Annotated in this window: 56 protein-coding genes; 18 read left to right on the forward strand and 38 right to left on the reverse strand. The window is 45.3% G+C overall.

Features of this window, described 5'->3' with window-relative positions; genetic code table 11:
• The first annotated feature begins 163 nt into the window (after positions 1-163).
• Positions 164-1,117 carry a hypothetical protein gene (locus tag V6668_RS18340; protein WP_338706388.1) on the forward strand — a complete coding sequence of 318 codons (954 nt, stop codon included), beginning with the start codon at positions 164-166 and terminating at the stop codon, positions 1,115-1,117.
• A 108-nt stretch (positions 1,118-1,225) separates the two neighbouring features.
• Here the strand turns inward: V6668_RS18340 and V6668_RS18345 are convergent, their stop codons facing one another.
• Positions 1,226-2,152, reverse strand: coding sequence for a sigma-70 family RNA polymerase sigma factor (locus V6668_RS18345; RefSeq protein WP_338706389.1), 927 nt, complete (start codon positions 2,150-2,152; stop codon positions 1,226-1,228).
• A gap of 32 nt (positions 2,153-2,184) precedes the next feature.
• Positions 2,185-2,631: a carboxymuconolactone decarboxylase family protein gene (locus tag V6668_RS18350; protein WP_036672879.1), complete on the reverse strand. Its 447-nt coding sequence runs from the start codon at positions 2,629-2,631 to the stop codon at positions 2,185-2,187.
• A gap of 408 nt (positions 2,632-3,039) precedes the next feature.
• Here V6668_RS18350 and V6668_RS18355 point away from each other — a divergent pair, with 408 nt between their 5' ends.
• Positions 3,040-4,086, forward strand: coding sequence for an aromatic ring-hydroxylating oxygenase subunit alpha (locus tag V6668_RS18355; RefSeq protein ID WP_051449887.1), 1,047 nt, complete (start codon positions 3,040-3,042; stop codon positions 4,084-4,086).
• 505 nt (positions 4,087-4,591) lie between these two features.
• Here the strand turns inward: V6668_RS18355 and V6668_RS18360 are convergent.
• Complete coding sequence (locus V6668_RS18360) at positions 4,592-5,401, reverse strand: cupin domain-containing protein (RefSeq protein ID WP_036672881.1); 810 nt, start codon at positions 5,399-5,401, stop codon at positions 4,592-4,594.
• Positions 5,402-5,554: 153 nt separating this feature from the next.
• Positions 5,555-6,604, reverse strand: coding sequence for a leucine-rich repeat domain-containing protein (locus V6668_RS18365; protein ID WP_051449888.1), 1,050 nt, complete (start codon positions 6,602-6,604; stop codon positions 5,555-5,557).
• 108 nt (positions 6,605-6,712) lie between these two features.
• Between V6668_RS18365 and V6668_RS18370 the strand changes: the two genes are divergently transcribed.
• Positions 6,713-7,030 (forward strand): hypothetical protein, encoded by a 318-nt coding sequence (locus V6668_RS18370; protein ID WP_076328451.1) that lies wholly within the window; start codon positions 6,713-6,715, stop codon positions 7,028-7,030.
• 91 nt (positions 7,031-7,121) lie between these two features.
• On the opposite strand, the gene V6668_RS18375 is transcribed toward V6668_RS18370, so the two are convergent.
• Genes V6668_RS18375 through V6668_RS18405 form a run of 7 tightly spaced genes read right to left on the reverse strand, consistent with a single transcriptional unit; the run spans position 7,122 to position 12,162 of the window.
• Positions 7,122-7,727 carry an SMI1/KNR4 family protein gene (locus tag V6668_RS18375; RefSeq protein ID WP_235193898.1) on the reverse strand — a complete coding sequence of 202 codons (606 nt, stop codon included), beginning with the start codon at positions 7,725-7,727 and terminating at the stop codon, positions 7,122-7,124.
• 21 nt (positions 7,728-7,748) lie between these two features.
• Positions 7,749-8,171: a hypothetical protein gene (locus V6668_RS18380; protein ID WP_036672886.1), complete on the reverse strand. Its 423-nt coding sequence runs from the start codon at positions 8,169-8,171 to the stop codon at positions 7,749-7,751.
• Between the two features lie 32 nt (positions 8,172-8,203).
• Positions 8,204-9,505 (reverse strand): hypothetical protein, encoded by a 1,302-nt coding sequence (locus V6668_RS18385; protein ID WP_036672887.1) that lies wholly within the window; start codon positions 9,503-9,505, stop codon positions 8,204-8,206.
• Positions 9,506-9,526: 21 nt separating this feature from the next.
• Complete coding sequence (locus V6668_RS18390) at positions 9,527-10,261, reverse strand: SMI1/KNR4 family protein (RefSeq protein WP_036672888.1); 735 nt, start codon at positions 10,259-10,261, stop codon at positions 9,527-9,529.
• Positions 10,262-10,306: 45 nt separating this feature from the next.
• Entirely contained in the window at positions 10,307-10,867 is a 561-nt protein-coding gene (locus V6668_RS18395; RefSeq protein ID WP_036672889.1) for a hypothetical protein, read from the reverse strand.
• Entirely contained in the window at positions 10,864-11,514 is a 651-nt protein-coding gene (locus tag V6668_RS18400; RefSeq protein ID WP_036672890.1) for a hypothetical protein, read from the reverse strand. Before V6668_RS18400 ends, V6668_RS18395 begins: the two co-directional genes overlap by 4 nt.
• A 39-nt stretch (positions 11,515-11,553) precedes the next feature.
• A complete protein-coding gene (locus tag V6668_RS18405; RefSeq protein WP_036672892.1) occupies positions 11,554-12,162 on the reverse strand; it encodes a hypothetical protein in 609 nt (202 codons plus the stop codon).
• A 279-nt stretch (positions 12,163-12,441) separates the two neighbouring features.
• Between V6668_RS18405 and V6668_RS18410 the strand changes: the two genes are divergently transcribed.
• Both V6668_RS18410 and V6668_RS18415 read left to right on the forward strand, forming a co-directional pair.
• Complete coding sequence (locus tag V6668_RS18410) at positions 12,442-13,437, forward strand: multicopper oxidase domain-containing protein (protein WP_036672893.1); 996 nt, start codon at positions 12,442-12,444, stop codon at positions 13,435-13,437.
• A gap of 56 nt (positions 13,438-13,493) precedes the next feature.
• Positions 13,494-14,195 (forward strand): Crp/Fnr family transcriptional regulator, encoded by a 702-nt coding sequence (locus tag V6668_RS18415; RefSeq protein ID WP_036672895.1) that lies wholly within the window; start codon positions 13,494-13,496, stop codon positions 14,193-14,195.
• A 129-nt stretch (positions 14,196-14,324) separates the two neighbouring features.
• Here V6668_RS18415 and V6668_RS18420 read toward each other — a convergent pair whose 3' ends face one another.
• Positions 14,325-15,047, reverse strand: coding sequence for a ZIP family metal transporter (locus V6668_RS18420; protein ID WP_036672896.1), 723 nt, complete (start codon positions 15,045-15,047; stop codon positions 14,325-14,327).
• Between the two features lie 177 nt (positions 15,048-15,224).
• On the opposite strand from V6668_RS18420, the gene V6668_RS18425 reads away from it, so the two are divergent.
• The 6 genes from V6668_RS18425 to V6668_RS18450 all read left to right on the forward strand — a co-directional run bounded on the left by V6668_RS18425 (position 15,225) and on the right by V6668_RS18450 (position 19,023).
• Complete coding sequence (locus V6668_RS18425; RefSeq protein WP_036613360.1) at positions 15,225-15,926, forward strand: Crp/Fnr family transcriptional regulator; 702 nt, start codon at positions 15,225-15,227, stop codon at positions 15,924-15,926.
• 302 nt (positions 15,927-16,228) lie between these two features.
• On the forward strand, positions 16,229-16,462 hold the full coding sequence (locus V6668_RS18430) for a DUF2249 domain-containing protein (protein ID WP_076328444.1): 234 nt from the start codon (positions 16,229-16,231) through the stop codon (positions 16,460-16,462).
• A 17-nt stretch (positions 16,463-16,479) separates the two neighbouring features.
• Positions 16,480-16,854, forward strand: coding sequence for a hypothetical protein (locus tag V6668_RS18435; RefSeq protein ID WP_076328443.1), 375 nt, complete (start codon positions 16,480-16,482; stop codon positions 16,852-16,854).
• Positions 16,841-17,446, forward strand: coding sequence for a DUF2249 domain-containing protein (locus tag V6668_RS18440; RefSeq protein ID WP_076328442.1), 606 nt, complete (start codon positions 16,841-16,843; stop codon positions 17,444-17,446). The genes V6668_RS18435 and V6668_RS18440 overlap by 14 nt, the downstream gene beginning before the upstream one ends.
• 13 nt (positions 17,447-17,459) lie before the next feature.
• Positions 17,460-18,692, forward strand: a complete 1,233-nt coding sequence (locus V6668_RS18445; protein ID WP_338706393.1) for a hypothetical protein — start codon at positions 17,460-17,462, stop codon at positions 18,690-18,692.
• A gap of 31 nt (positions 18,693-18,723) precedes the next feature.
• Positions 18,724-19,023: a metal-sulfur cluster assembly factor gene (locus V6668_RS18450; protein ID WP_036613395.1), complete on the forward strand. Its 300-nt coding sequence runs from the start codon at positions 18,724-18,726 to the stop codon at positions 19,021-19,023.
• A gap of 228 nt (positions 19,024-19,251) precedes the next feature.
• Here the strand turns inward: V6668_RS18450 and V6668_RS18455 are convergent, their stop codons facing one another.
• The 9 genes from V6668_RS18455 to V6668_RS18495 all read right to left on the reverse strand — a co-directional run bounded on the left by V6668_RS18455 (position 19,252) and on the right by V6668_RS18495 (position 32,135).
• Entirely contained in the window at positions 19,252-19,593 is a 342-nt protein-coding gene (locus V6668_RS18455; protein WP_338706394.1) for a cupin domain-containing protein, read from the reverse strand.
• A gap of 144 nt (positions 19,594-19,737) precedes the next feature.
• Positions 19,738-21,696: an ABC transporter permease gene (locus V6668_RS18460; protein ID WP_338706395.1), complete on the reverse strand. Its 1,959-nt coding sequence runs from the start codon at positions 21,694-21,696 to the stop codon at positions 19,738-19,740.
• Positions 21,671-22,441, reverse strand: coding sequence for an ABC transporter ATP-binding protein (locus V6668_RS18465; RefSeq protein ID WP_036613332.1), 771 nt, complete (start codon positions 22,439-22,441; stop codon positions 21,671-21,673). Before V6668_RS18465 ends, V6668_RS18460 begins: the two co-directional genes overlap by 26 nt.
• Before the next feature lie 189 nt (positions 22,442-22,630).
• A complete protein-coding gene (locus V6668_RS18470; protein ID WP_338706397.1) occupies positions 22,631-23,629 on the reverse strand; it encodes a sensor histidine kinase in 999 nt (332 codons plus the stop codon).
• Positions 23,626-24,339 (reverse strand): response regulator transcription factor, encoded by a 714-nt coding sequence (locus V6668_RS18475; RefSeq protein WP_338706399.1) that lies wholly within the window; start codon positions 24,337-24,339, stop codon positions 23,626-23,628. The genes V6668_RS18470 and V6668_RS18475 overlap by 4 nt, the downstream gene beginning before the upstream one ends.
• 83 nt (positions 24,340-24,422) lie before the next feature.
• A complete protein-coding gene (locus tag V6668_RS18480) occupies positions 24,423-25,397 on the reverse strand; it encodes a sugar kinase (protein ID WP_338708973.1) in 975 nt (324 codons plus the stop codon).
• Between the two features lie 71 nt (positions 25,398-25,468).
• Positions 25,469-26,512 (reverse strand): SPFH domain-containing protein, encoded by a 1,044-nt coding sequence (locus tag V6668_RS18485; protein WP_100527281.1) that lies wholly within the window; start codon positions 26,510-26,512, stop codon positions 25,469-25,471.
• A 272-nt stretch (positions 26,513-26,784) separates the two neighbouring features.
• Positions 26,785-31,161 carry a glycosyl hydrolase 53 family protein gene (locus V6668_RS18490; protein ID WP_338706400.1) on the reverse strand — a complete coding sequence of 1,459 codons (4,377 nt, stop codon included), beginning with the start codon at positions 31,159-31,161 and terminating at the stop codon, positions 26,785-26,787.
• A 257-nt stretch (positions 31,162-31,418) separates the two neighbouring features.
• Positions 31,419-32,135, reverse strand: a complete 717-nt coding sequence (locus V6668_RS18495; protein WP_100527279.1) for a YceI family protein — start codon at positions 32,133-32,135, stop codon at positions 31,419-31,421.
• Positions 32,136-32,327: 192 nt separating this feature from the next.
• Here V6668_RS18495 and V6668_RS18500 point away from each other — a divergent pair, with 192 nt between their 5' ends.
• Complete coding sequence (locus V6668_RS18500; RefSeq protein ID WP_192131034.1) at positions 32,328-33,014, forward strand: response regulator transcription factor; 687 nt, start codon at positions 32,328-32,330, stop codon at positions 33,012-33,014.
• Positions 32,999-34,465, forward strand: coding sequence for a HAMP domain-containing sensor histidine kinase (locus tag V6668_RS18505; protein WP_047843507.1), 1,467 nt, complete (start codon positions 32,999-33,001; stop codon positions 34,463-34,465). The genes V6668_RS18500 and V6668_RS18505 overlap by 16 nt, the downstream gene beginning before the upstream one ends.
• A gap of 96 nt (positions 34,466-34,561) precedes the next feature.
• Here the strand turns inward: V6668_RS18505 and V6668_RS18510 are convergent, their stop codons facing one another.
• Positions 34,562-35,374 (reverse strand): ATP-binding protein, encoded by an 813-nt coding sequence (locus tag V6668_RS18510; RefSeq protein ID WP_338706402.1) that lies wholly within the window; start codon positions 35,372-35,374, stop codon positions 34,562-34,564.
• A gap of 409 nt (positions 35,375-35,783) precedes the next feature.
• On the opposite strand from V6668_RS18510, the gene V6668_RS18515 reads away from it, so the two are divergent.
• Both V6668_RS18515 and V6668_RS18520 read left to right on the forward strand, forming a co-directional pair.
• Positions 35,784-35,936, forward strand: coding sequence for a DUF1540 domain-containing protein (locus V6668_RS18515; protein WP_074095586.1), 153 nt, complete (start codon positions 35,784-35,786; stop codon positions 35,934-35,936).
• 202 nt (positions 35,937-36,138) lie between these two features.
• Positions 36,139-37,596, forward strand: a complete 1,458-nt coding sequence (locus V6668_RS18520) for a 4-hydroxyphenylacetate 3-hydroxylase family protein (RefSeq protein ID WP_338706404.1) — start codon at positions 36,139-36,141, stop codon at positions 37,594-37,596.
• A gap of 20 nt (positions 37,597-37,616) precedes the next feature.
• Here the strand turns inward: V6668_RS18520 and V6668_RS18525 are convergent, their stop codons facing one another.
• Genes V6668_RS18525 through V6668_RS18535 form a run of 3 tightly spaced genes read right to left on the reverse strand, consistent with a single transcriptional unit; the run spans position 37,617 to position 39,500 of the window.
• Positions 37,617-38,183, reverse strand: coding sequence for a nitroreductase family protein (locus V6668_RS18525; RefSeq protein ID WP_338706406.1), 567 nt, complete (start codon positions 38,181-38,183; stop codon positions 37,617-37,619).
• Between the two features lie 52 nt (positions 38,184-38,235).
• Complete coding sequence (locus V6668_RS18530; RefSeq protein ID WP_076250045.1) at positions 38,236-39,042, reverse strand: hypothetical protein; 807 nt, start codon at positions 39,040-39,042, stop codon at positions 38,236-38,238.
• Positions 39,043-39,047: 5 nt separating this feature from the next.
• Positions 39,048-39,500 carry a flavodoxin gene (locus V6668_RS18535; RefSeq protein WP_017687802.1) on the reverse strand — a complete coding sequence of 151 codons (453 nt, stop codon included), beginning with the start codon at positions 39,498-39,500 and terminating at the stop codon, positions 39,048-39,050.
• Positions 39,501-39,726: 226 nt separating this feature from the next.
• Here V6668_RS18535 and V6668_RS18540 point away from each other — a divergent pair, with 226 nt between their 5' ends.
• The 3 genes from V6668_RS18540 to V6668_RS18550 all read left to right on the forward strand — a co-directional run bounded on the left by V6668_RS18540 (position 39,727) and on the right by V6668_RS18550 (position 41,862).
• Positions 39,727-40,590, forward strand: coding sequence for a class I SAM-dependent methyltransferase (locus V6668_RS18540; protein WP_036613317.1), 864 nt, complete (start codon positions 39,727-39,729; stop codon positions 40,588-40,590).
• 2 nt (positions 40,591-40,592) lie between these two features.
• Entirely contained in the window at positions 40,593-41,324 is a 732-nt protein-coding gene (locus V6668_RS18545) for an RluA family pseudouridine synthase (protein ID WP_036672914.1), read from the forward strand.
• Positions 41,325-41,517: 193 nt separating this feature from the next.
• Positions 41,518-41,862: an MGMT family protein gene (locus V6668_RS18550; protein ID WP_036613313.1), complete on the forward strand. Its 345-nt coding sequence runs from the start codon at positions 41,518-41,520 to the stop codon at positions 41,860-41,862.
• A 105-nt stretch (positions 41,863-41,967) separates the two neighbouring features.
• On the opposite strand, the gene V6668_RS18555 is transcribed toward V6668_RS18550, so the two are convergent.
• From V6668_RS18555 to V6668_RS18615, 13 genes are all read right to left on the reverse strand, one after another.
• The gene (locus tag V6668_RS18555) at positions 41,968-43,479 is read right to left on the reverse strand and encodes a DHA2 family efflux MFS transporter permease subunit (RefSeq protein ID WP_036613311.1); all 1,512 of its coding nucleotides are present in this window, start codon (positions 43,477-43,479) and stop codon (positions 41,968-41,970) included.
• On the reverse strand, positions 43,476-43,922 hold the full coding sequence (locus tag V6668_RS18560; RefSeq protein WP_036613308.1) for a MarR family winged helix-turn-helix transcriptional regulator: 447 nt from the start codon (positions 43,920-43,922) through the stop codon (positions 43,476-43,478). The genes V6668_RS18555 and V6668_RS18560 overlap by 4 nt, the downstream gene beginning before the upstream one ends.
• Positions 43,923-44,197: 275 nt before the next feature.
• On the reverse strand, positions 44,198-44,638 hold the full coding sequence (locus tag V6668_RS18565; RefSeq protein WP_036613306.1) for a MarR family winged helix-turn-helix transcriptional regulator: 441 nt from the start codon (positions 44,636-44,638) through the stop codon (positions 44,198-44,200).
• Between the two features lie 228 nt (positions 44,639-44,866).
• Complete coding sequence (gene gyrA / locus V6668_RS18570; RefSeq protein ID WP_047843513.1) at positions 44,867-47,329, reverse strand: DNA gyrase subunit A; 2,463 nt, start codon at positions 47,327-47,329, stop codon at positions 44,867-44,869.
• 12 nt (positions 47,330-47,341) lie between these two features.
• Positions 47,342-49,321 (reverse strand): DNA topoisomerase IV subunit B, encoded by a 1,980-nt coding sequence (gene parE / locus V6668_RS18575; RefSeq protein WP_036613300.1) that lies wholly within the window; start codon positions 49,319-49,321, stop codon positions 47,342-47,344.
• A 76-nt stretch (positions 49,322-49,397) separates the two neighbouring features.
• A complete protein-coding gene (locus V6668_RS18580; protein ID WP_036613298.1) occupies positions 49,398-50,387 on the reverse strand; it encodes an ABC transporter permease in 990 nt (329 codons plus the stop codon).
• Positions 50,380-51,345, reverse strand: coding sequence for an ABC transporter ATP-binding protein (locus V6668_RS18585; protein WP_036672918.1), 966 nt, complete (start codon positions 51,343-51,345; stop codon positions 50,380-50,382). The genes V6668_RS18580 and V6668_RS18585 overlap by 8 nt, the downstream gene beginning before the upstream one ends.
• On the reverse strand, positions 51,346-52,218 hold the full coding sequence (locus V6668_RS18590) for a GDSL-type esterase/lipase family protein (RefSeq protein ID WP_305955651.1): 873 nt from the start codon (positions 52,216-52,218) through the stop codon (positions 51,346-51,348). It abuts the gene before it with no gap.
• A gap of 292 nt (positions 52,219-52,510) precedes the next feature.
• On the reverse strand, positions 52,511-53,326 hold the full coding sequence (locus V6668_RS18595; RefSeq protein WP_051449892.1) for a CAP domain-containing protein: 816 nt from the start codon (positions 53,324-53,326) through the stop codon (positions 52,511-52,513).
• Positions 53,327-53,642: 316 nt separating this feature from the next.
• Positions 53,643-54,101, reverse strand: coding sequence for a GNAT family N-acetyltransferase (locus tag V6668_RS18600; protein ID WP_036613284.1), 459 nt, complete (start codon positions 54,099-54,101; stop codon positions 53,643-53,645).
• The gene (gene purT / locus V6668_RS18605; protein WP_047843517.1) at positions 54,091-55,278 is read right to left on the reverse strand and encodes a formate-dependent phosphoribosylglycinamide formyltransferase; all 1,188 of its coding nucleotides are present in this window, start codon (positions 55,276-55,278) and stop codon (positions 54,091-54,093) included. The genes V6668_RS18600 and purT overlap by 11 nt, the downstream gene beginning before the upstream one ends.
• A 252-nt stretch (positions 55,279-55,530) precedes the next feature.
• Positions 55,531-56,553: an NAD(P)/FAD-dependent oxidoreductase gene (locus V6668_RS18610; protein ID WP_338706411.1), complete on the reverse strand. Its 1,023-nt coding sequence runs from the start codon at positions 56,551-56,553 to the stop codon at positions 55,531-55,533.
• Positions 56,554-56,615: 62 nt separating this feature from the next.
• Positions 56,616-57,605 (reverse strand): ABC transporter substrate-binding protein, encoded by a 990-nt coding sequence (locus tag V6668_RS18615; RefSeq protein ID WP_338706412.1) that lies wholly within the window; start codon positions 57,603-57,605, stop codon positions 56,616-56,618.
• Positions 57,606-57,671: the final 66 nt, after the last annotated feature.

The following is a 57,671-nucleotide window of genomic DNA, read 5'->3' on the forward strand; positions in this document are numbered from 1 at the left end:
AATCATTTCCTGCTTAAGACTCTTGATTTGGTTACCAGAAACTGGTTTAATCAAAGACAAACCCGTACATATTCAACTTACGGATCATACATATAAAATAGGGTGAACTGCCGTTATACGAGAATTCAAATGGCTTTTTCTTCATTAATGGGGAGGTATACAAATGAGATGGAAGCAACCTGCTAAACTTGGTTTACTGGCTATGGCTCTCGGCTGTACTGCCATTGGCGCAATACTCACACCTTCAACAACACTAGCTGCACCTGTCCCCGCTTCCAAAGCGGTGTATCATCAATTCCAAACCTATCGAACAGAAGCAGTAAAGTCCACAGAAAGTCTGGTTAAAGCGCGTAAATACTTGATGAATCATATCGATAAAGTCGACCCTTGGCAGGCCACACTAATGACGCTGCAACTGGAGAACATGCAGAACGTGAAATTGGCTAATATGGACTACCAAATGTATACGGAACAATTTCAACAGGCCATATCTCAAGCCCATGAACAACTTGGTTACGAACAGAAGCTTACATATAGTCGTCTGCTCAAAGAAATTAAAGATCCGACCGTGAAGAAGCTTCTACAGGAAGCATCTGATCTCGGGTTCAAACTGGAAACCAGTGAAGGCTTGTATTACCCCATCATCAATTATGAGATATATCAAAAGTTCAAGCCTTTTGTTAAGGCTGATATTGCTGCGTACATTAATATTATGGCTACCGAGTCCAACCAAATGACAACTTCAGATGGTGGCATTATCATCTCTTGGAACGAATTAATCCAGCGTGCATTGGAGAAAGAAGCCTTTTTGAACAACTTCCCGAATTCCAATCGCACATCAGCAGTGAAGCAAGGGTTATTTGTGGATTATCTGTTTTACGGAAGTGACAACACGCCTGCTTATGATTGGTACACGGATGAAGAAATTCGCACCATGGACCCTGTGGTGAAACAGGCTTACGAGAAAGCTTTGGCTTACCGGGAGCCCGTTACGCAGAGTGTTCTTCTGGACACTATGGAAAAGATTTTACTGGTTCTCAATCAGAATAATGATGAGCTTACACCTGAAGTCAGAGCAATCATTGAACCTGTTCAACAACAATTTGCCCGTGAATAATCAGATGCTGAATCGCAAAATGTGAATGCCAAAAAAGCGGCAATCCTCGTGACAGAGGTTGTCGCTTTTAAGTTTATATATCAAGTCGTTACGTTTGGATCAAAGAGTTTAAGTCACTATTGATGTAAGTTTGTTCGGATTGACGACGAGATACACACCCTCAATCCGCTCTCCGGAAGCGTCCAACTCCAAACAGAGTACCTCGGACAACTGCCCTTCTTTCATCAACGCGAGTTGAAGTTCGCCATTGATCCACATCGGTACCCATTCCCTTTCACGCAATCGTGTAAGGACTCGACGTGAGGTCAGGAGTGCAAGCACACCTTTGTGCACATTCATTGTTCTCATAACCGTATGCACAACGCCACCGCCATCTGCTGTAAATACAGGCTGATCTGCCAGTAACTCCAGCATGGCAGAGACGTCATAACGAAGGAAAGCCGTTGTAAAACGGCTCAGCAATTCACCTTTGGCTATCATATCCGCATCACTCTGCTCGATCGGCGGAAGTCTTTCAGGCAGATTTCGTCTGGCGCGGCTAAAGATTTGACGACAGTTACTCTCCGTTTTGCCCAGCCAATCCGCTATTTCAGAATAATCATATCGGAACGCTTCACGAAGGACAAAAACAGCCCGTTCCATGGGCGATAGACGCTCCAACATGACCAGATAGGCGTAGGAGATCAGCTCTTTTTTCTCCATCGTTTCCTCTGGCATGTTCGCCTCTTCACTGTCACCGATCGGCTCTGGCAGCCACTCACCAACATAACTTTCCCGCTGATTACGAGCGGAATTTAGCAGATTCAAGCTTCGGTTCACAATCAATCTGGCGATGTAGGACTTGGGATTACGAATATCCTGAGCAGACGTACTCTGAATCCCCGCAAAACAATCCTGCACAATATCTTCAGCTTCTACCACACTGCCCAACATGCGGTAAGCTATTGAAAATGCATATTTTTTATAACGAATATACAACTCACCAACGTCCAGAGAAGACACTTCTGGCTCATTGGCATGGAAATTAGAATTCATAAGAAGCCTCCCCTGGCATGGTGCGTGTATTTTTAGTTAAAGCAACCCGGATACATCCCAGTTGTAATCGCAATCCGGTTCCAGTTATTAATCGTGTTAATGGCCAGAATCAGATCCACCAGTTCGGATTCACTGAAATGTTCACGGACCTTATCGTACAACGCAAGTGGTACACCATGTTCCGAGATTCGGGTCACCGCCTCAGCCAGCTCCAGCATAACACGTTCTTGATCCGTGAAGAAAGGCACTTCACGCCACACACTTAGCAAAAGAATATGATCCGCGTAATCTCCCAGTTTCATCAGATCTTTGGCATGCATATCGAGACAAAAAGCGCAGCCATTAATCTGGGACACTCGGATTTTTAACAGCTCATACAATACTTTATTTTCAAATTGCCCGGATATATATTGCTCCATTGCCATCATCGCTTTAAAAGCACCTGGACTCGCTACTCTGTAGTTCGTTCTTAAATTCATTTTTCATTCGCCTCCGTCATTTGGTTTACATACTGTAGACAAATGAAGGCTGGGATCTGTGACATTCTTTGCGAAAATCTTTTTATGCCCACAAGAATAGTTGCTCAACTAACGAATATTCACACTTAGATTCTGATGGCAGGACAACCTCCATGGAGTTAATAATCAGTAATGGAAAAACATACTGAAAGGTTGTTCTCTTTTCTACAATTAACATCTAACGTAAGAAAAATCCGCGTTTTTCCGTATTCATGTACGGTTTTTGCTGTAGCGTTTGTGATTTTAACCAAAAGCAGGTTGGATATATTGATATTTTGACCAAAAGAGTAGTAACATACGGCTAATGAAGTTAACTTTTCTGACATTAAAAAGAGAATCGTTTATCCATATCAGCAAGGAGTGTTTCCTATGATAACTTCCAACGCAAAACATACAATGACCTCCGAATTACCTAGAGGGTGTACGTTCACCGCTGAAGACTGGCATGTATTATCCCAATATTGGTACCCGGTAGCCCAAGCAACCGAAGTAACAGACAAACCCCTGTCTGCTCAATTACTCGATGTGAAGCTGGTTCTCTATCGCAGTAATGATCAGATTGTGGTAGCCAAGGATCTTTGTTTTCACCGCGGGGCCCCACTTAGTAAAGGCTGGGTAGAAAATGGCGAGATTGTCTGCCCTTATCATGGTTTCCGTTATAATTGTGAAGGAAAATGTACCGCAGTACCTGCGCACCCAAGCTCCAAGATCTCGCCTAAGCTCAAACTTATCGTGTACCCGACAGTCGAACGTTATGGCTTGATCTGGACCACTTTGGCGGGAACGGAAGAACAGATCCCCTCCTTCCCTGGATGGGATGATCCGGATTATATCAATATTCTGCCACCCAACTTTGACATTGCTGGTTCCTCTGGACGACAAATGGAGGGATTCCTGGATGTATCCCATTTTGCCTATGTGCATACCGAGACGTTTGGTGATCGAAACAACACCGAAGTCCCCCAATACAAAGTGAAACGCGAAGGTAATGAGTTACTGGCGGAGTATTGGAGTACTGTAAGTAACTATGGCAAAGGGCAAGATCTTGTTGCACCTGAAGGTTTCCAATGGCTGCGTGAGTTTCGAGTGTTCCCACCTTTTGCGGCTTCTCTTACGGTACATTTCCCAGGAGACGACAAGCTGAATATTCTGAATTGTGCTTCGCCAATCTCTGCCCGTTATACACGTTTATTCTGTCCAATCACACGCAACTTTGACAAAGACGCTCCGATTGAAGACACAATCAAGTTCAACTTGCAGGTATTTGAAGAAGACCGCGAGATGGTCGAGTCACAGAAACCGGAGGATCTGCCCCTTGATCTGCATGCCGAGGCCCATATTCCCGCAGACCGTACTTCGATTGCTTATCGTCAATTGTTAACGGAGCTTGGCTTGGGACGAAATTACACATCGTAAATTAAATCATATATAAGTTCAACTAATGAATATTTAATTGAACTTATGTAGGTGTTCTTCAATCTCAGGCAAGCTATCGATGATGGATGTCGCGCCTAAAAAGTCTTGAAGTACTATCCTGCGGTCTCTGGGGAATGGGTTGAAAATTTTCTTAGGAACTCAGGACATCTTATTTGGCCTCTAGGTCCTCATTTAAAATTGTAAGGAACCTCAGACTCGTTATTTCCCAAAATCCCCCGATAAAAACACTTCATACGGCTGTTTATTCTGATATAACGTGTCACAGATTCTTTAGATTTCTGGGCACGCTTCAAACCCTTGATTAAGACGCCTACGATTCGTTAGCACTCCATGCTCCGGACACGTTCAGGTATGCATCGGCTTTCAGCAGGTTTGAAGACAACTTTAATCAACAAAAGAAGCGTTCCTTTGCGGACGCTTCTTTTGTTATACCTAATTTAACTAAAATACTTATGTGTATTAGATAAACCTCGCCTCAGGAACGTCATCTTTCCTCTTGATTATTCGTATTCACAGGAAGCTCTCTATAATACGGACAGCCCGGCTCATGAATAATACGTGGATCAACCCAAGTGCCCCAGTACGGAAGACGGTTCACGTAAGGTTGCATGTTTGGTTGGTTGTTGGGCTGCATGTTTGGTTGTACATTGGGTTGTGTGTTGGGTTGCATGTTTGGCTGTACATTTGGTTGTACATTAGGCATTACGTAAGGCTGATGATTCACATTTGGAGCACTGTTAGAGACAGGAGCAGTTGAAGGCTGGCAATCTGCCGGCGGGCCAATAATCACTGTTTTTTGAATGGGAGCAAGTGCTTCTTGAACTTTTTTCTCATCCAGACAGTACGTATAAGCCAAAAGTTTTGCAGGTGTAAGACGTAAGGTGTCTGAGCCAAATATCGCTTCAGGAACCGGTGCATCAAAGATTGCGAGTAAGTGCGTGTGATCTGCAGTGGCCACTTCATAGTGCCACCAGCCTTGAGGAACGTTAGCCACCTGCCCCGGAGTAATCGGGAAATGAAGAAGCTCGTTGGTAAATGGATTAATGAGGGAAACAACTGCCGCACCGCTGATGCAGTATACCAACTCCGTTGCATTCTGATGCGTATGTGGTTCAACCACATTGCCCGTGTTGAGGAAAATATCCAGTAAAGAAGCATTGCCCAGTGTGTTTAACTGCTTGATGGAAAGAGCGTTAATATAGTTGTTCTCATCCTTCTTGAATAACGGGTTATTGCTCAAATCGTAAGTAAATTCGGTGGTTGGTAAAGTGTAATCCATGTATGAGGTTGCCAAAATAAAACGCCTGCCCTTCGCTCTCGGTTTAGGTCATAACCTATATGCCAGCTTATGCCCAGCGCCCAGATACGTGAGCCCATTTCCGCCAAGTTTTCCTCGCATAACAAATATCCCTGACTCGGACATCCCGAGAGCAGGGCTCATTGGCTATTAAAGTTCTGCTTCGTCGGAGATGTCATCACAACTAATCCCTAATGGAGTACTGTTCAAATTTACACTCTGAAGCCAACTCATTCGCTTGACCATCTCTGGCATTCCCTCGATCAAACCATCAGTTACACTCAAATAACGTAGTTTCTTTAATTTCTCCAGTTCAGGCGGAAGCTCACAAATACCCGAGTACCCTATATCCAGAGTTACGAGTTCGCTCAATTCACCAATCTCGGCTGGAATATGTTTCAGACCAAGATCCGACTTCTCCTTTGGCTTCCATCCGGTCGGAACATGATAAGAACTGCCGCAATAAATTCTAAGCTCTCGAAGTTGTTTCAATTTTCCAATGTCTTGGTGAATACCTTCCAAATCCGCCGTCATGATCTCCAATTCTTCCAATGATGTCAGTTCGAAAAGGGCTGGAGGAAGCGTATAAACATCCTGCTCAAAAATTGTCAAACGTTTCAAGTGCTTTAATTCCCGAATACGTTCCGGAATCTCTTTCAAGTAATGTGAACTAATATTCAGCACATCCGTCTGATGTCTAATCGCATCGTCCAGTAAGCAATGAATGTCTTGATGTCGATCTAATCTAAAAAATAACCCAGTGATTCGCTCCATTAGCTCAATTGCTTCTTCTTGTGTAATATGCATGCCATACATATTCTCATGAGCAACAGTGTAGAAGTAGTCACTTCCATCCTCGTTCAAAAAACAAAGATCATCTGGCATTGAGGGATAACACCAGTCATGAAAGCGGTTGGCTTCCTCCTTGAGGATCTGCCCTGATTCCGGCGTGCAACGATATATGTAATAAATCCCCTCTGAATACATGGCGCCACTTTTCATCATCATTTCTTCCATCGTACTGCTCTCAATCAAATACGGATCCAATCTCCGTAACACTGTAGTAACTCTTTCAGGTGTAGCTTCCTCAGCATACTTTCTATCAACCAGCACAAACCGGTCTGTCTTCTCGATCAATTCGTCAATCAACAGTTCATAGGCCGTTCCTCTTGGATCAGTGTGAAAAGCTACGGCTACCATATGTTCCCCCTCATTACTCATTATTCATCAATCTTCAATCTGCTGTATCATCTGAAACCACTGTGGCATAGGCTGATATCATCAATCCAGTCATTGGAGGCTTATTACATGGCATACGGCCCTGGTTCAGTTTCATCCCCGCAATCTGCGGGTTATCCTTACCCTTATTATCCGTCACCCCCACCGTATCCTTACCCTTATCCCTATCCATACCCGCCCATCGTTCCTGTTCCACTACCATATCCGATCGGTGGTCCTTGGTGGCATGGTGGATATCCCGGCGGTGGTTACCCCGGTGGACACCCTGGTCATTTCCCAGGAGGTGGCTATCCAGGCGGACCTCATGGAGGCGGGCCGGGTGGTCCAGGTGGACACGGAGGACCTCCAGGCGGAGGATTTCACGGACATCGTTTCTTCCAGTGGTAATCATTAAACTCATTCAAAGTACTTGTTCAGATAAAGGAGCTGCTTCGGCAGCTTCTTTATTATTGAAGGAATTGTCTAATCGTGCAGGATTTTAATAGGTGATCTCATCCATCATCTTCAGATTACGGTTCGACATGCTGAGGAGATCCGTGAAGGTAGGTGTAAGGTAATAAACAAAGTCCGGATCGTGCACGTACATAATAATCTGCCCATACGTGCCTTCCGCCGTTGGATCAAAATCGAGCATCAGATACAGTGAACCACCTGCAATTGTTGCAAAAGGAATCCATGGTTTATGGAAAAGGTATGATTTGATCTCCGGGTCCAGCTGGCTGATCTCTTCGGCAGAATAATACTCTTCAAGCTTCTCATCCACTTCACAGAAGTATTGTTTGGTCTCTCGAATCTCTTCCAATGACATCAGATAAAAGGGTGTACATCGGCCCGTCTCGGCATCACCCGGGTACAGTACATGCAACCCGTAGCCACTACCGTCTTTCCTTTGGTAAAAGGCACGAAAATCGCCAGGCAGCCGGACGCCATACTCCTTTTCGAATAGATCCAGACTTTCCTCGGATGCACCTTCCCGATGTTGATATTCTTCAAACAATTGCCGAATCTCTTGATCCTGTATTCTCTCATCTAACAAGTGATTCAACTCGTCCATTAGCACGTTTAATGATACATTCGGCTCCAATCTCACCACACCTCCCCTAACTCAGTTCTTCTCTTCTTGTAGATACTGATGATATTCCCAAAACGCTTCTTCCTCTCCGCCGCCTTCAATTAGAATCATGACTGCGTAAGATAACAAATTAAGCCATTGTTCCATCAATGTCACCTGTTCGTCGGAAATGAGGTTGTTGCTGCGAAGCATGCCTTCGGGTTCAACGGCCCAAGCACGGGCCATATGAGTAATTCCCCATAGACATGCCATGACTTCCCGATCCAGTGAAGGCCGTGCAAGTTCGGACGCCAGAACACGCAGTATCTCCATCAACTCATGAAAATTCTCCTTAATCAAATGTCCACGGAAAGGCCGCAGACTGCCAATAAAACCGTTCTCCATCTTGGGATGACTCAGATCATCATAAGAAAAGGAGTGACATTTTAATAACGTTACAGCCTCTTCACGTTCCATCCCTTCACCCCTTTGCAGGTTGTAATACGACCTTACCAGCGAAGAGGTTCTTCTCCACGCCACAACACATACCGCTCCAACTCACGAAGAGTGCCTGTACCGATCGCGTACTCGTCCATTTCTTTGGAACGAAGATCAAGCACATGCAGCATGCCACCATATGTACCAACTGCCAGCTTGGACTGCTCTGGTGATACAGCGAGAGAATAGATCGTACTACCCACAAAATGACGCCATACTTCCTTACCCTCGCCATTTACACAATATAGATAACCATATGCATCCCCAAGCACCATGCCCGCCTCTATTTCCACTGCTGCATACACTCGTGCATTCTCATCCATCACTGGCCAATCTTCCTTCGTTTCGTTGCCTGCGATTGATTCCAGCGGGACCAGTATCGTGACCCCGTTATAGAAATGACATGCGTTAAACCAGACGTTCTGGTTATTACTGGTGAATGCCGCATAATGAGGGTAGCTCGATTCTGGATAGAGAGAGTATGTCTTGTTCAGCTGGCGGTCCATCACCATATGATTGCTTCCTTGGCTGCCATAGGCAATCCATCTACCATCCCTTGATACAGCTGCATGTCCCATATCTATCTGTGTATCCTCTAGCTCATACTCTTCGATCTCTGCCAGATCGGGATGAAGCAAGGTCACCTGGGCTTGTGTGACGAGATATATCCCGTATCTTGAATGTATGAGTAGTGCTTTGCCTTCATCGATAGGTATAAGTCCTTCAAGTGTCCGTTCGGGATGCTCACAGTCCGCAAGTGATTCAATCCGAGGTAATGCCGACTGTATCCGGGCTTGAATATCTTCCCATTGATATGTCGCTATCTCCTGTCCTTCCAACTTGCGATCTGGCTGACGAATGATACGAATCCCATCCGGTCCTGCAAGCGCAAAGTCAAGTCCATCCGATGAGCAACCTGCAAAAGTATATGGAGAGATCAACTGCCATCCGTGCTGATCCATCGTATATATCTGACTATTCTCCGTGAAAATCCCCGTATTACATACAATCGTTTCCTCGTTCAGATAACCTACAACTTTGACCGCTTGCATGGAAGCCTGAAACGCCTCGTTCAATGGCCACGTCGCTGCGGGTAGCTCATGTCGAAGCACCTCCACATCACCATGGAGATTGGCCTGTCTCACCATATGGAATACTTCAGTACTCATTCCGCTTCTGGAGTCTCCCTCCAACTCGGATTCATCCGGTTGCTCTCCCTGCATACTTCTCCGGACAAATGCATTGACATCCCTTGCATAACGCTTGCCTTCATTGCGCCATTGTTCCGCAATGTCTTCCTTTAACCAACTCATAGGTGTCCCTCCACTCTGCCCCTATTCATATGCCGTACAATGATGTGCCTGCAAGAACATACTGATTTCGTTATCCGTCGCCTCCTCCGCACCATTCTTTTCTTCATAGAACAGGGCAACTTCTCTCCCAGCTGCATAGTTAAATCGTAAATATCCTCCCATCGACACCATGAACATCTTGCACATGTACTCATTCTCCAACACAGCATCCCACTTAAATTCTGTTTTGCATGTATCGGCGAGTTCCTTCATGGAGCTTCCCTGTTCCGTCCCTGAAAAATGGTAAAACGTATGTTTCCGCAGCTCATTCCACGGCTCAAAGTAAAGTGGCGTTATTGGTTTATCCTGATGGTAATACCCACAATAGATCCGGTCCAGCGTTTCGCCAAATTCAGTCTCCGAGCATGTCCATAAGGTGATATTTTCATCATGACGCGGTAGCCACAACAGCCCCTCAACTTCCGGATGAACAGCAAGGAAATCTCCATCTACAGAACTGCCGATGGAGATGCACTGCTCAAGTTGATGCTGACTTATAGGCGAATCATCCGTATGTATCCAAAAATCATATTCAACAAAAGGCTTCAACACTTCTGGGTCCGGTCTCTGCACATTCATCCACCCCGTATATGTACCTTCCCCGTAGTGCTCAATCCAGGTGCGGTATGATAAAGGTAGCGAGATGCCGTGCTGTTGTTCAAAGTGATCCAGTTCCTCTGTTGGAACCGGCTTAAGTACACGGGATACAATATACATTTGTCGACATCTCCCATCTCAGTTTGGTTCATTCGTTTTCAGGATCTAAGCCAGTTCTTCCTGTACAATTTCAGTCCATACTCCTTTACGATTCAGAATGCGAACGGCAAAGGCATCATATCCATCACGCTTGACCTGATCAAAATGCATGCGCTCTCCCGTAATCAGTTCATATGCCCCATTTTCATCTACATCTTCGCCAAACTCTTCATCCCAAGGCACATTGTAGTAAGCCGTCAACTCTACTTCAAATATGTCCTCACCTTCAACATCCAGGTAAGGACGAAGGGGTCTGTCATGTAGTGCGTCTTCCGAATAGGTCTCACATAACATAGCATCATAGCCGTGCTTGGCGGTATCAATGAGCAGATAGCGCTCACCCGTGACCGTATGCTCCGCATATACAAGAAGAGGTGTCGAATCATGCCAGGTAATCAGATCATCTTCAGTCAAGTCACCATAATAAAAAATATGGAATTTATCATGACCATCACTCATTTGAAGTTTGCCTTTCCACTCCACTTCATCGGACTTTATGTTCTCTTCCTTCCTAATTAATCCTTCCAGATAAGCAGGTCCGTGTTGTACACCATACTCATTCATCATCTCGCCTCCGATTTGTTCATTCGAATGGTAACCACTTTGTGTTCCTCATCCACCGTCAGTTTCACATCGATGTTCAGCTTGTCACGGAATAACGCCGTAATATTGATATACGGATCGCGGGCAGCTTCGCTACTACCGCCACTATTACGGCTCATTCCCTGATGAATGATGGATTCTACCAGCTGTTTATCTCCCTTGCCGGTGTTATTGTAGGTGTAGATCACCTGCCCATCCTGATCATACAGATTCAAAACCGTTGTGAAATCATTGGCGTTCTCATACTGTCTCTCGGTCTGTACATAGTTGTGATCTGTACGTTGATAGTTTACAGTACCAGCCAGATACGGATTGTCCCCGCCTGGCTTCACATCATACTCCTTATAGGCCAGATTAAACAGGTATTGGATATGATTCATATCAATTCGGTAATAAAACTGACGGTTATCTTCCTCTTTGTCCATCGCTGCAAAACTGTTAATCAGCGGCCAGGCCCCATAGGACTTCCCATTAACATCAACGGCCAGAGCATAGTCAGATAATACTGTCTCTTTTTGAAATACACCAAATGTCTGTAAAATAAAATAAGCCGGAATCATCAACATACCCAGAATGACTGCAAAAATAGTAAGTTTAACTCGTAGTTTCATTTCTTCTCTCCTTGCGGCTTTAACTCTTCAATTTCAGTCTCATCCAGTCTTGTGCTGAAGCTTCGACAGTGTACGCACAACTACATCCCTGTTCTTCGCATCCTTGATATAAGAAGGAATACTATGTGAAGCCGTTCGTATAGGCATATTTCCGTATTTTACACGCAGGTCTGCGGAGACATAAGCGATGAGATAATTCAGATGCTCCCGATTCACAGCCCAAATTATTTTTCCTCTGAAATTATCCAGGAAGTATAATTCCAGCCCGAACACAGGATCTTTCCCTGCACAAATCTCGGAAAAACACCTTTGGTATGTCGGCTTGGCGTGTAATTCAACCTGATTCACAGAACTACAATGCGGACATTCCACATGCGTCGATCGGTGAGACGTCTTCTTCTCGTCTGTGACTTCCACGTTAAACCAACGTTCACATACAGCACAATTCCCCTTGGCTTTATATTGATATACTGGTTCTTCAAAAGCTTGAGCGTAACATTCGTAACACTTCCATCCCAGTTGACCATTCCGTTGATCAATCGAAGCGTGCCCACCGCATTTGGGACATTTCACATCAATCCGCTCTCCCCGTCGAAGGACCGAATAGAAACTATACTTATACGCACCTTCATCTTCGAAACGTTTCATCCTGTATCCACCTTTCTTCTAAAACTACGACATACACAGCGTCAAAATACTCAACATTTACCAATCCATCTCTCTAAAATTATATGAAACTCCGTTGCTCAGCACAACAATTGAAGACAGATTGTTGGAAATGCCTCTAATACGACATACCCAAGTGTGTGCCTCATCACACCCGTCTCCACCTCGATAACGTAATCTATAACTAAATAACTACTGAAATGAAAGAAAACCTGCTTTTTAGATTGTGAAAAACATCACTTGAGTAAAGGTTGTGCAACTATGTTCTCCTTACTGAATGTATACAAATGGTCACTCGTATTTGCTATATTCACAGCAACTCTCTCTCACTGTAGTTCAACCGACACGGTTAAACCTGTTCACCACGATGAAGTCTCCTCCTCCTCCTCTGCGATCAGTCAACCCCCGGTGGACCCGATCATTCGCAGAGAAGGTACTACGGTATATATTGAAATGACGGCCCAGGTTACAGATGTCGAAATCTCCAAAGGAGTGATATACAACGCTTGGACATTTAATGGTACCGTCCCCGGACCCGTCCTACGAGTGACCGAGGGAGATACCATGGTGTTCACGTTGAAAAATAAAGATTCCAGCCTGCCTCACTCCATGGATTTTCACGCTGTACATGCTGCTCCCAGCAGCAAATTTATTGATGTTATGCCAGGCAAGGAAGGTACGTTCACCTATCCAACCTCCTCACCCGGTGTATTCATGTATCACTGTGGAACTAAACCGGTTCTTGCCCATATCGCAAACGGGATGTACGGCATGATTATTGTTGATCCCAAAGCAGGATACCCTTCCGATCACTTGGTAGACCGTGAGTATACTCTTGTTCAGAGTGAATGGTATAAAGAGCATGATTATGAAGCTTTTTTGAACGGGGAACCGGATTATGTCGTATTTAACGGCAATGATTATGGATTAATAAAACATCCCCTGTTAGCCAAAGTAGGAGATACGGTGCGAATCTATGTCAGTAATGCAGGACCCAATGAAGTCTCATCCTTCCACGTTGTGGGTACCATTATGGACCGTGTGTATACCGATGGGAATCCACGCAACATCCAGTATGGAATACAGACGGTTATGCTTCCCGCAAGTGGTGGAGCTGTCGTAGAGTTCACCGTGACCGAAGAAGGTGATTATGCGATTGTAACCCATCAGTTCAACCATGTAGCCAAAGGAGCTGCCGCTGTTCTGCGTGTGACCAAGGATGGAACTGATCATGGTGGACCCGCGATGTCTCACTGAGACATGACAATAGATAATGGCTATACCTATCCTGAACCATTCGAGGTGATTAAACGATGATCTGTACACACGAAGCGAAGGATGCCTGTTTCTCCAAAGTATCTCTGTTCCAGCATCTTGATCCATCCGAAGCTGTCTTGTTGATCTCCCTTCTGCATACCCGCAAATATAACAAAGGCGAAGTTGTCGTCCAGGAGGGAGAACGCTCAGATACGCTTTATGTGGTTCATCAGGGAGGTGTGAAGTTATCCAAATACAATGAAAATGGCAAGGAACATATTATTCGGTTTCTGTTTCCCGGTGATTTCTTCGGACAAGATTCCCTGTTACACCAAAAACCACATGTCGCAAACGCCGAAGTTCTGGAGCCTTCGGCCATCTGCTCTATCAGCAAGCATGACTTTGACCAATTACTTGAACACGATCCGAAGCTTGCTTATCATTTCCTGCTTGCCATTACCAAGCTGCTCCGTGAAACAGATGAATGGAACAGCTCGCTAAGTGCGATGACAACGGAACAGAAGATTGCCAAGTTGCTTTTGTATTTCCATACCCGAAATCATGCAAAACATGAGATCCGCTTGCCTGTATTCAAAAAAGATATGGCTCTGTTACTCGGGATCACACCCGAAACACTTAGTCGTAAACTTGCCATGATGCAAACTCAGGGACTGCTTCAGGTTACAGGAAACTGCATCCTTATTCTGCAATTGGAGCAGCTTAGGGAAAAAATTGAATCGCCTGCCCGAAGCCAATGAACTGGGTAAGAAAGCTTGTGGATGCGAGGAAGCTGTTTTGGCAAAAAAGAGTATCCGATCAGAAACCACTCTGTTCGGATACTCTTTTTATATAAATTCAACCAATAGATCGGAAGCTTGTTCTGTCATCTACAGATCCAGCAACAGCGACACAAGCAATCCCATAGATGCAATCAAACCCACAATTGGCCCACCCTCTTCAAAGGCTTCCGGCATCATCGTCGAGCAGATCATGGCAATGATTCCGCCACCTGCAAATGCACCAATCGCTGCACCCATCTCCTCTGGAAGCTGCTCCAGAAACAGATATCCACCCAGTGCTGCAATCGCGGAGATCAATAGTACACTAAGCCACATTAATATGATTTTGCCACGACTGTATTTGCCCTGTAGTCCAACCGTACTGGACAGACCTTCAGGAATGTTGCTGACAAAGATCGATACTACCAGGACCACACTGACACCGTTACCGGCCAGTAAGCTGGCACCAAGCATGATGGATTCCGGGATAGCATCCATTACTGTTCCTGCAAAGATCCCAAGCCCGCTTTGGTTCGAGTCTCCCGAATTTGCCGAACGTTTACGCCCTGCCCCTCCCTTTGCAGAAACGAGCAGGTCAAACAAGGTATACACGACGGCACCCGCCGTAAATCCAATGGCTGTAGGTATTATTCCTCCATCATTCAGCGCATCTCCGAGAAGTTCAAAGGTCGCTGCACCAATTAATGTTCCTGTCCCAAAAGCCATGATCCAGCCAATAACTCGTTTGGGAATCTTCAGAAACAAGGCTGCGAGTGCGCCAATGACAACCGCTGAGGCAGAGATGCCGCCCCACATGAATGCAGTCCACATCCGGGCCGACCCCTCTCTTGTTCAATCATATTCTATCATTCCATTAACCCAGGTTGAGTAATCAAAAACAGTGATGTGGCTTTACGGTGATCTATATCACCTGATGTGTTCAAAAATCACGTTATGATGAAATGATGTCGTCGTTCAGAACTATGAACACAGAGAGGAGAGATTCTCATGAGTAGGGTAAACAAAGATACAACAACGGAGTTTCTACAACAGTTCCCCATCTTCCAGGACCTTAGCCCCGAGGAATTAAAGCAAGTCGAAGATATCGCCATTTCCAGAAGTATTCAGAAGAAATCGGTTATTTTCAGCGAAGGAAGCGAAAAAGAAGCTGTCTTTTTCATCCGTACCGGCATTGTAAAGGCTTATAAAACCGATGAGAACGGGCATGAACAGATTGTCTCTTTCCTCAAAACAGGAGATATGTTCCCACACACCGGCTTTTTTAATGCGCACCCTTACCCGGCCACCGCAGAAGCCATTACCCCTACCGAACTACTAGCCATACCTGTCCGACTTTTCGAACGATTAATGCTGAGCACACCTTCAATTGCGATCAAAATTATGCGTGTGCTCGGTGATAAAATAAGAGAATTACAGGATAAATTGCAGGTGCTCTCTGGTCAGGATGTACGCAATCGTGTACTTTCCTTCCTTCTCATGCTTGCAGATCAGCACGGACAAATGCATGGAGACCAGATTATCATCAACCTGCCCATGACACATCAGGAGTTTGCCAATTCTATTGGTACAACAAGGGAAACAGCGAATCGGCTTTTAAACCAGCTTACAAAAGAGAATTTGCTCGAAGTGGATCGCAGCCGGATCATCATTCATGATTTGCAAGCTTTGAAGGAACAAAGGGATACGTGACCACCCTGCACCCAGCTACACTGTTTTCTCCCACGCTATTACATTAAACTGTGTGTGCACAAAGAGACCTTAACGACCGTAATCAATGTTAAGGTCTCTTTCGCATTCACAATTAGCAATATGCGTATCAGGATATTGTTAGCTTTGGCTTGCCCATGGCAATATTTCCATACAGGATTCTGACTCAAATAAGGCGAGACTATGACATTAAAAAATGTGTGAGCAGGCTCACACAGCCCCCCCTTCACGTTTTCTATAATCAAATTGCAACACCACACTATCCCTATTTGGAGGAATGACACATGAACACATACGCAGCAACCATTAATGCCACGGAGTATCCACCGCATTTGAAACATAAAGTTATTTTCGAAACGTTTGATCATTTGCGACCACAGGAATCCATGTTGCTTATTAACGATCACGATCCAAAGCCTCTTCGATTCCAGTTTCAATCCACACATCCCGATGGCTTCAACTGGGAGTATATTGAGCAGGGTCCTACAACCTTCCAAGTCAAAATCAGTAAATTATAGATTGGAGCTGAACGGCTATGGCGCACGTTGAAATCATTGACGATACTACACTTCGCATCACGCTACGGCTGGAAGACGCCACAACCATGGTTCAATTGGCACAGCGTGAGCAAGCGGAATATGCGCAAGAGATTATCACCATTTACGAAAAAATGCCTGTGTTCGAATATACTCATTTCTGTTTTTACGCCTATGACAGTGCAAGACTTTTTGAGCGTTTGCTCGGCATGGACCCCAAAGCCTATCTGTCCTTCTCCCTCGATGCGCCGGAGTCATTCTTCTATGCGCTGTACGGTGGAATGGCCGCCCTGTATGAATCATCTCTGCAGTTGGTACAGCAGGCGGATGTAGCTAGTGCAGGATCGGATGTGAACGCACATGTCTCCATCTGATGTCCATATTGTCGAATTGGATGTGCGTCCTCATCTAAGTAAAAAGTTAGAGCCGTTTCAACTGATCATGGACACGGTCAAAGGCCTTCGACATGAAGATGTCTTTGTACTCCATGCTCCATTCAAACCAACGCCCCTGCTCGGTATTCTCAAGATGAAAGGATACTCCAGCACATCGGAACGAAAAGGTTCAGATCACTGGGTTACCACGTTTGTGCACAAAAAAAATAAAACCGGTGCCAAAGCATTATCTGCAATGGTTTTATCTGGATCGGAAGTCGATTCTGAGCCCGGTTCAGACGAAGAATCAGCTTCATGCAAAGGCCATCCGGAGGAGCAAGCTGTTGCGATTGAAAACTTTGAATCTCTACAGACGCCCACCGTTATACTGGACAATCGCGGATTGGAACCGCCACAACCCATGATGCGAACACTTGCCGCACTGGAACGTTGCAATCCTGGGGAAGTCGTACTGATTCATAATGACCGTGTGCCAGTCTTCTTGATTGAAGAGTTAAACAATCTCGGTTGCCCCTTCACGGTTGAGGATCAAGCCGATGGTACGGCCAAAGTGAGAATTGAAAAAGGGTAAGGAGGCAAAGGCCATGTCCAGGTTGCCGTTTCTTTTTATCATCACGGGCATCTTTGGATTTGTAATGTATCACGCATTCTCCCTGCTCTCGCTGACAGGCTGGCTTGGTGATGAACTCAGAGGACCCGAAGGCTGGTTTCATGCCCATCTGTTTGTGCTCGGGTGGGCAACCATGCTGGCTATGGGTGCCGTTTATCAGTTGATACATGTTATTTTGCAATCCAATATCTACAGTCTGTTTCTTGGTTATTGTCATTATTTCTTGTTCAGTATCGGAATCGTGGGCATGTTATACGGCTTCATCCGTGCAGATGTCATCTGGATTGCGGGTTCTGCTACACTCGCGCTCTCGGGCATTCTGTTGTTCGGATGGAATATGGCCGTTACCCTCTTCCGTGCCTCACAGTGGAATCCGGTAACAATCAGTGCAGCGTGTTCCTGTCTTTATCTGGTTCTTACCGGGCTATCCGGTATGCTGATGGGTCTGAATTTTGCCTTTGGTGATTGGAATGGTCTGCATGAACGATTATTCGGTGCACATATCTGGATGGGAACCTTCGGCTGGTTTGGCATGTTAATTACCGGCTTCAGTTACAAAATGCTGCCCATGTTCTACCTGTCCCACGATTATTCCATTCGACTGCAAAAAGTGGTCCTGGTTCTGTGGAATGCAGCTGTAGTTACAGGTGTTGTCGCATTTCTGACAGGTATCAAGGGAGGATTGCTCTGGCTTGCGCTCTTACTTCTAACCGCCGCCCTTCTCTTCTATGTGTATCACTTGGAGCAAATTCAGGAGAAACGGCACAAAAGTAACCCAGGTCCGGGCATTCGCTGGTCTGTCTATGTAAGTCGTGCGTTTGCTGTATATGCTGTTGCACTACTGATCTATTCCTCGCAAGGGACTGAGTTGCTGCTCCATCCACGTGTTGTTCTGCTGTCTGGATGGGTATATCTCGGGGGCTGGGTGTCTCTCACCATACTTGGTTATGCCTCCAAAATCGTGCCTTTTCTATGGTGGACCCACAAATATGGCAAGCAGGCCGGCAGACCCGGAACACCGCTGATGGCAGGTATGTTGAATGAACGGTATGTCAATTGGGGTATGCTCGCCATGGTCGCTGGAAGCCTTTTGCTTGTCAGTGGAATTCTGATTAATCTGGCTGAGGTCATGATGGTTGGAGGAACGATACTGTCTCTTGTCTCCATCGTTTATATAACAAATATTGCTTTGGTATTCAGACGTTAATGTTAATAAAATGGACTGGAGAGTGAACATGATGGAACAAACCACGCATTTGCTGGAATGTCTCAAGGAAGTATATGACCCTGAATTAGGTGTCAATATCGTTGACCTGGGTCTGGTGTATGAAGTAAGGGAAGAGCCTGAACGGGTACATGTACGGATGACGCTGACTACACCAGGTTGCCCGCTGCACGATACAATTGTCGGTGCGGTGAAATGGGTTTTGCAGGAAAATACAAATAAGACCGATATTGATGTTCAAGTCGTGTGGGAGCCACAATGGTCTCCACAGCTGATGTCAAATGAAGCCAAGGAAATGCTGGGATACTTCTAGGCAGAATGAACAGTGACCGGATGAATGAACAAATTGCTGCCGGAATACGAAAAAGCATACTTAAGATCTGATGTTCTCTCAGACCCAGGTATGCTTTTTGTTTACGATGGGAACCACACTTGATCAAGGTATTCTTGAATAAAAATAAATAAGGAAACTCCAGAATAGAGTTCCCCTTATATTAGTGCCGATCAGTGAATCATTATATCGATTCCTTGATATTAGATCTTAGATGTCCTTTGCATAGGATGCTGCTGGCACTTTGTTTAACACCACGAACAAACGAACCTCCTGATCTCCTGTATTTTGGAATGCGAACTCGACCTCACCGCCACAATGGATCACATCCTCTTGTTTCACCGCTTGTTCTTTTCCATCCAGAATAAGTGTGCCTGTGCCTTCGACTACTAGCAGAATAACGTCTGTGCCCGGATGTTTATGAACGGGAAGCTGCTGACCTGGCAGAAAATGAAGGACAAAGGTCACTCCACCACCCTGTTGGAATAAAACTCGTTTCGTGAAACGGTCCTCACTGAATGTTTTGACTTCTTGCAATGACGTAATACTCATGATAATCGTCCTCCTCGATAATATAATCTGTGAATACATTCATCATATCGCAAGAAAACCCGCGTTTCCTTGATCTGAATCAAGAAAATACGGGCAATGAACAAATCATGGGTCGGTCCTCATGACCGTTTGTTTCTAAGATGGTTACACCATCATTTTGCGCAGAGAAGCGATATATCTCGAACGTATAATGATAAAATAAAACGTCTGTGCAAGTACAAAGGCACCAAATACAGTCAACACGGGCATCGTATAATTGGTAATACCGAATTCAGTCAGGAATGGCTTAACCACCACCAAAGTTTCAATGATAGCTACTCCGATCGGTAAAAAGAACAGGATAGCAATCTGAACGGTGGATGATCGTTTCATTTCCTGGAAACTGAGACCCATTTTTGAAAGAGAATGCACCATCCTTCCATCCGCTTCAAGATCGGTATGCAGTCTGAAATACAAAAAGCTTGCGGAAGAGATCGAGAAGATTAATCCGATAAATATGCCCAGGAAGGTAAATAGTGCTGTACCCTGTCTGAATCTTTCAAAATCACCGTACCGCGTAGTCAGATATCCAGACTGGTTATCCGTTGAAGCGTTGCTGCTTCGGATGGAATCCGCGGAGGATAGAAGCTGATCGCTAACCATGGCTTCCGAAGAGTGGCGATCAGGTACAGCATGACCCCATGCAGGAATCTGATACAGGTATTTACCAGATATCATATTATCTTTGATCTGTTGGGCAATCTCTTCATACTTCTCATCCGGTAGGACAACTACACCTGTAGCATAGAGTAGGGTTCCAAACTGTGGATCGATATCTGTATCCGTAACCCTAACTTCCAGCGGACTAGCATTCAGAGTCAACGTCAACTTGTCTCCCTTCGCATAATCACGAAATCTGTTGCGCTTTATCTGATCCTGACCCTTCTCATTGCGGGTATCCACAAATACAGCGGACCCGGTATCCAATTGGAACATCTTTCTCCCTTGTGTCAGATTGTATTGGTTGTATTGACTAAGCGGCATAACCGAGACAGCACTCTGATCTGCATCAGACCAGAAATATTCAATATAGACTTGCTGATAATCCAAGCCTGCGGCTTCAAGTTTCGAATCAATAGCGCTCATATCCAATTGCTCTGTTGGTCTGAATACGTTGTATTGAATTGCAAAATCGTTGTTTGTAAACTGTTCCCGGTTCTCCTGATCCAGTGACAAAATTACAACTGCACTCATTGAAGCAATCGCAATCACCACGGTCACCATAAAGAGCATGCGGGCATTATCCTTCATTTTATAACTCATCTCTGAGATCCACAACAGACGTGTACCATGCCATACGGTTTTACGATTACGCTTCAATAAACGGATGATGAGCACGGAAAGTTGTGAATAGAAAAAATACGTCCCGGCTATCCCTGTTATTGCTGCAAGCATGATTGTTCCGCCATTTAACCCGTTACGGAGTACCACAAAACCTACTGTAAGTAATGCAAAACCCAGAAGTGAGAAGAACCATGAAGCTTTGGGCTCTTTTTTAGGTTTGTTGGTTCCCGTCAAAAGTTCTAACGTCCGTTTGTTTCCGATAAAAACCAATGTGAAAAGTGAAATGCAGAAAAATAATAACAGAAAGGCCACGATCGTAATCAGAATCGCTTTCACGGGAAAATAAAAGGGCAGATCATCCATCCCGATAAAACGAGTGGTTAACATCAGGAACAACTTGGACAACAACATACCTCCGCCGATACCGGCAATAATGGACAGGCAGCCGATGAACATGTTTTCCAAAATGACCAATCTCCGAATCTGTGCGGGTTCTGCACCAAGTATGGTCAGAATGCCAAACTCTTTACTCCGTGATTTGAGAAAAGCACTGATGGAATACATAACAAAGAAAAATGCAAACACATACACAATAACCGAAGCGATCTGCATCCCCGTAGCGGTTGTGTCGCCCATTGGCAACTCTGCCACATATGGATGATAGATAAATACCGCATACGCGAAGTAAATCATGACCATAAACACACTACTTAGAAAAAAAGCAATATACGCTCGCCCGTTCCGGCGAATGTTATTAAACGCGAACTGAGGAAAGCTCATGTGAATTCCCTCCCCAGAAGGATAAAGTATCAATGATCCGCTGGAAAAACGTCTGTCGATTATCTCCGCGGTGTACCTCGGCTGCCAGTTTTCCATCCTTGATGAACACGATACGGTTGCAATAACTTGCCGCAAGCGGGTCATGTGTGACCAACATAATGGTTGTTTTCTCCTGCTGGTTCATCTGTTCAAGTGACTCCATGACCGCTTGGGATGACGTAGAATCCAGGGCACCGGTGGGTTCATCCGCCAAAACAATCGAAGGCATATTGATCATGGATCTCGCAATGGCTGTTCGTTGTCGCTGTCCACCCGAAATTTCGTAGACTCGTTTATCCAGAATATGATCAATCCCAAGCTTCGCTGTAATGCGATGTAGTCTGCTCTCCATCTCCTTCAGTTTGACCTTGTCCAGTGTCAATGGAAGTACAATATTCTCAGCAACAGTCAACGTGTCCAACAGATTGAAATCCTGAAAGACAAATCCGAGTTCCCGACGTCGGAACATGGCAAGTTCTTTCTTTTTCATATCAAACGGGTTCATGCCATTAATCAGCACCTTGCCCGAGCTGGGTTCATCAATGGTGGAGACCATGTTTAACAATGTGGTTTTGCCACTGCCCGACGGGCCCATAATACCCACAAATTCACCTTGTTTGATTGTCAGATGAATATCACTAAGGGCTTGAGTCTGCACTTTGCCCTGATATACTTTGTTCAGTCCTGATACCTGTAACATTTCCATGCGTAATTCCCTCCTAATCCGTCATTCTTTATACGTTAATTCTATTCTTATCCTAACTGACCTCCCGTAACGGTGCTATCGAATTACCTTAAACTTCCCTTACAACGCGTTTAAGGTTCTGTTCCCCTGCCTTCTCTATCACACTTCTGTCCATTAAAAAAAGCACCTCGCCCATGGGCAAAGCGCTCTTTACTTCGGATATTTCGAATGAATCCAGCTGAATCTGACCAACGTTCCCTCATTTGGCTCCGAAAACAACTCCACACGGTTATCCAGGCGGGCACTGATCTCACGAACCAGATATAATCCCATTCCAGTAGATTCGTGATATTGTCTGCCCCGTTCACCTGTAAAATAGGGATTGAATACGCGATGAATATCCTCAGACGAGATGCCGATTCCCTCATCCTGAATGTCCAGGATTGTACGCTCTTCCTGTTTATAGCCGATAATGATCACTTTTTTGCCTGATTTGCTATCGGAATAGTTCACGGCATTGGTCAAAATCTGGGTGAACATGAACCGCAGCCACTTGGAATCACTGTAGATCTGAAGGTCGCCCTCCATACGGATATCCGGCGTAATGCCTCTGCGAATAAACAAACGTCGGTTCTCTGCAATGCTACTCCGAAGCACCTCATGCAGAGACAACAGCTCCACACGAAAATCCCCTTCGAACTGTTCAAGCCTTGATGAATGCAAGACCATTTCAAGTCCTTTGCGCATTTTATCCAGCTCATCCTGAATACTGCCCGCCGTCTCATCTTCTACATCTTCCAAGGTCAGTTGGATAATGGACAACGGGGTCTTCATCTGATGAACCCAGCGATTCATGAATACCACCTGCTGATCCTTGCTAGTACGTAACTGACCCATCTCGTTCTGCCGATTACGCTCCAGTTCATGTAATAATTCCTGGATGGCTTCCGCCACACCCGAATTTCCAAGCGCTTGGAAAGGCTCGTTTACCAGTTTGCGTGGTTGTTGAAGTAGACGGTAATATGCTCGCAACTGGAAGTAACGAGTGACCAGATAAACCATCAATACCACGATACTGATCAGCATGCCATAAAGGACAATCTTCATCGGACGGCCCTCACCAGAGAGCCAGTAGACACACGGAACGAGCAGCATCTGTAACACATAAAATCCGACTAACATCAGGTGGTCTTTCAGGAAAAGTCTCATTTCCCTTTCCCCTGTGCGGATGAATCCAGATCCAACACACGATAACCCGCTCCGCGAACCGTCTCCAAAATCTCTTCTGCACCCAGCTCCTTCAACTTCCGGCGAACACGTGTAATATAGACATTCAACGTATTATCATCAATAAAATGCTGATCTTCCCACATCTGTTCTAACAATTTTTCTCGGCTGACAACTCGCCCTGCCTTCGCCATCAGCGCTTCCACCAGTATCGCTTCCTTCTGTGTCAGCTCGGTAGAACGCTCATCATATTCCAATACAAATCGCTCAGGATAAAGGATCATGGGACCGTTCTTCACCTTCACTTCCTGTTGAACAGCAGCGTAAGAACCATAGGCTCTGCGCAGCTGACTACGGACTTTGGCAAGAACAACTTCATATTGAAAAGGTTTTGTAATATAATCATCCGCTCCATGTTCCAACGCCATAATCTGATCCATACCACTATCACGAGCCGATATGAATAAAATGGGACATATGGAATGTGTGCGTATCTGCCTGCACCAGTAGTATCCATCATATTGAGGCAAATTCACATCCATCAGCACAAGGTCCGGCTTCACTTCCACAAATTCATCCAGTACATGACGAAAATCATCTGTGACCTGTACCCGGAATCCATTTCGGGTCAGATAAGCCGCCAGTAATCCTGCTAACTTGGCATCATCTTCAACCAACAATATCGACTGCATCGTTAACCCTCTTTCCGTTTCCTGACGTCAGTGTATCACATCTAGTTACCCATTCTAGTCGGAAACGGCTTGAAAATAAAGGTTTAGACCACGAGACGTCCCCTCTTCTCTGCCAACCCAATGATAGCTTCCACCCCTGAGTTAAACTCAAGAAAGTCCTGCTCGACCCCATCGCTGAAAATAACACCATCCTCTGGCATCTGGGATACAATGTGCAGTGGTTGCTTTGAATGGATCTGTCCAAACACGAGATTGGCCGCAGTCGTCCGGCTCGGGAACGGTTCACGTACTGAAAAATATAAATAAGGCGCATCCCAGTTAAAATGATTCAGCTCTTGCCTGCTTCCATGAATGGATGCCGATGCTGTAGCGACCTCTGCTTCAGAATTCATGTTCTGCCATGCAGCGGAGCCTACAATTCCGGTGGCTCCCGCCAGCACACTTTTGAACCAGCCTGTCGATCCCATGCCTGTGGATACAATAATACCACTAGAGGATTGTTGTTCTGTCGATGTACCCAAACGCACTTCATAACGCGCCGACACATGTGTCTTCCGACCAATGAACAGATCATTGACACCATATAGATACTGTCCATCATTGAGTTCCACTTTGGCGAGAGTGACTTCTTTCAAGGTTCGTTGCTTTCGAATGACATCAGGAACAATGAAGCTCAGATCCTCCACGGTAAAAGGTAATAACACGCCATCCCAACGCATCGGGTCCGGATTCACACCGATGAGCGGCTGCTCGGTTACGTATTTGAGGGTGTTGGCTACAAGCCCATCCTGTCCAACCACGACCACGATATCCTGCTCTCCAAAGATAAAATTGGGTACATGTTCGCGATCAATCGTCTGAACGCGGCCCAATTGACCCAGTTGCTGCTGTGCCTGCTGCACAGATAGCCGATAACGACGGTCTTCCTCCATATAATCACTGAAGTCTGCGCCCAGACGTTCAATATAGAACTGAGCTTGCTGCACCGTGTTATATCGAACCACCAGCTCTTCCAGTCGGGTCCGGCGTTTCACCAGAATCAGCTTGTGTTCACTCATCCGATCATCTGCCGTGGCCTGCTGACGTACTGATTTCCCTGCCTGCTCTGCTTGCTCTCTTCTTCCTAATCTCATCTCGCTCGACCTCCCTGATCTCTGCCTGGCGCAGGAGACATCAATCCCTGCAACAGATCTGGAGAGATATTAAGTTGCCCAATCTTGCCAGCATTTTCAGCCAGTTCCTGGAATGCAAGTGCGATCAGCTTATCAGAATTCATGCCCATATTCGCCATTGCTTGCAATACATTCGGCTGTACATTTTGCAATGAGTTCATCACGGCAGCAATCTCATACGCTTTGGCATCTGCCTCGGCATTGTGATTGGCAATGGTTAACTCAATCAGTTGCTGCTTCCGTTCCTCCATTGCTGTATTAAACTGAAGCTGCTCCTGCTCCATCTCGTTTTGTTTCTGTTTCACCGAGCGTTCTGTCTGCAATTGGGTCTCACGAATTTGCTGTTTCTTCGTCTCTACGGCAATTTCGGTGTTCAGTTCGTTCTCTTTCACTCGTCTTTCCTGTTCAATCGATGCATTCCGACGTACATAGAGCGCTTCATCTGCCTGACGCAAAATCTCTTCCCGCGCCTGTGCTTCCAATGCACGCATCGTCTCTTTATTAGGCAGAATGGCCAGAATCGATAGACTCATCAACTCAACGCCCAATTTCTCCAACTCTTCACTTTGCACAACCTCGCGTTTCATGCTGCTTGCCAGCCGTTCACTGGATTGAATAGCTTCTTTCAGCGGCATTTGCTCCAGATGTTTCTTGGTTAGTACTTTCGCTGTGGTGATCACCCGTTGATCCAGCTTGCCGGGGTCGTCGGAGATATACCGATTCTTGCGCAAATTGTACGTGTAATTCAGGCTCTGGGTTATTTTCAAATAATCCACAATGCGATAACTTAATTGCCCCTGCACAGTAACCGTCTGATAATCCGCCGTAATCTCTTCGAACATAAACGGTACATCCACCGAGGATACGGGTAGAACCACTACCGATGTGGTCGGCTCATAATAATAGAAGGACAATCCGACACCTTGACGTTGTACCTCACCATTTTTTACTTTCATGACATATTCACTGGGCTGAAATTTCGCAAATCGGAATCCAAACATGGATCATTCCCCATTTCTTTAATATTGTCGTTTTGATATTATCGAAATGATAACAAATGAACTCGATATTGTCAATACGACATTAACAAAATGTTTATATGCCTATTTAGAGAAAGGGATGAAGTCTGAACCTCATTTTTTCCGCAAAAAATAAAGAGACCGAATCATATGATCCGATCTCTTTACCTACTTTGTTATTTTCTATTCATGAGTGTTGATAATGCCACCAAGCATCATCCTTCATAATCAAAAGCGCGCTTTTTGAACTATCTTTAATACAGTTGTTCCATCAGTCTGGCGACTGCAACAGCTCCCTGTGCACGGTTTGCTGTTTCTTTCGGAGCAAACGTGCCATCAGGCATGCCATTTAGCAGCCCAAGTTGTTGCATCGAGGCTACAGCTTCTTTGGCGTATGCTGCGATCTCGGCGTTGTCTACAAACACCATATTTCCTTGTACAGAATTGGTCGCACCCTCACGCTGCACAACCTTCAGTGCTCTGTTCAGCATGACGGCCATTTCTTCTCGTGAAATACGTTCATTCGCTCCAAAGCTTCCATCTGCTCGGCCTTGAATTATTTCCATTTCCATTCCAAGTCGTACTGAATCGGCATACCACTGCCCTTCCTTCACATCCGTTGGGACTGAAATAGATGGATCCGGCTGGCGTGTATCACCAATACCTTTAATAATCATTTGCAAAAATTGTGCTCTGGTCAGTTCACCTTGCGGGGCAAAACGAGTTGCGCTCATCCCCGAAATAATCCCTTTACCGTAGAGGTTCTGTACCTCTTGGATTGCCCAATTGTGATTTTGCAAATCATGTAATGGCACTTCAACTTCTTCAATGACATAACTGCCGGATTCCAGCGGTTTGAACGCCATCGTTTTGGTCTTATCATCGTACTTGGAATACATAACAGGTTTCATTTCTCCACTTGGAGATATGGAATGTACAACCATCACTACATCATTCTTCTTAGGTTGCTCCACATTGGATAGAGCAACTTCAACTGCTCTGTTTGTCCATTCCAATGGCTTATTGTTCATTAACAAATTCACATCAACAATTGCATGATTACCGATCGTTGCTTTTTGCGATGTGGACAATGTATCTGTCGATCCTTTTGCCACTACGATGTCGAACGTTCCCTCAGTCTCAGCAATGGTTAGCGGGAGTGATCTCAGAGGAACACGAACGGTAGTCTGTCCTACAACTACATCCAGGGATTTCACTTCCTCGGAACGAATCCATGCCGCCAGTTGACTTGCAGCCAACTGGAATGTGACTGTCTTGGCTGTGTCGGGTACATCTGCAAGCAGTTTCAACGTACGATTTCCTGCATCCATGGATTGCAGTGCCTGGGTTAATTGAGATACATCTGGACGAATCGAATACTTGTCATTCCCGGTTGCTGTTCCTTTTACCGTTATTAGACCCTTAACTGGCGGATTACCAGGTTCAACCGGTGGTGTTACAGCCGGATTCCCCGTTGAAGGAGCTGTTCCCGGGTTGGAAGGTTGTGATGGTACACTTGGTTGTGATGGCTGGCCAGGGCCAGGTGTTACATCTTGACGTACAAGCTTACTCACAGCATCTTGTAACGCACGATCCGCATTGCTTACATCTTGCGTTGAAGATTCAACATCCAGAATGAATGCCTTCGCTTCAGAAAGTGCCTTACTGAATACATTCCAGCTTGATGTCGTGTATTCGGTTTGTTTTAATTTCTCAGCGGTATCTACAGTAGTTTGCAGTGCAGATTTGTCCGCTGGGAACGTACCGTATGCTTCAAATTCCATGAATCCTACCCATGTGGGACCTGTTTTAATCGTTACCCGAATGTAACGTCCCTCCGTGCCTTCTGGAAGTAAATGGCTAGGTGCGGTTGATACAACTACATCACTTGTGGTGTCCACTACTTTCACAAAATTTTTGTTATCGTTGGACACTTCGATCGTATATTTGATGCCGCCACTCCACATCGACATTTCGATTTTACGGAGGTTAGCAACCTGACCCAAATCCACTTGCCACCAGCTATCCTTACTCTGGTCTGTTCCCCATGAAGTGTTCGGATTGTTGTCAATTGCACCTTCAGGAGAGTTGGCTTGATTGCCTCCTGTCCCTGCACTACTTGAAGCCGTTGCCGTTTTTCCCGTTGTTAAAGCCTCCAGAGAGACTAGATTAGTAAAGGCTTGTTTCAACGTACTCAGTGCTGAATTCACCTCAGACTGGACAACAGCATTGTTATCTCGGACCTGAATCGCTGCCTGCAAAGACTGTTCCAATACAGACCAGCTCCGGCGTGTATAGGAAGATTTAGTCTGCTGCTGCATTTGTTGAATGTACTGGTGCAGTTGTGTTTTGTCCACATTGGATAGACCTTGAATGGCATCATGCAAACGTTTAACCGCTGTATTCGCATCCGTCTGTGTTGCTCTTGGATCATTCAAGATCTGATCAGCGCCTTCCAGCGCTTTGGTCAATACCGCCCAAGTGGCCGCAGACCAGTCAGCCTGCTGATACGTACGCGCTTCCGCTATTTTAGCTCTGAGCTCGTCAAGCTGCGGGGTGATAACCTGCATCTGCTGCATCACACGTTCCAATGCTGTTGTCGCTGCATCTGTATCTAATTGAGTTACCCCACCCGGCGTGTATGCCTGTTGGTATACATCATTCGCTGCCGAGATTGCCGGAGCCAGAGTCACCCAGCTATCCAGAGTAAAATCAGTCCGTACCAATGATTTGGCTCGTGTAAGTGCCGCATCCAGTTGCTGGCGGTCTGCGGGCAGAAGCTCCAATCCGCGTTTGTAAACATCCAGTGATGGCAAGGCACGTCCTTCGTAGGAGTATCCACCATTCCCCGGAAATTCATCATAGTCGAACATGGCATGATTTTCCCATGCATCTCCCTCGGAATCAATCCAGCCTACATTGGCGGCAATCCATGCGGGCTCCCAATAGAAGAAGCCTGCTCCGCGGTTTTCCGGCACGTCAGCAATCATATCCATAATGCCAGCAATAGCATCATATTGCCCCTGTACCGTTGCAGGGAATGTTGCTCCCCCAACATGAAGCGCTTCATCCGATCCAATGATATTGCCGTGTGCATCCCCGTTTTTATATGAGAATGGATACGATGTCTCGGCAATAATCACGTCTTTTTTGAACTTGTCAGATACTTTATTCATGGTGTTCTGCACATCGGCAAATGTTCCATGCCAGAACGGATAATAGGAAAGTCCGATGATATCGTACTTCAGTTCGCCTTTCTCCAGCTCACTGAAATACCAGTCGAACGTATCCGCCTTGCCGCCTTCTGCGAGATGAATCATGATTTGAACCGTATCAGCGTTATTGGTGATCTCTCCTTCTACTGCACGTACAGCATCAATTCCGCTTTTCAGCAAGGCAACATTTTGCTTAAAATCCACGTCGCTGCTCAAGCCGTTCAGAACACCACTGTTGATCTCATTACCAATCTGTACCATATCAGGCATAGCGTCTGCGGCTTTCATCTCACTTACAACTTCATACGTATAGTTGTATACGGCCTGCTTCAGCTCTTCATGCGAAAGGCCTTCCCAAGCTTTGGGACGAAGCTGCTGACCCGGGTGCGCCCACTCATCCGAGTAGTGGAAATCCAGCAGGATTTTCATACCTTTTTTCTTCACGCGCTCGGCCAAACGAATGACATCGTCCTTATCGTTGTAGCCCCCTGATTTCTGTGGATCATTCCACAGACGAAGACGCACATAATTGACACCGCGATCCTTCAGGATATCAAGCAAGTCCCTTTCAGTGCCATTACTATCCAGATACTTCCCTCCATTAGCCTCAATGGCGGTTAACGTGGAAATATCCACTCCTCTAACGTAATCCGTCCGATATCCTCCAACTGTTACAGTGGCCTCCGGTTGAACAGGGGCTCCATATACTGCACCCGTCACGGTAAAGCTACCCGCATGTGCGTACTCTGAAGGGTCGATACTTTCCCATTCCACTGGAACCGAACCAGATTTGTCGTTCGGATACTTCGCTGTCACTTTTGTTGGCAGAACAGGTGCAACCCCAGCTACTGTATTGACCTTAACGGGATCGTAACTTGTAATGGTTGCTGGATCAATTTTTTCCTCTTTTCCCCAGACTTTAAGCTCGGATATCCCGGGCCACCAATTTGCTCCCGCATAGTACGGAATTGTAACCTTCACATACTGGACAGGTGTATTGGTCTGGAACTCTTCACTGGCAACAGTCTGTTTTATTTCGTTAGTCGTTTGGTCCACAACAGTTGACCAGTTGTTACCATCATCAGATACTTCAATCAAATATTTTACAACTTGGTCTTTGTCCTTCCAAGTCAATTCCGCTCCAGATAGATCATATGGCGCACCTAGGTCTATAGTCAACCAATGAGGATTACTCTCAGAAGTAGGTGAGCTCGCACTCCAGTGAGTATTCACATCACCATCTACCGCCTTTTCTTTTTGCCCCTCATTCACTAGATCTTCCTCTCTTACCGTAACCACCTTGTTAAATGCCACGTTCACTTTTGCATCTTCTGCAGCCGCTGGACGAACCATCAACCCCAGATCACAGAACAGCATTAGTAATACCAGACACCCGCTTATGTACCTTTTGTTCACTCTTGATCTCCCCCTTTTTGTGTTTGATTGTGCATGGATCAATGAATGTTATGATTCCTCCTCATTGTAAGCGCTTAATAGCGGTGGGTAACACGGCATTATCCAAAGGAAACAGCAGTTATTTTAACAATATGATCCTGTGACAGTTACATTTGAGCTATATCGATCACGCTATTTTGCAAAAGAAAGCAAAAAATCTGTCCGTCCACCCTAAGGCAGAACAGAACAGATTTTCAGGTATATGATCATTGTTACACTTATTTAGTAAGTTTCAATTCAAGTTGTACCTGGATATCATTTTCAGTCGAGAGCACAACGGAGTGTGGATTTTCCATTCCGAAATCTTCGAACGTTACCATCGATGTTGCCGACAACAATACTGCATTATTCTCATAAGCAGCTTTTGCGTCAAAGGTTACTTCTTTTTCAATACCTTTAACTGTAATGGTACCATTCATTTTGATATCAACCGTTTGACCGACAGGCCATTCCGCAGGTACCCCTTCAAATGAAGTCGCTGTAAATGTAGCTTGTGGATATGTAGCAACGTCGAAGAAATCGGCTTGCTTCACGTGACCATCACGCTGTCCATTCCCGGAATCAATTCCGTCCATCTCGATCTGTCCTTCTGCCTTCATCTGAGCAGCATCATCTACATTAATTGTCCAATTGCCTGTTACCTTCTCGTCCACAAAATTAACGGTCTCCTGTGATGTGGTTACGGAGAAGTATACTTTGGAACCTTCGCTGATGCTCCAGTCTCCGTTCAGTTGCTCTGCTCCAGCAGTTTCATTGGCTACAACCGTTCCTGTGCTATCTACAGCTGTGGTGGAAGTCGCTGTGCTCGCAGGAAGCACCTGCTCAATCTCCACGTTGTTGCCCAAGTAACTGTTTGTGATATAGTAACCACCGCCACCGATTACGGCAACCGCCGCTACACCTGTAATAAGCCATGCTTTTGCTTTCTTGTTCATCTCTATGTTTCCTCCAGTACATGATTGTTTAGGTTGCTTCTTGGAGTGAATCATATCAATTGAATGTGTCAGGAAGAAGTCAAGATAAGACAAGTCACATATTTTTTTGAAATTCGTAATACAGGATTGGCTTTACGCTCTTGCTCATGTAAAATCAGTACAAGTTTACAAAGCGAAAGGAGAACGCTTTTCTTGAAATCCATACTTATCGTCGAGGATGAACAAGCTATTGCACGAGTATTGGCTGCTTATCTGAGAAAAGCAGAATTTGAAGTTCATCATGCAGCAGATGGACCGACTGCACTTACCCTTTTTGATACCGTAACGCCTTCCCTTGTATTACTTGATGTGATGCTGCCAGGAATGGACGGATGGGATCTGCTGCGGATTATTCGTGAAAAAAGTGCTTGTCCCGTGATCATGCTAACTGCACTGGATGACATTTCAGACCGTCTCAACGGACTAAATGCCGGTGCTGACGATTATATGAGCAAACCTTTTGTACCGGAAGAAGTGGTTGCCAGAGTTAATGCAGTGTTGCGCCGTAATCCACATTGGACCTCAGGTGGCAAAGAGAAGCGTTCTTTTGGAAATCTTGTCATTGATCTTGCTGCCAAACAGGTGCTGCTGAACGGTGCAGAGGTTGCACTCACACCTCGTGACCTGTCGTTACTGTTCTTCCTGTCCGATTATCCGAATCGTACATTTACCAGAGATCATCTTATTGAACAGGTATGGGGGATGGACTATGATGGCAGTGATCGTGCTGTGGATCTATCGATTAAACGACTACGTCAAGCCCTCTCCCACTGGTCGCCAGATACGGGAGAAATTCGTACGTTGCGAGGAATGGGGTATCAATTTTGGATCGCCAACTGAAACAGAAGAAACCCAAACGAACGATATCCATTCTGTCACACTGGACACTGCGATATTTTCTCATTTTGTGCATTGGGTTCACGATTATTGCGGCAGGGGCACTCTACTGGATTCGAACAACTTCCATTGAGAAAAGCCTCAAAACCGCAGAACTGCTTGGTCTGGAGATTGCCGATCGAGTGACCAGTGAGAATAATATGCTTCGAGTTCCACCCGATCTGGACAGACTGGTAACCAAGCGAGAGAAACTATTCAACACAGATAATTATTTTTGTGTCATGATCTTGGACAATAACAATCAATTGATCTTTTCCCAGCCTAAAATGGAGCAAAAAGATGTGCATTATCGACTGTCAGACGACTATCTTGAACCGCGAAACAACAAATATGCAGGTGTAACGGTCAACATATCCGAGGGCGATCAAACCTTGGGCAAAGTGTGGGTCATGCAGTCCAAACAATCCATTACATTTGGTCCAGAGACGATATGGCTCGTGGCTCTAATCCTCGGAGGACTAATCCTCTGTGGATGGTTTACAATCTATCTCCTGTCCAAAAAGTTATCCAGACCGATTCGTCAGGTCGCCTATGCCGCTGAACAGATTCGAGGTGGCAATTATGATGTGAGTCTTGACTTGAATACACGAGAACGTGAGATCAATGAACTTGTAAATTCATTTCGCGATATGGCCACTCGTCTCCAACAACTTGAAGAATGGCGTACACTTTCGCTGGCAGGGGTAAGTCATGAACTCAAGACACCGGTAACTTCCATCAAGGGGCTCGTTATGGCAGTACGTGACGATGTTGTGAGTCCACAGGAAGGTAAAGAATTTTTGGATATCGCTTTGAAGGAATCTGAACGCATGGAGCGAATGGTCGCAGATTTGCTTGACTATAACGCCATGGCTGCAGGAAGTGTTGCCGTTCGCAAGGAACGGACGGATCTGAAACTGTTGGTCGGTGAGATCATCTATCAGTGGAAGATTGCGTATGAAGACAAAATGCCAGAGGTTCAGCTGCACGCACCTCCAATTAACTTTTTTACCATGGGGGATGCTCTCCGCATTCAGCAGATCATTGTCAATTTGCTTAATAACGCACTTCATGCCACAGCTCCTGAACAGAAGGCCGTCTTCGATATTTATCTAAGTACAGAAGAACAGATGCTGTACGTTGATGTTAAAGACCACGGCACAGGCATCGCAGCCGAAGAACAACCCAAAATCTTCGAACGGTTCTATCGTGGAGAACTCAAGAAACGTCGTAACCGCGGTCTGGGTCTAGGATTAACATATAGCCGCCTACTCGCTCAGGAACAGGGCGGTGAACTGACACTTGTCTCCAGCAGCCCGGAAGGCAGCATGTTCAGATTAAGCCTGCCACGCTGGACTGCAACACAAGAAGCCATGAATACAGAAAAAGCATACGGAGCAGCCGTTAAGGTGTAACGCACCTCGCTAACATGACAACTAGCCCAGAACTCCATTCAGGAGACTAGGCTAGTTCAACGTTGTTCTTTGTTTCTTTATCCAGGATGGAAGCAATCAACACTCTAATACACGTGGTCTGTATTCATCGTAAGCATCCGAGATCAGTTGTTTACGAAGTACACTACTGGCAATGATTGCTTTCCGCTTTGCTTTCAAAACGATCTGCTCTATATCCGCATAACTGCACCCAGTCAAGCGTTCACATATGTAATCTTGCAGCTGGATCTCCTGTTCAAATGATCCCACCAACTTACTGATATACAATCTGCGACTTGAATCATCAGGCATACCGTAGGTCATCTTGGTATCAAACCGCCGCCAGATGGCATGATCCAGCTGGGTTTCCAGATTCGTTGCAGCTACCAAAATGCTGTCCCCATCGAATTCGTCCAGACATTGCAACAACGTATTGACGACACGAGCCATCTCTTTCACTTCATCATTGCTCTCACGTGTCCGGCCTATGGCATCAAATTCATCCAGAAATAACACACAGGGATTCATTCGTGCATATTCGAATAACTTACGTACGTTACTCCCCGTCTCCCCAAGATGGCTATGAATGATCGCATCTAATCTCACAAGAACCAATGGCAGATCAAGGCGCTCCGCCAGATGTGATGCCGTTAATGTTTTTCCCGTACCGGGTGGCCCGAACATGACCATTTTGTTGGGGATTGATACATCATGCTCTCTGAACTTCTCTTTCATGCCCAGAATGGTGATGAATTCATTAATGATGCGTTCATTTTCAACGGAAAATACAATATGCTGGGCTTTACGTCTACACTCTTTTGGCGTGTAAAAAGCAGCCATATCGATCCCTTTCGCGCGGGGAATCCGGTTCATATGGTTTATTTTGCTCATGTATACACATGCTCCTTCATTTATAGTTTCAGTCCGTGATTCAAGTTATATAAGTTGAACTAATGAATATTTACAATGACCACTTCGATGACAGAACAACCTATGTTTAGTTCAATTTATATAGAATCAATTAGAATATTAATCGTAATTATTACTATTAAATAATATCATACTACTGCCTTTTTGCAAATATAACCACAGCACGTCCACTATTTTGCCACAGATGGGGGCATTTGGTTGCAAGCTTCAATTAAATTTGCTATTCTAAGTGTGCATCGTTGTGTATAATGCAAAAAAGCCCTCCGAATTTCACGAGAGCAAAAATTTTCCAGATTAACAAGCGGCAACTTGTTATATCCGGATTCTTTATACCAACGACTGTAATCCAATTAAAGTGAGGTTAACAATCATGGCAAAAGACGTATTGTGTGAAGTTAATTCCTGTCGTCACTGGGCTCAAGAGAACAAATGTAACGCTTCTTCGATCTACATTGTGAGTCACAGTTCCAAAGAAGCAAGTCAGTCTGCTGAAACAGACTGCAAGACTTTTGAAGTAAAATAAGTAATTTCAATTGATCCACTTAAAGGAGCCCTTACCGGTTCCTTTTTTCTTTGTCTATTGTAACAAGAATGATAATTATTATCAAGCCCTATTCTGTAAAAATCCTTCTCACCTCTTCAATGCACATTGGACAGATGACCTACGTACACTACGTAAGAAGTCAGTATGCCCATGAACGATTAGAACCAAGAGGTGAATAACAATGCCTGTTAAAAGTGGCACACAGTATCGCGAACGAATTGATGCACAGTCCGTCCCTTGCTGGTACAAAGGTAACCTTATTACTGGAAAACGCTCTGAACATGTAGCATTTGCTGGTTTAATGGAGACTCAGATGTACATGTATGATCTACAATCTGATCCTAAATTTGCAGAAACGATGACGTATGCCTCCCCGGCAGACGGCAAACCTGTGGGCATATCCTTCCTGCCTCCAACCAGTGCCGACGACCTCCGTAAACGACGGGAAGGGATGAATATCTGGGCAAATGTGCATCATGGCTTTCTTGGTCGCTCACCCGATTACATGAATACAGCCATAATGTCCTTTTACACAGGTGCCGATCTCCTGAACGAACTATCTCCCCAATATGCAGAAAATCTCAAAAATTATTATGCGTACTGCCGTGATCATGATATCACGTTATCCCATGCCTTCATTCAGCCATATGCCAGCAAAATCTCAGGGCAATTGGATGCTACTGAAGATGCTATTGCCGCAAAGGTCGTGGATCGCACCGAGGAAGGTCTCATTATTAGCGGTGCATTCATGATGGCTACACAAGCTGCCACTTCGGATGAGATATTTGTCTATCCGTCACCTTCACCCGCCCCATTTGATGACGAAAATCCATTTGCATTCTCTTTTGCTGTCCCCAATGATCTTCCAGGAATCAGTCTGGTATGCAGGGATACCTACGCAGCCGAATCCCACACTAATTATCCCCTGAGTTCCAGATATGAAGAAATGGACAATATCGTCATCTTTGACAGGGTGCTCGTTCCGCATGAACGAATATTTTTTGCAGGAAGTGAGGAAATGTCCTCGCGTCTCTTCAGTGGTAGTAACTTTCATATTCACGCAGGTCATCAGGTATTGTGTCGTTATATTGCCAAGACGGAATTTGTTCTCGGTACAATCCAGCTTCTCACGGATACGCTGGAGCTGAATACGGAAGCACATGTTATAGAGAAATCTGCACGTGTGTTCGCAGGTCTTGAATCGTTAAAAGCATTGGCCTTGGCCGCGGAGGCAGGTGCAATACCAGACGGAAGAGGATTTGTATTACCTGCACCCAAACCATTGATGGCAGCCAATCTCCTCTTTCCGAAACTTTATCCTGAGATGATTGAAATTCTGCAACTCTTGGGTTCGAGCGGGATGATTATGATCCCTCAGGAAGAAGAGTTTCAATCCGATATCGCTCCTTCACTGAATATATATCTGAAAGGGAACGATATGGCTTCTCACGAACGCAACGCTCTGTTCCGCCTAATCTGGGAGCTTGGATCTGGTTCATTCGGGGGCAGACAGACCCAATTCGAACGATTCTTTTTTGGCAATGTCCTTACCGTATCCAATCGGTTGTTCTCCGTCTACAACAAAGATCAGACGAATCGTCAGCTCGTTCGTGATTTTCTATTCAACACCAGCAAATAAGAGAACTAATGAATCATTTTTTAGACCAGATGGTCATATACCGTCATCAGTTCAGAGGCTGGTCTGCTTGCATCCATATCCCGCAATGCAGGCTGGTCTCCGTAACCGATATGGAATACCCCCAGCACCTTCTCTTCACTTGTCAAACCCATTAAATTCATAAACACAGGATGTTGTTGATAATCATTGATCTTCCAGACCGCATTCAACCCCTGTTCCGCAGCCAGAATACTAAAGCGTTTGCTCCAGGCTTTGGCCGGCAGAAGATCATCCTCACGGGCATTTCTAGGCGCCACGACAACCAGATGGGTTGGAATTGCTTCCGTGTATTGATATGTAGCCCAATCGCCGTAGCGATCAGCCAGATGGGGTGGATAGCTCTGTCTGACCGCTTCCAGATAAAGCTGTCGTCCTTCGCCTGCAAACAACATAAACCTCCAAGGTTCTGAACTCATTACATATAATGAAGGATCTGCTTCATCAAGCAACTTTCGTATAACCGACTGGGGTACTGGCAACGGACTGAATTCGCAAGTTCCTGCACGTCTCTTGCCGCTGCTTATATCTTGACCTAGACCGGTAGACATGGCAACTTTCCCTCCTCTATCTGCATGATATATTGTTATCCTTCAACTGTCTTCACATCAACCATGTTTTCTTCGGTTCAATAGCTTCCGTTCTCCAGCGATCTACCTCTTCGTGTATGCGCGCTTTATCACGCGTCGTAAACTGTTCTGACTCCACCACTTCTGCTTGCGGCATGCTGTCACGTATCAAGCGAATGTAGTCCATGGAACGTATCAGAGACTGGCGTCCAGGGATGTACCTTATTTTGCGTCCTTCCAACAAACAGTATATCTCGATCATACCCGGTAATTTTCCGAAGGCTTCCCAGCAGAATGCACTGACCATATGCTGAAACGCCTCAACTACGTTTGGATCATGGACAACCATATATTTCTGAATAAGCAGCGAATCCCAGCCTTCGGGTTGCCAGGCCGCCTGAAATATCATCGATAAATGCATGGATAATGAAGGTAACTCCGTTCTCCACTGTTCAAAAAGAATGGCTGGATGCTTCAAATCATCGTTCATTGCAATGGCGAGTGACAATTCATCCGTAATCTTGTTCTTCACATCCCAGTAATGGAGAACAGATTCGAAACCATCCGTCTTTCTGGGCCACCACTTCTCAAGTAAATACTGTACGGGTACCTCTTTGCGAACATCGGGGTCGAGACTGTAAAAAGCATTGACCGCATGGCTCACCGCATATTGTACACGGTGCCTCCATTGAAGTGGAAGACGCTGCTCAGACACTGGTTCAGGGCGGATGAATCGATGTGGGCTGCGCAGCATTTCTTCCAATCTGTAATCTTCAAGCAGACGTCCAGGAAGATCATTCCTTCCGACTGGCATCGCTGCCTGAACATTATGTCTTAACATGATCTTTAGGACACCTGTAATCCGGCAGCAGCGAAGCGTTTGCCAAAGTCACGGCATGTTTCTTTCTCCTGCTCAAGCGGACTATATTCAATTTTCAACATCTCTGGAGATACCTCCGCCCCACGCTCCTGCAGCTTGGCAGCCGCCAGATCAACTGCACCGCAGAACTGCTCATACGAGGTGTCACCACTACCAAACACCGCAGCTCTCTTACCACTCAGGTCAAGCTCATCCAGCTCCTCATAGAAATCAAGGAATTCATCTGGCAACTCCCCGTCTCCCCAGGTGTACACACCGATCATGAATCCGTCATAGTCCAATACATCAGATGCATTACAATCCGTTACGGATTTCAGGTCTGCCTCGTGGCCTCCCTGCGTAATTCCTTCCACAATCAGTTCTGCAATTTCTTCTGTATTTCCTGTCATGCTCGCATAAGCCACTAACAATTTAGCCATCTATTTTTCCCTCACTTTATTTGATCATGTTATATTCTCTCTATGAAGAAAGAATGAATTTTTGATTAACAAAATCATATGTGATAATGATTATCATTGTCAAATTAAATTTTTGGTTATCTTTGTTTTTCAGTATATGGCGCACTCCCGTCCCCCAACTGGCGTACAAGCCCTTTTTTGTTGTACAATAGTATCCAAATGACTTTTGAAGGATGGATAAATCATTATGTACGTAGCTAAGAATTGGAAGGACTATGAAGTAATCGATACAGGAGGCGGCGAGAAACTGGAGCGTTGGGGAGATGTGATTTTACGCAGACCCGATCCACAGATTATCTGGCCCCTTGAGCAAGAAACCAATGAATGGCGTCAGGTGCATGGTCACTATCATCGCAGCTCTTCCGGTGGCGGTAACTGGGATATGAAAAAGCCCATTCCCGAGCGTTGGACGATCGGATACGAAAACCTGAAATTCCACATTAAACCTACCAGCTTTAAGCACACTGGTCTGTTCCCTGAACAAGCCGCCAACTGGAGCTGGATGATGGATAAAATCTCCAATGCAGGACGCCCTATTTCTGTCTTGAACCTGTTTGCCTATACAGGCGGAGCAACGGTAGCTGCTGCTTATGCAGGCGCATCTGTTGTGCATGTGGATGCAGCTAAAGGCATGGTTCAATGGGCCAAGGAAAATGTTCAATTATCCGGACTGGCTGATCGCCCTGTTCGTTTTATTACAGATGATGTATTCAAATTTGTACAACGGGAACAACGTCGCGGAAATCGTTACGACGCCATTATTATGGACCCTCCTTCATATGGCCGTGGCCCTAATGGAGAGACATGGAAACTGGAAGAGAACCTATATCCTTTCCTGAAGTCATGTATGACGATCTTGTCGGATAATCCATTATTCATGCTGGTTAACTCCTACACTACGGGCATTTCCTCTACGGTTCTGCGCAACATGTTGACCATGACGATGTCTGCTCAGTACGGTGGTGAAATTACTGCAGGTGAAATTGGTCTGCCGATCACACGTAGTGGTCTTGATCTGCCTTGTGGTATTCTGGGCCGTTGGGAGTCTTAATCATGTCAGAACATCGGCATGATCACGATGCAATTCCGATTCTGTTCGAAGACAACCATCTGTTAGGCATTACGAAGCCGGTCAATGTACCTACACAGGAAGATTCATCAGGTGATCCGGATTTGCTTACATTGCTTAAGCAGGATCTGAAAGAACGATACAACAAACCTGGCAATGTTTATCTCGGGTTAGTACACCGACTTGATCGTCCTGTTGGAGGGGCAATGATTTTTGCCAAGACTTCTAAAGCAGCTTCGAGATTGTCCGAGACTGTGCGGGGACGTCATTTCCGTAAAATATATGCGGCTGTTGTACACGGCAAGTTGCCTGCACAGCAGGGAACGTTAAAACACACGCTCCTGAAAGATGCACGTACAAATACCGTTACTGTGGTACCTAAAGGTACGGCTGGCGGTAAGGATGCCGTTCTGGATTACCGTGTTATCGGCGAGACAGACCGTTACAGCCTCGTCCATATCGAACTGCACACCGGCAGATCTCATCAGATTCGAGTGCAAATGAAAGAAATCGGCTGCCCTCTGTACGGGGATCAGAAGTACGGCGCAAGCGTGAATAAACCCGGGCAACAGATTGCTCTATGGTCTGCGATTGCTGCTTTTCCTCATCCAGTTACTAAGGAAGAAGTTATTCTGCAATCTTTGCCTGCAAGAGAATTCCCCTGGGCAGAATGGCCAGACGCTGTGTACCAAAAAGCTTTTGGACAATCTCAATAAATACGTGTTCAAAAAGACTGGTTTTCAATACCGATAAGATGGGATCAAAAGCGGTTTTATCGAACAACCTCTATAAGTGCACAGGATCAGGTTACATCTGTCCATACAACGTGTCGTTCAGATTCTGTATCTGAACGACACGTTTTCTTATATTTTCAGCTGTATAACTAAAATACAGAGAGGAGACATCATGATGACCCCGTTTACCAAACAAGTCGTTGCGATCATCGCGGCGATTCCCGAAGGTAAAGTGATGACTTACGGTCAGATTGCAGCCCATGCCGGGAGTCCAAGAGCCGCGAGACAAGTCGTACGTATTCTGCACTCGATGAGCCGCAAGGAACGTCTGCCCTGGCACCGTGTCGTCAATGCAAAAGGAGAAATCTCCATACCGGACGAACACTCGCGCATGATGCAGGAAACAGAACTGATTAGCGAAGGTGTGGAGTTTCAACTGAACGGAACCATTAATCTCAAACAGTTCGGTCATGAGCCCGATCCTGTATTTCTTATCGATCCAACGATCCAGCCCGAATAATAAAGTACTCTCCTCCTATCGCGCACACCAAAAAAAGAGAACTCAGGCAGTTAGGGTTACCCCTTCGACTGTTAGAGTTCTCTTTTTGGTTTTATCTGATATTCGTTATGCTGTAGCCGTCGCTTTTTCCTGTTCTACAGTAACAGGCTCAACAGCTGGTTTTGTTTTCCGAATAAAGAACGCCATGATCAAAGCAACCACGGTCATTCCAGTAGCCACGATGAATGCATAGTTAACGCCGTAAATCGTTGCATCTGCTGTAGCTGCTAACATCGCTGTCTTATTATTAGGGTCAACTTGGCCAGCAGCCACTGCATCCGCCAGATGTGTTTTGAGCTTACTACTCATGATAGTAACCAGAATGGCTGTACCGATCGCACCGGCAACTGTACGCAATGTATTGGACATCGCTGTACCATGCGCGTTCAGACGTTGAGGCAGTTGATTCAGACCTGCTGTCTGGATTGGCATCATCAGCATCGACATACCGAACATACGAGCCGTGTAGATAAACATCATGTAGCCGTAGGTAGTATCGATTGCCAGGCGACTCAGTCCAAAAGTTGTAATTGCCGTAATGGCAAGACCTGCAACCGAAAGCCAGCGTGCGCCCACTTTATCAAATATGCGACCTGTAATTGGAGACATAATCCCCATCAATATCGCACCGGGCATCATCAGAAGTCCTGATTCAATTGGTGAGAATCCACGAATGTTTTGCAGGAAAATAGGGAGCAGGATCATACCAGCAAACATCGCCATGGTCACGAGCATATTGATAATCGTTGTTAATGTGTACATGTTGTACTTGAAAATACGGAACTCAAGGAGCGGATGATCTGTTGTCAGTTGACGAATAACGAACAGAATCAGGGATATCGCACCTACGACGAGACATCCAATGACAATTGCACTGCCCCATCCATCGGTACCCGCATCACTGAATCCGTAGAGCAAACTACCAAAACCAAGTGTAGATAAAATAACACCTGGATAATCCAGTTTAGGTCTGGACTGACGTGTTACGTTTTTGACAAAAGCAATACCAATTGCCGTTGCAATAATAGAGAATGGCAAGATGATGTAGAACAACAATCTCCAGGAATAATGCTCAACCACATAACCTGAAAGTGTAGGCCCAATCGCAGGAGCCAGAATCATCGCAATCCCCATGGTTCCCATGGCCTGACCGCGTTTCTCAATTGGGAAGATGGTCAGGAATACAACGGTCATCAGAGGCATCAGGATACCTGCACCTGCCGCTTGAATAACACGACCTACCATCAGAATGGTGAAGGTTGGACTAAGACCACAGACTAATGTACCTATGGTAAATAGAGTCATGGCTGTAATGAAAATTTGACGCGTTGAAAATTTGGCAATCAGATATGCCGTAATTGGAATCAGCACACCGTTCACAAGCATATAACCCGTAGTTAACCATTGGGCTTTGTTTGGCCCGATGCCGAGGTCATCCATGATTTTAGGAAGCGCTACGTTCATCAGGGTTTGGTTCAGGAATGCCACAAAGGCACCAATTAACAATGCCGCTACAATTGGGCCTTTCTTGATGTTGTCCATCGCTGAGGATGGAGCTGCAGCAGTAGTCGTACTCATATGTTGTTCATCTCTCTTCCTTCTAACTTTTCAATCATTTGACTATGAATTCTAAGTAGGTGCTCAAGGTCTTCCTTCGATATGTCCAGAATGGGTGATACTCTTTCCATCCACAAATGGTGCGTTTCCTGTTGGGCCTGTTCCCCTTTATCCGTAATCTGAAGTTTAACGGATCGGCGGTCAGCATCCGAACGTGTCCGAACGATATACTCGCCTTTGACGAGCCGCTCCACAACAGCGCTCATGGAACTGCTGCCCATATGGCATAGCTCAGCCACTTCGTTGATGCCAATGGAAGGACGCTCCCTCAGGATGGATAACACCATAAACTGGATCGAAGTCAGCTCGATCTCCTTGTTTTCATTCCAAAATGCTCGAAAAAGCATTTGATTCACTTGGCGGAACGAATTAATAATATAGAATACTTCATACGTATCAGTCATTGTTTCACCCTTTTACTTTTGGAATATAATATTTCGTACACGAAATATCAGGGGAACAATTATTTATTATAACAAAAATATTTACATAGTCAACTCTTTACATATTAATTCACAAAAATAATATTAGGACATACTAACTGTGCTACAGCCATGCCTTTACCCAACTAACCTGGACACAGTGTGTAGCATATGTAATTTGTAAATAAAATAACCATAGGGCTCCTGCATGAAACGAGCAGGAACTCCTATGGTTATTCAGAAGAATCAGCATGGTATCATACCGAAGTAGATAAGGCAGGCTCTTTGGTTTTGGGTGTTGTCATTTTGCCTAACAGATATACCAGCAATTGTTGATTGTGCATCGAAATGTTACTGAGAACAGAGTTCATGAATTCATTCCGGATGGTGATTCCCCGCTCTGTCTCCATTCTTCCTTTCTCTGACAGAGATACCCACACAATGCGTCGATCCTGATTATCCCGATTCCTGCGAATCAGATCATTCTTCTCCATTCGATCGAGCAGCATGGTTACAGCAGCTGGCGTAGTTGACAGATAAGGAATCAGATCCGAAGGTTTCATCTTCTGATGGTCTTCAAGTACCTCCAAAACAGCCAGCTGAGCCTCCGTTAATGAGGGTGCCAGCTCTTGATCCATATGCAATTTATAATCTTTGGTCAACCTGGACCAGCACTTGGCAAAATCGGAATTATACATCTTCCATCGCTCCTCTCTGCAACCAGTTATCACTTCACCTGCTTAAGTTTTCGCGCTCCAAAGCCGCATTCCTGCTGCCTTTTTTCAATTTCCTAGCGATCGACCGTAATCGACGAAGGTTGTTAAACTTTGCATGAATGCCCTCTTCTAATCCGCCTTCGAACAACAAAAAAAGACTTCTCGCATGACAGGATTAGCTGTTCTGCGAAAAGTCTCGTTTGTTTGTTTTTATGAAGATGATGCTGGTTGATTCTCATTGAAGTCCCTTAGAAGTTCAACGATCTCGTCCTGTTTGTCCACATGAACGATCAGCTTGCCAATATGTTTGCGCTCTGTAATCGGAACCCCTTCCGAAGAGATCGGGAACACTTGGCCTTCTTTGGTCATTACAGTGATCTTACGTTGCTCTTTGCAATAGAACGCTCCAACAATACGGCTACCATTCGGTTTCACACGTTTGCCTTCTTTGAACTCGAATGTGGCAAGCCCCTTGCCTCCACGACTTTGTATAGCGTAATCCAGAAGTAATGATCGTTTACCATATCCCAGATCGGACAACACGGCAACTTCACCTTCATCTCCTTCTACCCATAAAGCCGATACAACTTCATCTGTATCTCTTAACTGAATACCACGAACACCACCGGATACACGTCCCATTGGATTAACCTCATCCTCTCGGAAACGAATCGCCATGGCTTCTTTTGTAATCAACATAATATCTTGACCACCTGTACTTAAATGTACAGATAACACTTCATCGTCCTTGCCCACTTTACAAGCCGCAACTGCACCGGAACGCTTGGTAACGTAATCCTTCAGCTCCGTTCGTTTCACCTGTCCTCTTCGCGTAACGAAGACCAGACTGTGATTTGGCTCTTCAAAGGATTTCACAGCAAGCACACTTGCAATACGGTCATCTTTCGCAAGGGGAATGACATTCACAATGGCTGTGCCTGGATCTTTCCACTTGAATTCAGGTACCTGGTGAACAGGTAACAGGAAGTACTGACCTTTCCTCGTAAAGACAAGCAAGTTCTCAAGCGTATTTACTTCCAGAACCTGAGCGATATAATCGCCGTCTTTTACACCACTTCCGCTCCGTTCACCACCAGAACGTGTAAAGGACTGCATGCCTGTACGTTTCACATATCCCTCTTTGGATAACGTAACAAATACATCTTCCGCATTCACAAGTACTTCAAGATTAACCTTAAGTTCTTCCACTTCACCCTGGATCGCAGAACGACGGTCTATGCCGTATTTCTCACGAATCTCCATCAATTCCTTGCGGATGACTCCGATGAGCTTGCGGTCACTATCCAGAATGGATTGTAATTGTGCAATCTTTTTCATCAGTTCACCGAGTTCCTTCTCCAGAGAATTGATCTCCAGATTTGTCAAACGGTACAATTGCAACGTAAGGATGGAATCCGCTTGGCGTTCCGTGAATCCAAACATCCACATCAGGTTGTTTTGAGCATCTTGACGGTTCTTCGACGCTTTGATAGCCGCAATGACCTCATCAAGGATGTTAAGTGCTTTTACCAAGCCCTCGAGCACATGCGCACGGTCTTGCGCCTTCTCCAGCTCAAACCGGGTACGGAAGGTTACAACCTCCCGCTGATGGGCAATGTAAGCCTCGAGGATCGATTTCAATCCTAATTGATGAGGTGCTTTATTCACAATCGCCACCATATTGAAATTATAGGTGACCTGCAGGTCGGTTTTCTTCAGCAAATAAGCCAAAATACCTTGTGCGTCCGCTTCTTTTTTCAACTCAACCACGATTCGCAGACCTTCACGTCCGCTCTCATCACGCACTTCGGCAATACCTTCAACCTTCTTCTCAAGTCGGATGTTCTCCATCGCTGTAACCAGACGAGATTTCACGACCTGATACGGAATTTCGGTAATAACGATCTGCTGTTTACCACCGCGCATGTTTTCAATCTCGGTTTTGGACCGGATATAGATCCGTCCCTTACCTGTGCGATAGGCATCCAGAATGCCGTCACCGCCCATAATCAATCCGCCTGTTGGAAAGTCAGGACCCTTCATAAACATCATGATTTCGTCCAGCTCAATCGACGGTTTCTCCATCACAGCGATCGAAGCATCAATGACTTCACGTAAATTGTGTGGAGGAATCTCCGTTGCAAATCCGGAGGAAATACCGCTGACACCATTAACCAGCAAGTTCGGATAACGGGATGGCAATACAACCGGTTCTTTGGCCGTATTATCAAAATTATCCTTAAACAGAACCGTCCGTTTCTCGATATCGCGAAGCATCTCCATCGCGATGGGCGACAAACGGGCCTCCGTATACCGCATCGCCGCTGCCGGGTCATCATCCTGTGATCCCCAGTTACCATGACCGTCCACGAGCATATGGCCCATTTTCCATGGCTGAGCCATCCGCACCATGCCCTCATAGATGGAGGAGTCACCATGTGGATGATAATTACCCATTACGTCCCCAACGGTTTTGGCAGACTTGCGGTAAGTCTTGTCAGGCGTATTACCTGAATCGTACATGGCGTATAGAATACGCCGTTGTACTGGCTTCAACCCATCCCGGACATCCGGAATGGCTCGATCCTGAATAATATATTTGGAGTAGCGACCGAAACGGTCCCCAACGACCTCTTCGAGAAAGGCCGGCATAAATTGTTCTGATGGACTCATTCCAAGCACCTTCTATTCTTCGTACTCTGTAAAGTCGACGTTCTCTACAATCCAGCGTTTCCGCGGATCAACCTTATCACCCATGAGCGTAGATACACGACGTTCTGCTTTTGCTGCATCAACAATCTGTACCTTCAGCATCGCACGAGTTTCCGGATTCATTGTTGTCTCCCACAGTTGATCCGGATTCATCTCACCAAGACCTTTATAACGTTGAAGCTCAACATTATTACCGAATTCCTTCATATAATTAGCCAGTTCTTCATCCGTCCATGCATATCGAACACTCGCAAGCTTACCAGACTTACGAGTAAGTTTGTACAATGGCGGCTGAGCAATATATACTTTGCCTGCATCAATTAAAGGCTTCATATAACGATAAAAGAAGGTCAACAGCAACACCTGAATATGTGCGCCGTCCGTATCCGCATCGGTCATAATGATAATTTTGGAATAATTGCTGTCTTCAACTGCAAATTCGGTTCCTATGCCCGCCCCGATCGCCGCTGTAATGGCGCGGTATTCTTCATTTTTGAGAATGTCGGCCAGCTTTGATTTTTCCGGATTGAGCGGTTTTCCCTTGAGCGGCAGAATAGCCTGAATCTTCGAGTCACGTCCCTGTTTGGCAGAACCACCTGCGGAATCCCCTTCGACAATAAATAACTCATTTCGGGTAAAATCCTTTGATTGCGCCGGCGTTAGTTTGCCGTTCAGGTTGGAACTTTCGCTACGTTTCTTGCCTGTGCGCATATCATCACGTGCTTTGCGGGCTGCTTCTCTGGCTCTGGAGGCTTGAACCGCTTTGCGAATTAACGTTTGCGCTACCTGCGGGTTTTCTTCTAGGAACCGTTGAATATTCTCGGACACGACCGAATCCACTGCACTTCGAGCGGAAGCGCTGCCGAGCTGATCCTTGGTCTGACCTACGAACTCAACCTCTGACATCTTGACACTGATGACGGCCATCATACCTTCACGCAAATCATTGCCTTCGAGGTTTTTATCTTTTTCCTTAATCATGCTGGTACGCCGCGCGTAGTCATTCATTACACGAGTGTACGCAGCCCTGAATCCGGTCTCATGTGTACCGCCACCCCGAGTAGAGATCGAGTTCACGAACGAAGCCAGCGTTTCGGTATAACCCGCGTTATACTGGATTGCCACTTCGACTTCAATGTCATCCTTCTCCGCATAGAAGTGAATAACATCATGCAGCACATCTTTATTTTCGTTAAGAAAAGCAACAAACTGGCTTGCTCCACCTTCATACATGTATTCATCCTGATTGCCCGAACGTTCATCCTTGAGCACAATTCTCAGACCCGAATTCAGAAAAGCAATCTCCTGAAGACGTTCTGCCAATGTATCATAATTAAATTGAATACCGCTCTGGAACACCCGAATATCCGGTTTAAATGTAACTTTTGTACCTGTCCGATTGGTATTGCCTAACACTTCGAGACCGGAGACCGGTTCACCGACATGTTCAATCCCTTTTTTGTCCTTCCAATACTCGAATCGCTGACGATGAATCTTGCCATCACGGAAAATCTCGACTTCAAGCCACTCGGACAATGCGTTAGTAACTGACGCACCTACACCGTGCAAACCGCCTGATTTTTTGTATCCTGATCCACCGAACTTTCCGCCTGCGTGCAAAATCGTAAACACGACCTGGGGAGTAGGAATCCCTGTTTTATGTATACCTGTCGGAATTCCCCTTCCGTTATCCTGAACCGTAATAGAACCGTCCTTATGCAGCGTGATATCGATTTTGGAGCAGAATTTGGCGAGATGTTCGTCGACAGCGTTGTCGACAATTTCCCATACCAAATGATGTAAACCTGAAGTGCTGGTGCTACCGATGTACATCCCCGGCCGTTTCCGTACCGCTACCAACCCTTCAAGTACTTGAATGTCGTCCGCGTCGTAGCCTGAAGACCCCTGTCCTCCGCCTGTCGAACCTGCCGACATATCGATTTGCTCGACCATTCATGCTCCCCCTTCTTAACTTGCAACTAAAAAAATGCCTAAAATGCAAACAGATGTTTTCTTATCCTTGTCCATTTTAATTCAAGATATCCCGTTTCGTAAAGACAAGGAATGACACAATGAGTGAAGCAATGCCCCAAACACTAAGCACAATAAGGGAAAAACCTAAATTCATACCCTCGATTGGAGGTAACCCGCCAGACAAATAATTCGGAAGTTCGAGGTTAACCATGAACAAATACTTCGCGGTCTGCCAGGACGCTGCCATACTGGTCAAGATTGTTCCTGCAATCAAAGCGGCCATCATGATAACAATACTTGCAGCAGTACTGCGCACAAGCACAGATACCATAAATGCAAGCATAGCCACAATTACACTCACAAACCAGATCAGTCCTGCCTGCATGAGCATGTACAGCCACTGGTCTACAGCATGCACTGCCGACATATCGACATCTGTTCCCACAACTTTGAATCCTGTGAAGATTGGCATGTTGAAGCCTTTATAACCAAAGACCGCACCCGATATGACATAACATATAATGTAGGCTGATACCACTATGATCGAAACAAACATAATCAGCGTAATTAATTTACTCAAAAGCACTTTCCAGCGTCTAACCGGACGCGTTAAAAGCATTTTAATCGTACCTGTCGTACGTTCACCAGAAACAAGATCTGAAGCAATAGCCATGATTAACAGTGGAATAAACAATCCAACCGCGTTGTTCATGAACTCCCGCGTAAAGGTGACACCGCCCGGTTCTTTGGGATTAATGTCATTCTCAAGATAATACTGCATCTGCTGGATATATACTGTTCTATATTTTTTGTACTCTTCAGGTACCCGATCGCTACCGAGCGAATTTTGATTGTCTGTGATGGCCTGTTGCAGTTCAAGACGCCAATCGCCGCCAAACTTGTCGCGATTATTCTCCGCAGATTTCATCTGGGCATACGTAAACATCGGTACGAGGACCGCAAGTACAATAAATATAATATAAAGCCGTTTTTTCTTCACCATCTTAATCGTTTCATTGCGGATCAGCGGCATGATATTACTCAATGGATTCACCTTCTGTCATTTTTAAGAATAGTTGTTCAAGCGTAGGCTGGATCCGCTGTACCCCTTCAACCTGTACACCAGCTTGAACCATCTGTTGCACCATATCAGGAATTCGATCTTCGTGCATCTCGGCAACCACAGCGTTGGGACCAAGGCCCGCAACAATGGTATCATCCATCACATCCGCAGGTCGACCTACCAGAGCAATGCCTGCATCCTGCAACATTTTTTTGCCTTGCTCCAGTGGTGAAACATGCCATATAGCCAACTTCGAATGATCTTCAATCAGTTCGCTTACACCTCCAACAGCAAGCACACGCCCAGCACTGATAATGGCTACTCTGTCACAGAGAAGCTGGATCTCACTTAACAAGTGACTGCTGACAAATACAGCCATACCTTCGCTGGCAAGTTGCTTAATAAAGACACGAAGTTCCTTAATGCCTTTTGGATCAAGACCATTTGTCGGTTCATCCAGAATAAGCAGACGCGGTCGCCCAAGCAGCGCTTGTGCAATACCGAGCCGTTGACGCATACCCAATGAGTACGTTCTGACTTTATCGTGAATCCGCTGATCCAGACGCACAATATCTACAACTTCCTGAATTCGTTCATTGTCCACACCTGGTTGCATGCGAGCGAAATGCTCCAGGTTCTCCCACCCTGTCAGATATGTATATACCTCCGGATTTTCAACAATGGAGCCTACATACTTCAAAGCACGCTCAGGGTCCCGATTCACATCATAACCACAAACTTTAATTTTTCCTTCTGTTGGTTTGATCAGATCGACCAGCATCCGTATCGTAGTTGTTTTGCCGGCACCGTTGGGACCGAGAAATCCGAAGATTTCACCAGGTTTTACGTCAAATGTAACGTCCTTAATGATCCATTTGCGTCCGATCCGCTTTTTCAGATTCTGTACGGATAGGACGGAATCATACAGTTGCTCTGCCATTTAATTTCCGCTCCCTTCTGCCGGTGTATCTGCCTGGAATTCCTGTGCAATCCGAACTGCAATTTGCTCATAACCTTGTCCGTTGGGATGGAAATGATCTGACGAGAGATACTCCCCCAGATGATTTTCAAACAAATCGAATGTAGGGACCAGTGTCATCTTGTCCTCATTGTTCAAAATAGCCAGTGCAGCATCGTTCCATGCAGCTACCACTGCATTACCTGGCTTCTCCAGTTCCTTCACATCGCCAAATGGATTGTACAACCCTATGTACGCAATCTGCGCATCGGGATTAATTTCTTTTACTTTCTTCAATATCTCTTGAAGGCGCTTCGACGTTTCCGGCAAAGCCGCTGCCAGCTGCTCTGCTGTTGGCGGATCTTCCCCCTGTAGAACTTGTCCTCCCTGGAACAAATCATTTGCGCCGATCGAGAGCAAGATAAAATTGGATTGTTGTAAGACGTAACGTACGCCTTGCTCATCGAGTTTTTCCAATAAAGCATCTGTTCTCAAACCGTTTACACCCAGATTATTAAGAACCTGAACGTCATATCCTTTATCTTTAAGCAGATTCCCTGCACGTCTCACAAAACCGAGTCCTTCATCATCGCCCGTGCCTCTTGCCAGAGAATCACCGATGACGGCCATCCGAATCTTGCCATCTTCCACGACAGCCGGTTCCCCCTCGATATCCTTAGATGGAGCAGTTGCCTCCTGGCCTGTAGTTAATGCGGAATCTCCCTCGGGGAAAATCACGTCTTTTATGGCGTAACCAAATCCAAATAACAACAACAAAGTTGCCAAGATGGATACTGTACTGACAGTTCTCCAGATCCATGGTGCTGAATCCAGGCTTTTTTTCTTTTTCATCATCACATCTCCACTCATGTACACCAGTCCGGGTGCTTTATAATTTATAATGACTTTACATTAAGGCGTGTCTGAAAATCCGCTTACTTCGGAGTTTTCAGACACGCCTTAATGATGCTATTCCTAAATAACATAAATGTTCTGTCGTTAATTTGCAAACTTTGGCGCTGCATTCGCAGAATTCATTTTTTATATGTCATTTTACGGAAAAAAGGTTATGCCATACACAGATTTGAACTGTGTACTGGCATAACCTTGTGGAAAAGAAAATCATACTTTCTTCATTATAAATCGATTACTTACCGATAAACTCTTGTGCCCAGTATCCGTTGTAGAAACCTACTCCGATATGCGTAAAGTTTTTGCTCAGAATATTGGCACGGTGACCTTCACTATTCATCCAAGCTGTAACAACTTCCTGTGGTGTTTTTTGTCCTTGGGCAATGTTCTCACCTGCATAGCTGTACGTTACTCCGAATTGTTTCATCATATCAAACGGAGAACCATACGTAGGTGACTGGTGATCAAAATAGTTATTGTTACTCATATCTTTTACTTTAGCAACAGCTACTTTGTCCAGAAGTGCATCTGAAGTCAGAGCGTTCAAACCTGCTTTAGCACGCTCAGCGTTCACAAGTTTTACAACTTGAGTAGCAAAGTCGGATTGTGTGCTTTCGCTACCATTATTACTTGTATTGTTACCTGTGTTACCTGTGTTACCCGTGTTTGAAGGATCTTTAGCCGGTGTAGTTTCCGGTTTTTCTTCTTGAACTGGTTGTGTTGGTTTAGTCGGTTGCTCAGGCTTAGTTGTAGGCTCAGCAGGTTTTGTTGTTGGTTGAGTTGGTTTTGTTGTCGGCTCAGCAGGTTTCGTCGTTTGATCAGGCTGCGTAGCAGGTTTCTCTACAATTTGCCCCTCGGATACGGTGTATCCATTTTGTTTGAGCCATTTCTCAATATAAGCTTTCAAGCTGTCTGTACTTGTAATTTTGTACGTTGTGATAGTCTTATATGTTGAATCTGCAGCAGACGCGGAAGCAGGAAGCATTACCCCTACGGCCAGTACGGCTGTCAGACTACTCGTTACGACAGTTTTCATCCATTTCTTTTTCAAATTCATTCATCTCCTTAAGATTAGTTATTACAACTTTGTAATTAATACTCTAGCAGTATATCAATTCGACAGGAGATTGTGAACCTATAAAATATGGAAAAGTAACTTTTTTGTCATTTTTTAGAGTGTTACAGATTTGTCTGAGGGCTTATCCTGTAAGGCTCTACTCCCGTTGACAAAATCATAAAAAAAAGACATTCGGACTAAAAATGCTAGTCGAATGTCGCTTCACCATCTATTTATCATTCACCACACAAGAATGTGCAGATCAGGATATCATGAGAATTTCCATGCAATAGAAGAAACTTTATTTGTACTATAGAAGAACTTTACTGAACCGATACCCTCTCTTCTGAAAACCAATGTGCTCATAAAAAGAGTACGTTGTTGAAGTCACTTCACGGTTTGCACCCGTGACAAACAGTTGTTTACCACCTTGCTGTCTGCCCCAATCTTCGGCACGAGCCATCAGACGACGGGCAATCCCACCACCACGATGTTCTTGACCTACAATCAGGGAAGTAATTTGTGCGGCAGGTTCTGGATAGGCATGACTTTGCACACATTGCAAGCCAATCACACCAATAATTTGTTCATCCACTTCGGCAACAAGCATGCATGCGTTTGGATTGGTTTCCAAACATTCAATACGTTCTTTCATGACATTGGTTGTTGTCGGATAGCTGACCTCTCGCATCAGTCCCGTTACCGCTTCAGCATCTCGTAGCTCACACTCTCGGATCATCAGTACAGGGGCCTCAACATTATTGGACATGATTTACCTCCACTTTCAGCATATTAGCGGCTTGCACCGCTGTTTTACGAGCTTCTTCAACATCTTGACCAGCACTTAAGGCTACAGCCATTCGGCGTCCTACTTTGGTCTCAGGTTTGCCAAATACACGAATCTGAGTACGAGGAAGAGCCAGTGCTTCTTCAATCCCGCCTACAGTAAAGTCAGATGTTTCATCATTAGCCTTCAGCGTTGCTGAAGCTCCCGGTGTCAACAGATGTACACCTGTGACCGGAAAACCAAGAATTGCACGTACATGCAGCGCAAACTCGGAACTGTCTTGCGTCACCATTGTAACCATACCTGTGTCATGTGGACGAGGAGATACCTCGCTGAACACAACACCATCCGATGTGAGGAACAATTCCACTCCAAACAGTCCATACCCGCCAAGTTCATCCGTGACGGATTTGGCAATATGACAAGCTTGCTGCCATTGCTCAGGAGTCATTGCATGAGGCTGCCAGGATTCGACATAATCCCCATCCTTCTGAATATGACCAATCGGAGGACAAAATACGGTGCCTGATACAGATCTAACGGTAAGTAATGTAATCTCACTGTCAAATTGCACAAAGCTCTCCACAATAACACGAACGGATTTGCCACGAGCCCCCGAAAGAGCAATGTTCCAGCAATCCTCCACGTCGCCCGGTGTTCGGCATACACTCTGCCCTTTGCCGGAAGAACTCATTAATGGTTTAATGACACAAGGTGTGCCAAGCTCACGTACGGCTTCCTGAAGTTGTTCCAGGTTATCCGCAAAAAGGTAATCAGCTGTCGGAAGTTTCAATTGTTCGGCTGCAAGCCGACGGATGCCTTCGCGATCCATCGTTAGACGTGCAGCTCGGGCAGTAGGTACTACACAAAATCCCTCTTCCTCAAGCTCCAGTAAAGCTTCTGTTGCAATAGCTTCAATCTCAGGTACGATGTAATGAGGTTTTTCTTTACGGATCAATTGTTTCAAAGCTTCGGCATCCAGCATGTCGATGCAGTAAGACCGGTGCGCGACCTGCATTGCAGGTGCGTTCTCATAACGATCAACAGCGATCGTCTCTACTCCCAGTCGTTGGGCCTCAATAACGACCTCTTTTCCCAATTCTCCACTGCCTAGTAGCAGCATTTTTTTGGCTTGAGCCGTAAAAGGAGCACCCCACATGTTCTTTCCAATCCTCCCAAAGAGAAATCTTCTATATCTGTCTCTCTATTTTCGGGGTTTTGGTTAAAGATTGCAAGAGTGCTCCCTATTTTTCTTGTGAATTTTACAAGATTTTTTGTGTTTTTTCGATCAAATTTTACAATTACTGCTCACAGATTCGATACTCCTTCCATTCCTCCCAAAATTAAGGAAATGTTAAAAGAGCAGATTTTAATATTACAGTGAACACGAATAAGCAAACAAACCCCAAGTTTAGAACCTTGGGATTTGCTTGTTTTTTTCTCTGAAAATTTCATTATGGGAGGAGACATACGCCATCATGGGAGCATCTGGAGTCAAGTATTTTTTCGCACTATTTACAGCTAAAATCGCATCGTTGAAGGCTCCGGCAATAAGTCTGACTTTGCTATCGTGAGTTGCACAATCCCCTGCAGCAAAAATACCCGGGAGGTTCGTATGCGCATGTTGGCTCATTAGAACCATTCCATCGTCCATTTCTAAGCCACAACTGGCAAGATCACTTAAATTGCTTTTATATCCATGACTAACTACGACTTCATCCACATCTAACAATACATTGTCCTGACTCTCCATATGCGTAATTACAACCTGATGGATACGTTCACCATGATTATGAAGCCGTGTGATGCTATATGGTGTTCTAACATCCGTTACATTGTTCATCTCGCTAACATTGCGTTCCATTGCACGAAACTCATTTTTTCGGTGGACGACCACTACGCTCCGTGCAAGTTGAGCAAGTTCAATTGCCCAATCTACTGCACTGTTGCCTCCTCCTGAAATGAGCACACGCTTCCCGGAAAAATATTCTGGATTTTGCACGGTGTAATGAAGATTTTCATACTCACATTCCATTGGCTCTTGAAGCTCCAATTTTTGAATTTCTGCGATACCGCGGCCCACTGCAACAATGATTGTACGCGTATAGTGTATGTCGCCTTCAGCAGTATACAGAGCCAAAATCTCGTTGTCCAGTCGAGCGAACCGATCTACTTTGCAATTCAATTCAACCGTTGGATTAAAGGTATTCGCCTGCTGAACCAGATACTCAATCAACTTTGAACACTTCATTGGTGGCAGGCCACCCACATCCCAGATAGTTTTTTCGGAATAGGTATGCAGAAAACCACCAAGTTGGTCTTTGCCGTCAATGATCTTAACTCTCATATCACGCATCCCGGCATAAAAGGCCGCATATAATCCCGCCGGTCCGCCTCCGACGATGGTTACATCATAGATATCTTCTTCATTCATTTTAAACACACCTTGTTAATTTAGTTATGAATTCGAGATACATGTAACTTTACCCGTTTGCTTTATTTGTTTTTTGCTTCAAAAGCAGCAACAATATCATCAATGACATATTCATCGGCAAGTGGAGACATTCCCAGATTGAACCATTCCTTGCCACCCACCATATAGACGTGGTCCTGCTTGACTGCTTTCAGATTTTTCCATAACGATGAAGATAACATATCTTCAAATTTCTTTTTAATTTCCGGATTAGTCTCATCATCCAGCTGAACGATCAGATGATCTGCGTCGTATTCAGGCAGTACTTCCAAGGATACGGACATGGCAGTTTGATCTTTCGGGAAATTAGGAAGTGGATTCATTCCCAATCGTTTATGGACAAAGTTTCCTCGGTCAAGGTTCTCCCCATGAAGTACGATTTCTTTTTCCATCACTCTAATGTAGAGAACAGTCTCCTCACCGATCAGCTTATCCAATTTGGCAGCAGCTACCTTCTCCTTATCCACCAAATCCTGAATCACCTTTTCTGCCTGTTCTTCTTTGTCCAAAATTTTGGCCATATCCCGCAGTTCATCGCGCCAATCATCACGCTGTGGCAAAAGTACGGTAGGTGCAATCAGAGTAAGCTGATCATAGTCCTTTTTGGACCACCAGTCAGGAGCGATAATTAAATCCGGATCTGCCTCCATGAGGGCTTCAAAGTTAGGCGTTCTTCCTATTCCCATTTTCATCGTGTTTGCGAATGGCTCTTGCAAGTAAGAAGGAAAATCCTCATGGTAGTTCTGTACAGCGATGGGTACGATGCCAAGTGAATATAAAAATTCTGGATATACAACGGACAAACCAACTATTTTTTGTGGGTTCACCGGAATTTCAACTTCTCCCATTTCCGTGTTCACTTTTTTCACCTGACTGGCTTCTGTTGTTGAAGAATTGGCGGTACCCGCTTCTTGACCCTCGCTCGAGGATGCTTCGTTGCCTGCTGCACCGCAAGCCGAAATAATGAGCACCAACATCATGGTGCATAGTACCGTTAACCATCTGAATCTCATTCTTTATGTACCCCCTATATGGCATTTAGTTATGACAACGTCTAATTAATAATAATTATCATTATC

The organism is Paenibacillus amylolyticus (assembly GCF_036894225.1).
Classification (GTDB): Bacteria; Bacillota; Bacilli; order Paenibacillales; family Paenibacillaceae; genus Paenibacillus; species Paenibacillus amylolyticus.

What these genes read in the sequence shown, in the direction of transcription:
- V6668_RS18340 (WP_338706388.1), top strand. Translation starts at nt 164, where the DNA reads ATGAGATGGAAGCAACCTGCTAAACTTGGTTTACTGGCTATGGCTCTC.
- V6668_RS18345 (WP_338706389.1), bottom strand. Translation starts at nt 2,152, where the DNA reads ATGAATTCTAATTTCCATGCCAATGAGCCAGAAGTGTCTTCTCTGGAC.
- V6668_RS18350 (WP_036672879.1), bottom strand. Translation starts at nt 2,631, where the DNA reads ATGAATTTAAGAACGAACTACAGAGTAGCGAGTCCAGGTGCTTTTAAA.
- V6668_RS18355 (WP_051449887.1), top strand. Translation starts at nt 3,040, where the DNA reads ATGATAACTTCCAACGCAAAACATACAATGACCTCCGAATTACCTAGA.
- V6668_RS18365 (WP_051449888.1), bottom strand. Translation starts at nt 6,604, where the DNA reads ATGGTAGCCGTAGCTTTTCACACTGATCCAAGAGGAACGGCCTATGAA.
- V6668_RS18370 (WP_076328451.1), top strand. Translation starts at nt 6,713, where the DNA reads ATGGCATACGGCCCTGGTTCAGTTTCATCCCCGCAATCTGCGGGTTAT.
- V6668_RS18380 (WP_036672886.1), bottom strand. Translation starts at nt 8,171, where the DNA reads ATGGAACGTGAAGAGGCTGTAACGTTATTAAAATGTCACTCCTTTTCT.
- V6668_RS18385 (WP_036672887.1), bottom strand. Translation starts at nt 9,505, where the DNA reads ATGAGTTGGTTAAAGGAAGACATTGCGGAACAATGGCGCAATGAAGGC.
- V6668_RS18390 (WP_036672888.1), bottom strand. Translation starts at nt 10,261, where the DNA reads ATGTATATTGTATCCCGTGTACTTAAGCCGGTTCCAACAGAGGAACTG.
- V6668_RS18395 (WP_036672889.1), bottom strand. Translation starts at nt 10,867, where the DNA reads ATGATGAATGAGTATGGTGTACAACACGGACCTGCTTATCTGGAAGGA.
- V6668_RS18400 (WP_036672890.1), bottom strand. Translation starts at nt 11,514, where the DNA reads ATGAAACTACGAGTTAAACTTACTATTTTTGCAGTCATTCTGGGTATG.
- V6668_RS18405 (WP_036672892.1), bottom strand. Translation starts at nt 12,162, where the DNA reads ATGAAACGTTTCGAAGATGAAGGTGCGTATAAGTATAGTTTCTATTCG.
- V6668_RS18410 (WP_036672893.1), top strand. Translation starts at nt 12,442, where the DNA reads ATGTTCTCCTTACTGAATGTATACAAATGGTCACTCGTATTTGCTATA.
- V6668_RS18415 (WP_036672895.1), top strand. Translation starts at nt 13,494, where the DNA reads ATGATCTGTACACACGAAGCGAAGGATGCCTGTTTCTCCAAAGTATCT.
- V6668_RS18420 (WP_036672896.1), bottom strand. Translation starts at nt 15,047, where the DNA reads ATGTGGACTGCATTCATGTGGGGCGGCATCTCTGCCTCAGCGGTTGTC.
- V6668_RS18425 (WP_036613360.1), top strand. Translation starts at nt 15,225, where the DNA reads ATGAGTAGGGTAAACAAAGATACAACAACGGAGTTTCTACAACAGTTC.
- V6668_RS18430 (WP_076328444.1), top strand. Translation starts at nt 16,229, where the DNA reads ATGAACACATACGCAGCAACCATTAATGCCACGGAGTATCCACCGCAT.
- V6668_RS18435 (WP_076328443.1), top strand. Translation starts at nt 16,480, where the DNA reads ATGGCGCACGTTGAAATCATTGACGATACTACACTTCGCATCACGCTA.
- V6668_RS18440 (WP_076328442.1), top strand. Translation starts at nt 16,841, where the DNA reads ATGTCTCCATCTGATGTCCATATTGTCGAATTGGATGTGCGTCCTCAT.
- V6668_RS18445 (WP_338706393.1), top strand. Translation starts at nt 17,460, where the DNA reads ATGTCCAGGTTGCCGTTTCTTTTTATCATCACGGGCATCTTTGGATTT.
- V6668_RS18450 (WP_036613395.1), top strand. Translation starts at nt 18,724, where the DNA reads ATGGAACAAACCACGCATTTGCTGGAATGTCTCAAGGAAGTATATGAC.
- V6668_RS18455 (WP_338706394.1), bottom strand. Translation starts at nt 19,593, where the DNA reads ATGAGTATTACGTCATTGCAAGAAGTCAAAACATTCAGTGAGGACCGT.
- V6668_RS18460 (WP_338706395.1), bottom strand. Translation starts at nt 21,696, where the DNA reads ATGAGCTTTCCTCAGTTCGCGTTTAATAACATTCGCCGGAACGGGCGA.
- V6668_RS18465 (WP_036613332.1), bottom strand. Translation starts at nt 22,441, where the DNA reads ATGGAAATGTTACAGGTATCAGGACTGAACAAAGTATATCAGGGCAAA.
- V6668_RS18470 (WP_338706397.1), bottom strand. Translation starts at nt 23,629, where the DNA reads ATGAGACTTTTCCTGAAAGACCACCTGATGTTAGTCGGATTTTATGTG.
- V6668_RS18475 (WP_338706399.1), bottom strand. Translation starts at nt 24,339, where the DNA reads ATGCAGTCGATATTGTTGGTTGAAGATGATGCCAAGTTAGCAGGATTA.
- V6668_RS18480 (WP_338708973.1), bottom strand. Translation starts at nt 25,397, where the DNA reads ATGAGTGAACACAAGCTGATTCTGGTGAAACGCCGGACCCGACTGGAA.
- V6668_RS18485 (WP_100527281.1), bottom strand. Translation starts at nt 26,512, where the DNA reads ATGTTTGGATTCCGATTTGCGAAATTTCAGCCCAGTGAATATGTCATG.
- V6668_RS18495 (WP_100527279.1), bottom strand. Translation starts at nt 32,135, where the DNA reads ATGAACAAGAAAGCAAAAGCATGGCTTATTACAGGTGTAGCGGCGGTT.
- V6668_RS18510 (WP_338706402.1), bottom strand. Translation starts at nt 35,374, where the DNA reads ATGAGCAAAATAAACCATATGAACCGGATTCCCCGCGCGAAAGGGATC.
- V6668_RS18515 (WP_074095586.1), top strand. Translation starts at nt 35,784, where the DNA reads ATGGCAAAAGACGTATTGTGTGAAGTTAATTCCTGTCGTCACTGGGCT.
- V6668_RS18520 (WP_338706404.1), top strand. Translation starts at nt 36,139, where the DNA reads ATGCCTGTTAAAAGTGGCACACAGTATCGCGAACGAATTGATGCACAG.
- V6668_RS18525 (WP_338706406.1), bottom strand. Translation starts at nt 38,183, where the DNA reads ATGTCTACCGGTCTAGGTCAAGATATAAGCAGCGGCAAGAGACGTGCA.
- V6668_RS18530 (WP_076250045.1), bottom strand. Translation starts at nt 39,042, where the DNA reads ATGTTAAGACATAATGTTCAGGCAGCGATGCCAGTCGGAAGGAATGAT.
- V6668_RS18535 (WP_017687802.1), bottom strand. Translation starts at nt 39,500, where the DNA reads ATGGCTAAATTGTTAGTGGCTTATGCGAGCATGACAGGAAATACAGAA.
- V6668_RS18540 (WP_036613317.1), top strand. Translation starts at nt 39,727, where the DNA reads ATGTACGTAGCTAAGAATTGGAAGGACTATGAAGTAATCGATACAGGA.
- V6668_RS18545 (WP_036672914.1), top strand. Translation starts at nt 40,593, where the DNA reads ATGTCAGAACATCGGCATGATCACGATGCAATTCCGATTCTGTTCGAA.
- V6668_RS18550 (WP_036613313.1), top strand. Translation starts at nt 41,518, where the DNA reads ATGACCCCGTTTACCAAACAAGTCGTTGCGATCATCGCGGCGATTCCC.
- V6668_RS18555 (WP_036613311.1), bottom strand. Translation starts at nt 43,479, where the DNA reads ATGAGTACGACTACTGCTGCAGCTCCATCCTCAGCGATGGACAACATC.
- V6668_RS18560 (WP_036613308.1), bottom strand. Translation starts at nt 43,922, where the DNA reads ATGACTGATACGTATGAAGTATTCTATATTATTAATTCGTTCCGCCAA.
- V6668_RS18565 (WP_036613306.1), bottom strand. Translation starts at nt 44,638, where the DNA reads ATGTATAATTCCGATTTTGCCAAGTGCTGGTCCAGGTTGACCAAAGAT.
- gyrA (WP_047843513.1), bottom strand. Translation starts at nt 47,329, where the DNA reads ATGAGTCCATCAGAACAATTTATGCCGGCCTTTCTCGAAGAGGTCGTT.
- parE (WP_036613300.1), bottom strand. Translation starts at nt 49,321, where the DNA reads ATGGTCGAGCAAATCGATATGTCGGCAGGTTCGACAGGCGGAGGACAG.
- V6668_RS18585 (WP_036672918.1), bottom strand. Translation starts at nt 51,345, where the DNA reads ATGGCAGAGCAACTGTATGATTCCGTCCTATCCGTACAGAATCTGAAA.
- V6668_RS18590 (WP_305955651.1), bottom strand. Translation starts at nt 52,218, where the DNA reads ATGATGAAAAAGAAAAAAAGCCTGGATTCAGCACCATGGATCTGGAGA.
- V6668_RS18600 (WP_036613284.1), bottom strand. Translation starts at nt 54,101, where the DNA reads ATGTCCAATAATGTTGAGGCCCCTGTACTGATGATCCGAGAGTGTGAG.
- purT (WP_047843517.1), bottom strand. Translation starts at nt 55,278, where the DNA reads ATGTGGGGTGCTCCTTTTACGGCTCAAGCCAAAAAAATGCTGCTACTA.
- V6668_RS18610 (WP_338706411.1), bottom strand. Translation starts at nt 56,553, where the DNA reads ATGAATGAAGAAGATATCTATGATGTAACCATCGTCGGAGGCGGACCG.
- V6668_RS18615 (WP_338706412.1), bottom strand. Translation starts at nt 57,605, where the DNA reads ATGAGATTCAGATGGTTAACGGTACTATGCACCATGATGTTGGTGCTC.